Here is a 55,664-nt window from a genome sequence, read left to right as displayed (position 1 = left end):
CCGCTTTGATCGCAAGGGTGAAACAAGGTGTTTACCGGTCATACGCGGGCTTTGGGTGCCGCCTGTGTCATGGGCCGGTGTGATGCGACAGGGGTGGGGTGTCCGGAAAGCACCGAAGCCCCCTCACGCTGAGTGAGGGGGCTTCGACGTCGTGTGCGCCGCCAGGGACTCGAACCCCGGACCCGCTGATTAAGAGTCAGCTGCTCTAACCAACTGAGCTAGCGGCGCCTGTCTGACTCCGAGAACTTTACCCGACCGCCTCGGGTGCTCGGAACCGGCCACGCCGCGCGCTGTCCGTTTGATTACCATTTGGACCGTCAACATGCGTTATGTCCAGACAGTTGAAACACTGTCACCCGTGCAGATGCGCCCAAAAAAAGACCCACGGGAGGGGAACCGCATGACGATGCCGGTTTTCGAGGAGTACGAACCCGCGGCCGACTGCGGCTGCCCGGGCTGCGCCCAGGAACGCCGGGCCGCCGCCCTCGGCCTGACGGTCGCGGCCGGCGGCCACCCGGCCGCCCACGGAGCCCGCCGGGTGCTGGTGCTCGCCACCGCCGCGGGCGTGGTTCTCGGCGGCGGCGCGGGCGGCGCGGCGAGCGCCGTCGCTCCCGGGCACGCGCCCACGCGCCCGGGAGCCGATCACGACCCGGACACCCCGCAGGGCGGGCCCGGTCCGCTGCACGGCGGCCGGCCGGACCACGGCGGCCGGCCGGACCACGGCGGCCGGCCGGACCACGGCGGCCAGGCCACGCACGCGACCCCCACGGCCACGCGGCCGACGCTGCGGACCACCACCCGGGCCGAGATCATCACCCGTGCCAAGCGCTGGCTGGACGCGAAGGTCCCGTACAGCATGGAGAGGTACTGGAGCGACGGGTACCGGCAGGACTGCTCGGGCTACGTCTCGATGGCCTGGAACCTCGACGGCAACGAATGGACGGGGAGCCTCGCCGAGTACGCCACGCCCATGGAGCGGGACCAGCTGGAGCCCGGGGACATCCTTCTCTTCCACAATCCGGCCGACCCGAACAAGGGCTCGCACGTCACGATCTTCGGCGGCTGGACCGACTCCACGCACACCCACTACATCGCCTACGAGCAGACCCGCCCGCACACCCGCAAGCAGGTCACCCCGTACGCCTACTGGAACCACTCCGCGCGCTACGTCGGGTACCGCTACAACGGGGTCAGCGGCGGGGCGGCGGGCAGCGGCTCCACCGCGACGGCCTATCCCGGCACGAAATCCTTCGGGCCGGGCGCGAACAACAGGTACGTCACCCAGCTCGGCAAGATGCTCGTCGCCCGGGGCGGCAAGCGCTTCTACAGCCAGGGCCCCGGCCCCGGCCCCGGCTGGGGCGAGGCCGACCGGCGCGCCACCGAGGCCTTCCAGCGCGCGCAGGGCTGGCGCGGCGAGGAGGCCGACGGAGTGCCGGGCCCGCACACGTGGCGGCTGTTGGTGCAGAACGCGGGCAAGGACATCCCGGCCGCCGACGAGCCCGGCCAGGGCGGCGACACCGGAGCCGGCGGTTCCGGCACGGGCGCCACGGCCGGTGCGGCGTTTCCCGGGCGGGAGCACTTCAGGCCCGGCCAGTCGAACGAGTACGTCGAGAAGCTCGGCAGACAACTGGTGAAGAAGGGGTTCGGCAAGCACTACGTGTCGGGGCCGGGGCCGCGCTGGACCGAGGCGGACCGGCGCAATGTCGAGGCGTTCCAGCGCGCGCAGGGCTGGCGCGGCGCGGAGGCCGACGGCTATCCCGGCCCGCAGACCTGGCGGCGGCTCTTCGCATGACGGAGGAACGATGAGCACCACGACTTCAGAGGCCTCGGAGCCGGACGGCTCCACCGCACCCACCGCACCCACCGCTCCCGGGCGGCCGGGCAACGAGAGCGCGGCGAGGGCCCCGGTCATCAGGAACGAGTCCACCGTCGAGATCCCGGTGCACCTGCTGTTCCGCGACGACACCGGACCGGCCGCGTTGACGCTGCCGCCGGGCGCCTCGGTGATCAGTCGCAGGAAGGGGACCGGGGAGCAGCCTCGCGTGGCGGGCAGGCCCGCCGCCTCCCAGTCGGCGCAGGGGCCCGCGCAGGTACGGTCCCCCCGGCCCGCCGTGCCGGCCGACCCGGACCTCGCGGAGCGGCCCGGCCCCGCGCTGCCCGGCTGGTGCGGCGTGGCCGTGGGGGCGGGGGCGCTCGCGGTGGGCGGGGCGCTGGTGTGGTGGACGGGGGCGGTGCCGCCGCCGGTTGCCGTCCTGCTCGGGCTGCCCCTGCGCCCGTACGACGGGATCGCGCTCGGGACGTGGGCGGTGCTGGCCGCGCTGGTGACGGTGGTGCTGTTCGCGTTCGGCGGTCTGGCCCGGGGGCGGGTCGGATACGCGTGGGTGCTCTCGCTGTTCGGCGACTACCGGGGCACCGTGCGGCGCAGCGGGCTGGTGTGGGTGAGCCCGCTGTTGCTGCGCCGCCGGGTCGACGTACGGCTGCGGCACTGGCGGAGCGAGCCGATGGAGGCCGTGGACGCGAAGGGGGTCGCGCTGCGGGTCGTGGTGCTGGTGGTGTGGCGGATCCGGGACACGGCGCGGGCGGTGCTCGCCGTCGAGGACCACGTCCAGTACCTGCGCGAGCAGGTCGAGGCGGCGATGGCGCGGGTGCTGTCCCAGCTGCCGGCCGACGCCTTCCACGACTCCGCGCCGACGCTGCGCGACGCGGAGGCGGTCGGTGGCGCGCTGACCCGGATGCTGGCGGCGGAGGCGGCGCCGGTGGGCATCGACGTCTTCTCGGCGCAGCCGACGCGGATCGAGTACGCCCCCGAGGTGGCGGCGGCGATGCGGCGCAGGCGGGTCGCGGCGCTGGACGCGCAGCACCGGGACAGTGTGCTCTCGTCGGTGGTGGACGCGGTGGACGACACGGTGACGCGGCTGACCTCGCGCGGGCTCGTCGAACTGGACGACTACGAGCGCAAGGCGCTCGTGAAGGACCTGACGGTGGCCTTCTGCACGGGACGCGGGGAGGGTCTGTGAACGCCTCCGCGATTGGTCTGGACATGTTCATGACCCGTTAATACATTGGTACTTGGTCTAGACCGCACAACACGCGCGCAGCACAGCTCACAGAACTGCCCCCACGTTCAGGAGCCAGCATGCGAATCAAGACAGGTGCGGCCGTGGTCGGCCTCGCGATGGCCGGTGTGTCGTTCCTCGCCACCGGCAGCGCGAGCAGTCACGGCTACACTGACGCCCCGATCAGCCGTCAGAAGCTCTGTGCCAACGGCACGGTGACCGGTTGCGGCAACATCCAATGGGAACCGCAGAGCGTCGAAGGGCCGAAGGGATTCCCCACCTCCGGCCCGGCCGACGGCAAGATCTGCTCCGGCGGCAACAGCCAGTTCGCCCAGCTCGACGACCCGCGCGGAGGTGCCTGGCCCGCCACCAGGCTCACCGCCGGCCAGGGCTACGGCTTCCGCTGGCAGTTCACCGCCCGGCACGCGACCAGCGACTTCAGGTACTACATCACCAAGAACGGTTGGGACTCCAGCAGGCCGCTCACCCGGGCGGCCCTGGAATCCCAGCCGTTCATGACGGTCCCGTACGGCGGTCAGCAGCCGCCGTCCACCCTGACCCACCAGGGCACGGTCCCGACCCAGAAGACCGGGCGCCACATCATTCTGGCGGTCTGGAACGTGGCGGACACGACCAACGCGTTCTACGCCTGCTCCGACGTTCAGTTCTGACGCTGGGTCAGCTAACCTCCGGCGCCATGGGGAGCGCAGGCACCGTCGCGGAGCTCGTACAGCGCCAATGGGGCGACCACCGGCCGGGACTGAGGTCCGAGGACCTCACCCTCAGCCATCACCAGGTCGCCGCGGGCGCCGCCGCGCGGGCCGCGCTCCTCGTGGACCTGCTGCCCCGGGGAGCCGAGCCGCACATCGCCGTGCTGCTCGACAACACCCCGGAATTCCCGCTGTGGCTCGGCGCGGCGGCCCTCGCGGGGGCCGCCGTCGCGGGCATCAACCCGACCCGGCGCGGCGCCGAGCTCGCCCGCGACATCCAGCACACCGACTGCCGGGTACTGGTCACCGAGCGCGCGCGTCTGCCGCTGCTCGACGGTCTGGCCCTGCCCGGGTTACGGATTCTGGTCACCGACACCGACGCGTACGAACAGCGTCTGCGCGCGTACGCCGGTGAGAAGCCCGGCAGCGCGACCGTCGGCGGGAGCGCGGTCGGTCCGGGCAGCCGCTTGCTCCTCTACTTCACCTCCGGCTCGACGGGCGCGCCGAAGGCCGCGATCTGCACCCAGGGGCGTCTCGCGGCGGCGGGCGCGTCGCTGGCCGGTCACTTCGCCGTCCGCCCCGACGACGTCCACTACATCTGCATGCCCATGTTCCACGGCAACGCGGTGATCGCGGACTGGGCGCCGGCCCTCGCGGGCGGGGCGGGCATCGCGCTGCGGCGGCGCTTCTCGGCGTCCCGGTTCCTGGTCGACGTACGGGCGTACGGCGCTACGTACTTCACCTATGTCGGCCGCGCGGTCCAGTACCTCCTGGCCACCCCCGAGCGCCCCGACGACCGCGACCACACGCTGCGGCTCGGCTTCGGCACCGAGGCGGGGGCGGTCGACGCGGCCCGCTTCGAGGCACGGTTCGGCGTACGGCTCGTCGAGGGCTACGGCTCCTCGGAGGGCGGCGCCGCGATCCAGCGGACCCCCGGCACGCCGCCCGGTGCGATCGGCCGGGCGGCACCGGGGGACGACCTGGCGGTGGTCGACCCGGCGACGGGGGAGGAGCGCCCGCCCGGAGTACTGGACGCGGCGGGCCGCCTCCTGAACGGCTCGGAGGCGATAGGCGAGCTGGTCAACCGTGGCCCGAACCCCTTCGAGGGGTACTGGCGCAACGAGGCGGCGGAGTCGGAACGCCGGCGGGGCGGCTGGTACTGGACCGGCGACCTCTTCTTCCGGGACGCGGCCGGCTTCCTCCACTTCGCCGGCCGCACGGACGACCGGCTGCGGGTCGACAGCGAGAACCTCGCCGCCGCGATGATCGAGAACATCCTGGCCCGCTGGTCGGACGCGGCGGCCGTTGCGGTGTACGCGGTACCGGACCCGGTGGCGGGCGACCAGGTGATGGCGGCGGTGGCGCCGCGCGACGGGGTGGCCTTCCGCCCGTCCGCCTTCGGCCGGTTCCTGTCGGCCCAGCCGGACCTGGGGACGAAGATGGCGCCGCGCTTCGTGCGCGTCGTCGCCCGGATGCCGACGACGGCGACGAACAAGGTGCACCGCGTGGCGCTGCGCCGCGAGGGCTTCCGCTGCGCCGACCCGGTGTGGTGGGCGCCGGGCGGCGGCCCGTACCGCCGGCTGACCGGGGCCGACGTGTCGGCACTGGCCGCGGAGTACGCACGGCACGGCCGCGACGCCCTGCCGGGCTGACCCACAAGGCCTGCTTTCCACCGGGGAGCGCCACGAAAAAGACCCCCGCTTCCGCGAGGGTCTTTCGTCTGTGCGCCGCCAGGGACTCGAACCCCGGACCCGCTGATTAAGAGTCAGCTGCTCTAACCAACTGAGCTAGCGGCGCTTGACTCGTAAATAGTACCTGGTCCGGAAGGGTGCCCCGAACCACGGTCGGCCACCGCCGTCACAGCGCCAGTGACAGCACCATCGGCGCGGCCCTGCGGTTCAGTGTGTCCGCCGCCGAGCGCAGGCGGTGGGCGTGCTCCAGCGGCAGGGACAGGGCCAGGCAGCCCACCGTGGAGCCGGCGGTGAGCGGAACGGCCGCGCAGACCGTGCCCACCGCGTACTCCTGGAGGTCGAGGACCGGCACCGTGGGCGGCTGGCTGTCCAGCTTGGAGAAGAGGACCCGCTCGTTGGTGATCGTCTTCGAGGTGAGCCGGGCGGTCTTGTGGCGCGACAGATGGTCGCGGCGGCCGTTCTGGTCGAGCTGGGTCAGCAGGCACTTGCCGATCGCGCTGGCATGGGCCGCCGACCTGAAGTCGACCCACTCGTTGACCGCGGGCGTGCGGGGCCCGTCGGCGATCTGTGTGACCTTGATCTCGCCGTCGATGTAGCGGCTGATGTAGATCGCCGCGCCCACCGTGTCGCGCAGCTGGTCGAGGGTCTGCTGGAGCTTGGTCTGGAGGGCCTCGCGCCGCGTGGAGCCCGAACCGAGCAGGACGAGCGAGTCGCCGACGACGTACGCCCCGTCCGTCACCTGCTCGACGTACCCCTCGCGGCGGAGCATCAGCAGCAGGGAGGTCAGGTGGGCGGTCGGGAGACCGGTCTCGCGGGCGATCTGTACATCGGTCACACCGCTCCCGTGCCTGGAGACCGTCTCCAGTACACGCAGGGCGTACTGCACCGAGTGGAACGGCACGGTCGGCTCCGGCTTCAGCGCCACGGTTTCCCCCTACCAGGTTGTGACCGTTTGCATCCGTTCCACGATAGCCGCCAAGAGCCCCTTACGGGGCCGGTGTTGAGGAGAAAGTGGCACGTCCCGGCCCCACAAGCTGGGACGCGCCACTGTGGCATATGCCAGCGTCACGATTCCGGATGGATCGAGAGGTCAGAGCACCGCGCCGAGGAACTCGCGGGTACGGTCGTGCTCCGGATCGTTGAAGATCTTCTCGGGCGACCCGGACTCGATGACCCGCCCGTTGTCGAACATCAGGACGTCGTCCGAGATGTCCCGGGCGAAGTTCATCTCGTGCGTGACGCAGAGCATGGTGATGTCCGTCGTACGGGCGATGTCGCGCAGTACGTCGAGAACGCCCGCCACCAGCTCCGGGTCCAGCGCCGACGTCACCTCGTCCAGGAGCAGCACCTGCGGGCGCATCGCCAGGGCCCGCGCGATGGCGACGCGCTGCTGCTGGCCGCCGGAGAGCTGGGTCGGCTTCACGTCGTGCTTGTCGCTGAGGCCGACGAGATCCAGCAGGCCCTTGGCACGCTCGGCGGCCTCGTCCTTCGACATGCCGAGGACCCGCACGGGCGCCTCGGTGACATTGCGCAGGACGCTCATGTTGGGGAAGAGGTTGAACTGCTGGAACACCATGCCGATGTTCTTGCGCACCTCGCGGACTTCCTTCTCGCCCGCCGGGAAGAGCTGGCCGCCGTTGACTCTGATCACGCCCTCGTCGGGCTTCACCAGCGTCATCAGCAGCCGGAGGATCGTGGTCTTGCCGGAGCCGGACGGCCCGATGAGGGTCACGTGCTTCCCGGACCGGACCGAGAAGCAGAGGTTGTCCAGGACGGTGTTGTCGCCGAACCGCTTGGTGACGTTGTCGAATCGGATCAGTTCGTTGGGGGTCGGGTCAGCGGACAAGACGACGCTCCAGGGCTCGCATGAGAAGAGAAGCCGGGTAGGCGATGAGGATGAAGGCGACGCCGACGACCGTCAGCGGCTCGGCGTACTGGAAGGTCTCCGCGCTCGCCAGCCTGGCCTCCTGGAGCATTTCCAGTACGCCGATGGCCATGAGCAGCGGAGTGTCCTTCAGCATCGAGATCACGTAGTTGCCCAGGGCGGGCACGATCCGGCGGATCGCCTGCGGCAGGATCACCGCGAACCAGGTGCGCGGGACCGGCAGGCTGAGCGCCGTCGCCGCTTCCCACTGCCCGGCCGGTACGGCGTCGATGCCGGCCCGGTAGACCTGCGCGGTGTATGTCGAGTAATGCAGCCCGATGGCGAGAGTGCCGGTGGTCAGCGCCGAGAACTGCACGCCCCACTCGGGCAGCACGAAGTAGAAGAAGAACAGCTGCACCAGCAGCGGGGTGTTGCGGATGAACTCGGTGACGATGTTCACCGGCCAGCGGACCCAGCGCGGCGCGCGGTACCCGATCGCCCAGACCAGACCGAGGGTGAACGAGAGCAGTGAGCCGAGCACCAGGACCTGGAGCGTGACGAGCAGGCCGTCCCAGAACGCCGGCATGAAGTCCGTGACCGCGGACCAGTCCCATGTGTTCATCGCGTGCCTCCGGCTCCGGCGGTGATCCCGATACCGGCTTTGGTCCTGCGTTCGAGCACCCGCATCCCGCGGGTGAGGACAAAGGCGATCACGAAGTAGATCACCAGTGTCACGGAGTAGATCTCCACGCTCTCCTGGGTGGCCAGACGCACCAGGTAGGCGGAGAACGACGTGTCGGCCACACCGAGCAGGGACACCAGAGCGGTGCCCTTGAGCAGCTCGATCAGCAGGTTGTTGAAGGGCGGGATCATCTCGGGCACCGCCTGCGGAAGCAGGATGAGCCGCATCCGCTGCCAGGGGGTGAAGCTGAGCGCGACGCCCGCCTCACGCTGCGCCGGGGCCACCGAGTTGAGCGCGCCGCGCACGACCTCGGCGCCGTACGCCCCGTACGAGAGCCCCAGCGCCAGGACGGCCGCCCACATGGGGACGAGCGCCCAGCCGAAGAGTCCCGGCATCACGAAGAACAGCCAGAACATCAGCACCAGCGCGGACGTGCCGCGGAAGACCTCCGTGTAGAAGCCCGCCAGGAAGCGGACGGCACGGGAGTGGTGGGTGCGGGCGATGCCGATGCCGAAGGCGACAACGGCCGCGAGGGCGGCGCTGTACACGGTGAGCTGGATCGTGATCCAGATACCGGGGAGAATCCAGTGCGTCCACAGTCCGGCTGTCATGTGCACAGCTCCTCTGCGGTCATCGTCGTCATCTCCGCCTCGGTGAAGCCGAACGGCTGGAGGATCCGGAAGAGTTCACCGCTCTTCTTCATCTTGTGGATCTCCACATTGAAGGCGTCGCGCAGTTCGGCGTCGCCGAGCCGGAACGCGAACCCGCCGCCGTCCACCTTCTTCCTGCCGTCCACGAGCGGCGCGAAGGGCTTCGTGGCCTCCGCCCTCGTGCTCTTCTTCACCACGCCCCGGCCGGTCAGCGCGGTGCCCGCGAAGACGTCGACCCGGCCGGACTCCACGGCGTTCAGGCCCGCGACGGGGTCCTGGAAGATGGCTATCTCCTTGCGCGGGATGCCGGCGGCGACCGCGTAGTCGATCTCGGCGTATCCGGCGCCGGTGGCGATCTTCGCCTTGGCCTCGACGACGTCCTGGTACGAACGCAACTGCTTCGGGTTGCCCTTGCGCACGATGAACGAGTCGAGCATCTGGTACTCGGGGTCGGCGAAGAGGACTTGCGCGCAGCGTTCCTTGTTGATGTACATCCCGGCGGAGACCACGTCGAACTGCTGCGACTGGAGGCCTGGGATGAGGGAGGAGAAGTCGGTGGGGGAGGGCTGCACCTTGGGCACGCCCAGCCGCTTGAAGATGACCTTGGCGAGTTCTACCGCCTCGCCGGTGAACTCACCCTGCTCGTCGATGTATCCGTACGGAGCCTCGCCGGCGATGCCGAGTCGGACCGTGCCCTGCGACTTCAGCCGGGCGAGCGTGTCGCCGGACGGGACCTTGCTGCAGCCGGCCGCGCCGAGCGCCCCCGCGGCGCCGAGCGCGGCCGTGCCGAGCAGGAGCGAGCGCCGGCGTATGGAGTGTCTTGTTGTGCTGTCTGAGTCGTTCCCTGGTGGTGGAGCCATGGGCGCGCGGCTACCCGGCTCCAGCCGAGGTATGCCGATGGATTCCGGCCCCTGTCGCGGCGGGTGCGCCCTTGACCCACTGGGGACCATGGGGAGATGACCGACCGATTCGTGGACGTATCGCTCGACAAGCGCGGTGTGCGCTGCACCGCGAAACTCCTGGACGACCGGGCGCCGGTCACCTGCGAGGCGGTGTGGCAGGCGCTTCCCCTGGGCGGGGATGTCTATCACGCGAAGTACGCCCGTAATGAGATCTACGCCCTGGTCCAACCCTTCGCCGCGCAAGAGCCGCCGCTGGAGAACCCCACCGTCACGCCCATCCCCGGCGACCTCTGCTATTTCGCCTTCTCCGACACCCAGCTGGGCACGGCGTCGCACGGCTACGGCCCGCAGCCCGCGCTCCGGGCCGGCCACGGCGTGGTCGACCTCGCCCTCTTCTACGAACGCAACAACCTGCTGCTCAACGGCGATACGGGCTGGGTGCCCGGCATCGTCTGGGGCACCGTCGTCGAGGGCCTCGACCGGATGGCCGAGGCGTGCCAGGACCTCTGGCGTTCGGGTGCGGTCGGCGAGACCCTGACGTTCAGGCGCGGCGGGGCACCGGGCTGAGCCCCGTTCCCCCTGTCCCGCTCCGGTGCAACGCGTGCGCCGCGCGCAGCACCAGGTCGTCCCGGTGCCGCGCGGCCACCAGCTGCACCCCGATCGGCAGCCCGTCCGCGTCCGCCCCGCAGGGCACGGTCGCGGCGGGCTGCTGCGTCAGGTTGAAGGGGTACGTGAACGGCGTCCACCCCGTCCAGCGCCGGTGCCCGGACCCCTTCGGCACCTCCGCGCCCGCCTCGAAGGCGGTGAGAGGCAGGGTCGGCGTGACCAGCAGGTCGTACGCCGAGTGGAAGCGGCCCATGCGCCGGCCGAGATCCATCCGGACGTCGACGGCCGCCAGGTAGTCCAGCGCGCTGTACCGCGCGCCCAGCGCGGAGATCTCGCGCAGGCCCGGATCCAGCAGGGCCCGCTGCTCCTTGCCGAAGTGCTGCACCAGGCGCGCGGCCCCGCTGAACCACAGCGTGTGGAAGGCCTCCACCGGATCGGCGACATCGGGGTCGGCCTCTTCGACGTACGCCCCCGATTCAGCCAGCTTCCCCACCGCCGCACGCACGGCGGCGGCGACCTCGGGCCGTACCGACACCTGCCCGCCGAACGACGCCGAGTACGCCACCCGCAGGCCCTTCACCCCGCCGTCCAGGGCAGCCGTCATGCTCCCGCCGGGTGCCAGCTGCGACCAGTCGCGCCAGTCGGGGCCGCTGATGACGTCCATCAGCAGCGCCGCGTCCGCCGCGTCCCGCGTCATCGGACCGACGTGCGCGAGCGTCCCGAACGGGCTGGAGGGGTACAGCGGCACCCGCCCGTACGTCGGCTTCAGCCCGAAGATGCCGCAGAAGGACGCCGGGATACGCACCGAACCCCCGCCGTCCGTGCCGAGCGACAGCGGGCCCGCCCCGAGCGCCACGGCCGCCGCGCTGCCGCCGCTGGAGCCGCCCGCAGTGCGCGACGGATCGTACGGGTTGCCGGTCACTCCGGACAGCGGCGAGTCGGTGACGCCCTTCCAGCCGAACTCGGGCGTGGTCGTCTTGCCCAGGAACACCGCGCCCTGCTCCCGCAGCCGCGCCACGGACGGCGCGTCCTCGTCCCAGCCGCCCCGAGCCCGCATCGCCCTGGAGCCCCGCAGCGTCGGCCCGCCGCGCGTCAGCAGCAGGTCCTTCACCGACACCGGGATCCCGTCGACCAGACCTTGCGGCTCCTTCCTCCGCCACCGCCCGGCGGACGCCTCCGCCTGCGCGAGTGCCTCGTCCGCGTCGACCCGGACGAAGGCGTTGACGAGCGGCTGTACGGCTTCGATCCGGGCCAGGGCCGCCCGGGTCGCGTCGACGGGGGAGAACTCGCCCTTCTCGTACCCGGCCAGAAGTTGACGGGCGGTCAGTGCGCTCAGCTCAGTCATGCATGGGGACGTACCCACGTTTCTTGTCCACCACGTTCGGCAGCGGGCTTCCGGACGCCCACAGTTCGTACAACTCGACAAACTGCGCGCCCAGCTCGTCGCGCCAGCCGATCGTGTCCCCGCTCATGTGCGGGGACACGATCAGGCCGGGAACGTCCCACAGCGGGCTCTCCGGCGGCAGCGGCTCCTCGCCGAACACGTCGAGCGCCGCGCCCGCGATCCACCGCTTCTGCAGGGCCGCTACAAGATCGGCCTCGACGACGAGCGGACCGCGCCCCACGTTGATGAACCGGGCCGACGGCGGCATCGCGCCGAAGGCCGCCGCGTCGAACATCCCGCGCGTCACGTCGGTCAGCGGCGCCGCGCAGATCACCCAGTCGGCGCGTGAGAGCAAGGGCGTCAGCTCGTGCGCGCCGTGCACGCCGGGGCGCGCGGTCCGTCCGACGAGGGCCGTGACGACCCCCAGCGCCCGCAGCAGCCGGGCGATCTCCCGCCCGATCGGCCCCGAACCCACGATCACCGCCCTGCTGCCCGCCACCCGAAGGGTCTCGCGGTGGCGCCAGCGCCGCTGCCGCTGGAGATCCAGCGTGCCGGGCAGGTCCTTCGCCATGGCGATGACCAGGCCCGATACATACTCGGCGATCGGCAGATCGAAGATCCCTCGGGCGTTGGTCACCACCGTGTCGGAGGCGATCAGCTCGGGGCACATGAGGTGGTCGACGCCGGCGCTCGCGGTGTGCACCCAGCGCGGCCGGGGGCCGTCGCCCGGCCAGGCGCGGCGTACCGCGTCGGAGGTGAAGTCCCAGACCAGCAGCACGTCGGCGAGAGGGAGTTGACGGGCGAGCGTGTTCTCGTCACCGTGCAGGATGCGGGTACGTCCGGTCAGTCGGCCCAGGCGGGGCGGCGGATCGGCGTCGAGGACAAGAAGGGTCTCTTCGGACATGGAGGCGAAACCCCTTCGACACGTCTGAGATGTACGGATTGACCACGCTCGCACCCGAATCTACGGTCGTCAACTCACGCACCTGGGGGCCGCATTGGACATCTCCTTCCTCGGCGGACCAAGGCCACAACGCGGCGTAGGCGTCGTGGCCCCCTTCGACTTCGCGCTGGACCGGGAACTGTGGCGCTGGGTCCCCGACGAGATTTCGCTGCATCTCACCCGCACCCCCTTCGTTCCCGTCGAGGTCAGCCTCGATCTGGCCAGGCTCGTCAGCGAGCACGAGACGCTGCGCGAGGCGGTGCGGGCCCTGTGCGCAGTGGCGCCGGAAGTCGTCGCGTACGCCTGCACGTCGGGCAGCTTCGTCGGCGGAGTGGCCGGTGAGCGGGCCATGTGCGCGGCGATGACCCAGGCCGGGGAGCTGCCCTCGGTCACCACGTCGGGGGCGCTGCTCGACGCCCTCGGCGCGATGGGTGCGCGGCGGATCGCGCTGGTCACCCCGTACACGGCGTCGGTCACGAACTCCTTGGAGGAATATCTCGCCCAGGCCGGGATAGCGGTCACAGGGCGCGCGTTCCTCGGACTGACCCGGCATATCTGGAAGGTCCCCTACCGGGATGTGGTGGACATGGCGAGGCAGGCGGTGGTGGGGGCGGCGGACTGCCTCTTCATCAGCTGTACGAACCTGCCGACGTACGACGTGATCCCCCAGCTGGAGGCGGAGTTGCGGATGCCGGTGCTGTCCGCGAACCAGGTCACGATGTGGTCCGCGCTACGGCGGATCGGGGCGTGCGCGGTCGGCCCGTACCAGCGGCTGCTGATCGACGAGGCGGAGCGGGAACGGGCGCCGGCACCGGCTCCGGCTCCGGCTCCGGCTCCCCAACAGTCCCAGCAACAGCAACAGCAACAAGAGGGGTGATCATGACAGCGGTCGGGTTTCTCTACCCCGGTCATTCCGCGGAGGACGACTACCCGCGGATCGAAATGCTGCTCGACAGCGACGTGCGGCTGTCCGTCGTGCACACCGACATCGGCGAGGACGCGCACCGCGTCGACGCCCTCCTCCAGATGGGCTCGCCCGCCCGCCTCGCGGCCGGGGTGGAGGAGCTGCGGCTCGCGGGGGCGGAGGCTGTGGTGTGGGCGTGCACGAGCGCGAGCTTCGTCTTCGGCCGGGACGGCGCGCAGGACCAGGTCGGCCTCCTGGCACAGGCGGCGGGCCTGCCGGCCTCCAGCACGTCGTTCGCCTTCGTCCACGCGGTACGGGACGTGGGTGCGACGCGGGTCGCGATCGCGGCGACGTACCCCGAGGATGTGGCGGCGTACTTCACCGACTTCCTCAAGGCGGCGGACATCGAGGTGGTCGCGTCGCGCGGCAGCGGCATCATCACCGCCGCGGAGGTCGGCACGTGGGGCCGCGACGAGGTGCTGGCGCTGGCCCGCGCGGGCGACCATCCGGACGCGGAGGCGGTACTGCTGCCGGACACGGCGTTGCATACGGCGGCGTACGTGCCGGAGTTGGAGGAGGCGCTGGGCAAGCCGGTCCTCACGGCGAACCAGGTCACGGTGTGGGAGGGCCTGCGGCTGGCCGACCGCCGGGTCCGCACGAAGCACCTGGGCACGCTCTTCGCCGGCAGGACGTAGCCCCGCTCCTGGGGGCTGCCCCAGGCCGGGAAGGGGCGGGGGCGGACAGGCCCGCCGCAGGCGATCGGGCCTGTCCGCCCCCGGGGGAATAACCGGAGCCACCCTCCTGTTGTCGCACTCGTTGCACGACCCGCACCGACGACGCAGGAGGAAACACCGGTGGACGCGATCCGAGGCACGGCGAGCGGAAGCGCGCCCGTACCCCTTTCCGTACTCGACCTGGCAACGGTGGGCAGCGGGACCACCGCCACCACCGCCCTGCGCACCAGCGTCGCCATCGCCCGCCAGGCCGAAACCCGCGGCTTCCACCGGTACTGGGTCGCCGAGCACCACTCCATGCCCGGCGTCGCGAGCTCCTCCCCGGCGGTGATCCTTGCCCACATCGCCGCCCACACCGACCGCATCCGCCTCGGCTCCGGCGGCGTCATGCTGCCCAACCACGCGCCGCTGGTCATCGCCGAACAGTTCGGCACGCTCGAAGCGTTCGCCCCCGGCCGTATCGACCTCGGCCTCGGCCGCGCCCCCGGCACGGACGGCGCCACCGCCGCCGCACTCCGCCGCACCGACCGCCCCCGCAGCCTCAAGGGCATGGGCGATGCCCCCTTGCGCGAAGGCGCCGACGACTTCCCGCAGCAGCTCGCCGAGCTGACCCGGTTCCTCGACGACGACTTCCCCGACGGCCACCCCTACGCCCGCATCCACGCGGTCCCGGGGCCCGTCCAGGGCCCCGCCGCCCGCCCGCCGATCTGGCTGCTCGGCTCCTCCGGCTTCAGTGCCCGCCTCGCCGCCACCCTCGGCCTGCCGTTCGCCTTCGCGCACCACTTCTCCGCGCAGAACACGATCCCGGCGCTCGACCTCTACCGCGAGTCGTTCCGCCCCTCGGCCGTCCTCGACGCCCCGTACGCGCTCATCGGCGTGTCGGCCCTCGCGTCGGACGACGAGAAGGAGGCCCGCCGCCAGGTCCTCACCGGCGCCCTGTCGATGGTCCGCCTGCGCACCGGACGCCCGGGTCTGATCCCGACGCCTGAGGAGGCCGAGGCGTACGACTTCAGCGCCATGGAGCGGGAGTTCGTCGACAGCTGGCTCGCCAACGTCATCCATGGCACCCCGGACGCCGTCCGCACCGGCCTCGACGACCTGGCCAAGCGCACCGGCGCCGACGAGTTGATGATCACGGCCAACGCCCACGGCGGCGCCACCCGCCTGCGCTCGTACGAACTCATCGCGGACGCCTACGGCCTGCCCCGCGCCTGAGCGCCCGGGGGCGGTGATCGCCGTCAGACCCGCTGCGGACTGACGGCGATCATCGCGGCGATCCGCTCCGGCGTCACCGCCCGCGAGTACAGCCAGCCCTGCCCCGTGTCGCACCCGATCCGGCGCAGCCGCGCCGCCTGCCCCGACGTCTCGACGCACTCCGCCGTGACGGTCAGCCCCAGTCGGTGCGCGAGCTGCACCAGCGCCTCGACAATCGTTTCGTCAGCCGGGTTGGCGTGCGCCTCGTCCTGGAAGCCGCGGACGAAGGAGCCGTCCAGCTTGAGCACCGAGACGGGCAGCCGGCTCAGGTACGCGAGATTCGAGTAGCCGGTCCCGAAATCGTCGATCGCGATGTGTACGCCCATGTCGCTCAGCGCCTGCAAGGCCTGCAGCGGCCGCCCCGCCGAGCCCATCACCGCGGACTCGGTCAGCTCCAGTTGCAGCAGATTCGGCGCGAGCCCCGTTTCGGCGAGGATCCCGGCGACGTCCGCGACCAGGTCGGAGTCCCACACCTGGCGTACGGCGACATTGACGCTGACGAAGATCGGCGGCGTGCCGGGGTGCGCGATCTGCCACTGCCTGGCCTGCCGGCAGGCGGTCCGCAGCACCCAGCGGCCGAGCTGGACGATCGAGCCGTCCTCCTCGGCGATGGAGATGAACCGATTCGGCGCCAGCGTCCCGAACTGCGGATGTTCCCAGCGTACGAGCGCCTCCACCCCCCGTACGCCGCCACCCTCCAGGTCCACCAGCGGCTGGTACTCCAGCGTGAACTCCCCGCGCTCGACGGCCGGCCGCAGGGTGCTGGACAGCGCCTGACGGGTCATCCGGTGGGCGTTGCGCTCCGGGTCGAAGAGCGTCCAGCGCGCCTTGCCGTCCGCCTTGGCCCAGTACAGCGTCGTGTCCGCGGCCTGCATCAGACCGGTCGCCGTGGTCCCGGCCGCGACCCGCTCAACGACACCGATGGACGCGGACACCGCCAGCCGCTGCCCGGCCAGGTCGAACGGCTGCTGAAGGGCGGTCAGTACGGCCTGCGCGAGGTCCGCTAGCTGTTCCGTGCCGGTGGAGTCCTCGACCAGCAGCGCGAACTCGTCGCCGCCGAGCCGCGCGACCAGATGGCCGCCGGCCCGCGCGTAGCCGTACTGGTCGGCGCACCGGGCCAGCCGCGAGGCGACGGCGGTCAGCAGCCGGTCGCCGACGCGGTGGCCGAGGGTGTCGTTGACGGCCTTGAACCCGTCGAGGTCGAGGTAGCAGACGCCGATCCGGCCGGTGCCGCCGCCTTCGTACGCCGAATTCTCCAGCGCGGAGGTCAGGCGCTCGAAGAACAGCGTGCGGTTGGGGAGCCGGGTCACAGGATCGTGCATCTGGAGGTGGCGCAGCCGGGCCTGGAGCTCGCGACGGTCGCTGGTGTCCGTGACCGACAGCAGGACGGTTCCGCTGTCCGGTACGGGCGTGACGGTGACCTCGGCCCAGAGCGAGCGCCCGTCCGGGTGCTTGAGCCTGCGCGTACAGCGGAAGCGGGCGCGTCGCCCGGCGAGGACTTCGAGGTAGGCGTGGAAGCTGCGGGCGTCGGACGCGAGATCGAGGAGATCGGCGGCGGGCTGTTCGCGCAGCTGGGCGGCGTCCGTGCCGAGGATCCCGGCGAGGGAGGGGTTCGCGGTGACGACGAGTCCGTCGCGGTCCACGACGGCCATTGCGAGGTGCGCGGCGTGGAAGGCCGCGCGGTAATCGCGCAGCTCGGACGCCGAGCGACCGAGCTCGTGACTCTGTGTGACGGTCCGTCGGATGATGTCGGGGGCCGAACCGGGTTTTTCGGAGGTTCCGCTCACCGCTCGCTCCCGCAGGGCATTGATCGCTTACAGATGTCGTCGGGGTCGTCGGCGGGGTGGAGAGCCCCGCACGGGGCTGATTCCACGCAGGAAAGTGTGCCGATCATAGAGGCTGCCGGGAGGGCCGATCCAGCTACGCCGCCGTGATGCGGAGCACCCGACGCCTGCGGACGATCGTTTCTGCACAGCTGCGCCTTGCGGTGTTCCTACGTGATCGATTGTGACTTTCCGTGATCCCGTCGGGGTGTCGGCGTCTCGGCCGCTTCAGAAGGCCCTGGTCACCCATGTGGGGCAGTGGAACAGGGCATACCTCATGAAAACGCAACAATGTGGGTGGCGTGCCCCGTATTTCCGTATCCGGAGGTCGACGTGGTCCGCCAGCAGACACCCGGGGGAGCAGACCCGTCCCGCCGATGCCGGCGCGAGCGCCTGCGCAGTACGGCCGCCGCGTTCACCTCCCTCACGGCACTCGCCGCCACCTCGCTCGTCGCGGGCCCCGCCGTCGCGGTGCAGGGCGACGGGCCGTGCGTGCTGACGCGCACCTCGGCGCACCACTCGCTGGGCCTCGACACCTGGAACGCCGCCTACCCGCGCCCCGTGAACACTCTCGACGCCGTCATGATCTTCCTGGCCTTTCCCGACTCGGAGCCCATGACCACCCCGCAGGAGCTCGCCGCCGACTACTTCCCGGCCACCAGCGACTTCTTCCGGCGGGCCTCGTACGGGAAGTTCGCCCTGCGGCCGCACCCGCAACGCGAGTGGGTCGAGATGCCGCAGGACTCCACGGCGTACGGCATAGAGCGCGACTGGGACGCCGGGCGGCGCACGGCCTACCTGCGCGACGCGGTGGCGGCGGCCGACGATCGGGTCGATTTCACGCGGTACGACATCGTGTACCTCGTCGCGGACCCGGACGCGCCCGGCGTCGACTCCGACGCGACGAAGGTCGTCAACTTCGACAAGCCACTGCGTGCGGACGGCCGGGGCATCAAGCGCATGGTCACTGTCTTCGAGCAGCACCCGCCGGACCGCAATGTGCTGGCCCACGAGACCGGCCACGTCTTCGACCTGCCCGATCTCTATCACCGTCCGGTGGACGGCAAGGGCGACTGGGACACGTACGTCGGGGACTGGGACGTCATGGGCAGCCAGTTCGGGCTCGCCCCGGAACTCTTCGGCTGGCACAAGTGGAAGCTCGGCTGGCTGGACCGGCGGCAGGTGGCCTGCGTGCCGGGGACCGGCGAGACCAGCCTCACGCTGGAGCCGCTGTCGGCCGAGCGGCCCCGGGGCGGGACGGGTGGTACGCGGCTCGCGGTCGTCCGGACGGGGAAGGGCAGCGTGCTCGCCATCGAGGCGCGGAGTGGGTCCGGCAACGACGAGTCGTTGTGCACGGAGGGCGTGCTGATCTACCGGGTGCGCAATGCGGCGGCCTCTGGCGGCGGGCCGGTCGAGGTGGTGGACGCCCACCCGGAGAGCGACGCGTGCTGGGACCGCTCGGTGTATCCGCCGCTGGCGGACGCGCCGGTACGGGAGGGGGAGACGTTCACGGTGCCGGGGGAGGACGCCCGGGTGGAGGTGGCGGACCGTACGCGGTCGGGGGCGTGGACGGTCCGCATCACGCCGGGGGCGTGAGGCCGGGGCTGGTCGGGTCGGGGATGGGTTCGGGGCAACGAGAAAGCCCCCCGCTCTCGCGAAGGGCTTTCCCCGTCTGTGCGCCGCCAGGGACTCGAACCCCGGACCCGCTGATTAAGAGTCAGCTGCTCTAACCAACTGAGCTAGCGGCGCCTGCTGACGTCGTAGACATTAGCACCCGGATCGGCGGGAGGAAAAATCGATATCCGGGGCTCGGCAACCGGGCCCGGACGGGCCGCCCGTACGCATGCCCAGAGCATCGCCTCGGCGCCCGGCAGCCACGGATGGCGCACGTCAGGGGCCACCAGCCAGCGCGGTCCCGCGCCGGCGGGGGCGGCCGGTGCGCTCAGCGGCGGGACCGTCACGGCGTCCCCCGGGCCGTGGCACAGGACCGGCGGCACCACGGTTTTGGCACCGCCCTCGGCGGTGCTCCCGGTACGGCCCCACTCCTCCCAGCCGAGCAGTGACGGGAGCCGCTGGGCGGTGCCGGGGGCGGTGAAGAGCAGCATGCGGCCGCGGTGGGTGGCGACCGGCCCCGAACCGGGCCCGTCGGCCCATAACCGGTCCAGCATCCGGCGGCCGAAGACGGCGGGAGCGCTGACGACATCGAACGCGGAGCCGCAGGGCAGTACGCCGGGGTCGGTGGGGCGGGACTCCCAGAGCGAGAGGGTGCTGCGCGGATACGCGGCCGCGGAGACGAGCCAGGCGGCGCCGGCGGCGGTGACCTGGGCGGGGGCGTCGTTGGAGTGCGGGTACGCGGGGATGTCGTTCTCGATGCAAGCCGTCATGGCGTTACATCTACCGGCCGTAGTCGTTTCATTCCTGAGAGTTGCAGGAAACCGGGACGCGGCGGGCCGGTAGGGAGTATCTTGCCGCCGGGCATATGCCAAAAGCCCGTGACCGCCGCGGATCTCGGGCTCGGCGCTCCACCGCCTCGCCGGCCGCTACGGATGCTTCGGGCCGCGGAGAAGATCGCGGCCGAACTCGACCATCTTCTTGGCGTAGTCCTCGGTCCAGTCGGCACGCTGCGCGATGTCCGCCGTGGAGAGCCGGTCGAAGCGCTTCGGATCGGCGAGCTGGGCGGCGGCGACGGCCTGGAACTCGGTGGCCCGGTCGGTCGCGGTCCGGAACGCCAGCGTCAGCTCGGTCGCGCGTTCCAGCAGCTCACCGGGGTCCTCCATCGACTCCAGGTCGAAGAAGTGCTCGGGGTCGGCGGCTGCCTCCGAAGGCTCGAAAAGCAGCGGCGCGGGGCGCAGCCGCCGCTCGGTGCGCTCGGGTTCCGCCATGGGTCTTCCTTCCCTCTCGCGGCCACGTGTGCTCGATGGCCACCGTCCATTGTCCCGGACCGTGCAAGTAGGCATCAGCCGAACGGCCCACGCCGTTCGCTGCCCGTTGGGTTCATGGGCGCCAGGGGACGCGGTGGTTCGACCAGTGGTCCCAGGTGGACTGCATCGCCTCCCAGCCGTCCGGAAACTTGACCGTGACGCCCAGCTGCACCGGCTCGGTGGAAGGGTGCTCGTCCAGGAGGTCCGCCACCCCCTCCCGGCACACCACGATGCACGCGTGCCGGTGCCGCGACGCCAGCACGCACAGCCGGCCCGTCTCCAAGTGGAACGCCGTCGCGTCGGGGCGCCCCGACAGGGGGTGCAGCACCACCGTGACGTCGAACTCGCGCCCCTGGAGGCGGTTCGCGGTGTCGACCGCGACGCCCACGACCCCCAGGTCGGCCAGTGCCGCCCGGACCGCCGCCGCCTGGTCGCGGTGGGCCGTGCCGACGGCGACGCGGTCCGCCGTCAGCGGGACCGGGTCGGGGGAGCGCTCGCTGACGGCCGCGCCGCCCCGGTCCAGGAGGCGCCGTACGACCTGGGCGACCGCCCGCACCGCCTCCGGGTCCGTGCGCGGGGTGTGCCGGGCGGGGAGCTCCAGCAGACCCCAGCCCGAAGCGGCCGCCTCGTCCAGGACCCGGTCGGGACCGGAGCCGTCGGACGGGACGCCGAAGGAGAGACGCCGGTCGCCGTGGTCCGTACCGCTGCGGAAGGGGGTGTACGGGTAGAACGCGTCGGAGACCAGCGGCGCGGCGGAGGCCGGGAGCCGCCAGGACACCGGCAGGCGGTGCTGCGGGAGTTCGGGGTTGTGGGCCAGCAGGGTCGACACCGCACTGGCCGACGGGTCGTACGACAGCCCCGCCCACTGCTCGGCGCCGACGATGGAGAACGGGTCCAGCTGGCCCGGGTCGCCGACGAACAGCGCCCGCTCGAAGAGCCCGGCCACGGCGAGCAGCGCGTCCGAACGCATCTGGTACGCCTCGTCGACGATCGCGTGCGTCCACGGGTCCGTGGTCTTCACGTGCGCCCACTTCGCGGCCGTCGAGATGACGACGTCCAGGCCCGCCAGGTCGGCGGCCTTCGCGGACTTCCGTACGTTCGCCAGGTCGTCCAGGGCCTTGTCGTACGGGTCGGTGTCACTGCTGTGGAGGCGGCCCACCGGCAGGTCCGGTTCCTTCTCCGCGAGCCGTAGAACCAGGTCGTCGACCTGCGCGTTGGTCTGCGCGATCACCATCAGCGGGCGCCCCGCCCCGGCCAGTTCGAGCGCGGCCCGCACGACGAGTGTCGACTTGCCCGCGCCGGGCGGCGAGTCCACGACGACGCCGCGGTGCGCGCCGTGCAGCGTGTCGTGGAGGATCGCCGCGGTCGCGCGGCCGGCCTCGGCGCCGGGGTCGAAGCGCGACGCTCCGGCGGAGAGGGACTGGTTCACAGGAGATCCTCCGAGGACGTGCGGCCGGGGCGGGGAACGGGGGCGGAGCGGGTCACAGGATGTCCTCCGCGGTCACCGGGTCCGGACGCTCGGCGCCGGCGCCCGGGGGGCCGCCGTGGGTCCAGGGGGTTGCCTCCGGGTCCGGCAGCTGGGGGCCGCCGCGCTGGTCGTGTTCGAAGAGCGTCCAGCAGATGTGCTCGCCCTTCTCCGGCACGGAACCCGGCGCCGGTTCCTTCCCGCGGCCCATCTTGTCGGTCACCCGCAGGACCAGGACGCCGGTCTCCTCGTGCCGCACGAACTCCGCCGTCTGCGGCCTGCCGTCCAGCGAGCGGTAGACCTTCGTGCGCTCCCCCAGGTGCGGGGTGTCGTCCGTGCGTACGGTGACCAGGGGGCGGGGGCTCGGCCGTTTGCCCTCGCTCATGGTCATCACCACGTCCAGTACTTCGCAGTCGAACGCCTCGCCCGCGAGCCGGCGCCCGGCCATCACCAGCGGATCGTCGAGTGCTTCCTGGGCCTCCAGCTGCGCCTGCGCGGTCTCGCGGGAGGCGAGCTTCTGCGCGGCCGTCACCGCGTCGTCGCGCCGGGGCTGCGGCGGCTCCCCGGCCCGTACGCGGTCGCGGTGGCCGGTGTACGACCACCGGTCACGCGTCCAGCGGTCCGCCGCCCGTGCCCCTTCCGGGAGTTCCCTGAGCAGGTCGAGGCCGTGCCACACCGCGTCCCAGGTGGGCCGCATCCGCGCGGCGAGCAGTTCGCGGACGTGCCGCTCGGCGGCGGAGAGTTCGCCCAGGCGCGCGTCGGCCGCTAGGCCGTCCTCGGCGGCGGCCAGCGCCTTGCGGGCCCGGTCGTAGCGGTCGATGGCCGGGGCCAGCAGCTTGTTGTCGAACGCCGGGTCGGTCGCGGGGCCGGCCGGAGGGCACACCAACTGCCCGTCCCCGTCCCGCTCCAGCTCCGCCCGCAGCGCGGCCTCGGCGCCGGACTCGCCCGGGCGGCCCGAGAACTCCGGGTCGATCCAGGCGAGCAGCGCGCCCAGATGCTGGTCCTCCAGGCTGGACTGCCCGGTCGCCCAGTGCCGGCCCAACAGGTCGGTCGCCGCGAGGAGGAGCGACGAACCCGGCACCCGGGACCGCTCGCCGAAGTGCGTCAGCCAGCGGCCGAGCAGCGGGATGTGCGGAGGTGCGGGGTAGGGGGTGTCCGGGTCCTGCTCGGCCGTACGCCGGAAACGCGTCGACCGGCCGAGCAGCCGTACGTACTCGACGCCCGCCCGGCTCGGAACGATCAACTGCGGTGCGTCCGCGCACAGTTCGGCCTCGACCTTGACCCGCTTCCCGGTCTCCGGATCGGTCTCGTTGCGCTCGGCCGCCTCGACATCGTCGCCGTACCCGTCGATGTACGGCAGGACGGACTCGGCCAGCTCCGCGAGGAAGGCGAACCGCAGTTCGCGGTCGCGGGGCTGCGTCACGGCGAGCAGTCGCGGCGCGTCCCGGTCGGTCCCGACGAGCGCGCCGAGAGGGGCCCCGGCCTCGCCCGCGGTGGTCAGCGGCACGAACACCATCGGGCGCTCGGACACGTGCCGGTGGCGGACGGTGGCCAGCGGCTGCGCCCGTCCGCCGCGCACGGCGTCGAGCCGGGCAAGCGTGCTGATCAGCGACATGTGACTCCCTCCGGAGCGACGGACGGCACTGCCCCGGCGGGTGTCCCAGCGAGCGCCTCCGACCGTAGCGCCGCCGCCCGGCGCAGCGCGGCCACCGTCGGGTCGTCCGGGTCGCCGGCCGCCCCCTCCGCCGCCGCCAGGACCTCGCCGATCGTCGTCAGGCCGCCGAGCTCGCCGCGCACACTGCGGCCCAGCGCCGCCACCGCGCCCGCCGCCCGCGCCTTCTCCCGGCAGTGGAAGGCCAGCTCGCACGCCGCCAGGCACTCCGGGGCGTACGCCGCGTCGACCGATTCGACCGCCGCCGCCAGCTCGTCCGCCGGGCGCGCCACGTCGAAGGTCGTGCCGTCGGGAAGCGCGGCGGCGAGGTCTTCGACACGCGTCAGCCGGTCCAGCTGACGCCGGGTCACCGACCGCTGTTTGCGTACATCGACGACCGACGCCGCCGGCAGGTTCGAGAAGTCCTTGGGGCAGACCAGCAGCACCGAGTGCCGTACCCCGGCGCCCGTCACCTTCGCCGCGACCCGCTCCAGCGCCAGGACGTACACCGCTGCCTGGCGCGCCGCGGCGCCCACCTTCGCCGCGTCCGCCGATTCGTCGATCATCGGGAAGGACTTGATCTCGACGACGGTCCATTGCCCGTCGGGACGCACCACCACCGCGTCCGGCTCCAGGTACGCGGGGGAGCCCGCCACCTCCAGGGCCAGCATCGGGTGGTCGAGCAGCGTCCAGCCCCCCGCCGCCGTGGCCTCGCGCAGCGCCAGCGCCGTACGGGCCGCCCGGCCCTCCGGGCCCGCGGCGGCCAGGTCGGGTACCCGCGTCCCGCCGGGGACGGGAGGCTCGCAGCCGGGACCGGCGCCCATCCGTTCGTACAGCAGTCGCATCAGCTCCGTGCCGCCGTCGGCCTTGACCCGGGCCTCGAAGGCATTGCCCCGCATGAAGGCGAACTGCGACTGGCCGAAGACGGAAGGCGATCCGAGCGCTGCCGCCAGCGCCGCCTTGTTCACCCCCGCGCCGTCGAGCAGCGCGCGGCGCTTGCAGCCGGGGTTGGCGGCGAGCGCGGCCAGCGCACGCGCGTCCAGGGGCAGTGGCGCGACCGACGGGCCCCGCAGCTCAGCGAGCCGCTGCCGGAGTGCCGTCGCCGGCGCCTGATTCCGCGTCGGTGCCGCCGCCTGCGGAGGCACGCGCGGAGGTGTGGGTTCGGGTCCGCTGCCCAGGGATTCGCTCACCCTCGGAAGTCTCGCATCCGGTACTGACAACGCCGTCGGCAATCGCGGATCCCGCAGGTCCCGGCCGGGGCGTGAACCGCTCCCGCACCCGGTCGGCCAATCGCATGAACGGCCTGGTCAGGGCCAGTCCGAGGCCCATCACGGCGGCGCCCGCGACCGCGTCGAGGAAGTAGTGGTTGGCCGTACCCATCACCACGAAAGTGGTCAGCAGCGGGTACGCGACGCCGAGCGACTTCATCAGCGGCGTACGTCCGTGCCGCCACAGCATCACCCCGCACCACAGCGCCCAGCCCACATGCAGGCTCGGCATCGCCGCGTACTGGTTGGTCATGCCGCCCAGTCCGCGCGGCGCACTCGCCTCGCCGCCCCACCAGCCGTACACGCTGTACTGCGCCATCGTGTCGACGAAGCCGTGCCCCGCGTCGAGGAGGCGGGGCGGGCAGGTCGGCATGAAGGTGAAGCCGACCAGCCCGAGCAGGGTCGAGAGCATCAGCCAGGTGCGCGCGGCGCGGTAGCCGGAGGTGCGCCGTCTGAACAGCCAGATGAGGATCGTCGGGGTGATCAGATAGTGCAGTGAGGCGTACGCGAAGTCGGCGGGTATCCCGAGCCAGGCGTGTTCGGTGAACAGCCGGTTGAGGGGGTGTTCGGCGTTGAGACGCAGGAGCTTCTCGGCGCGCAGTATCGCCAGGCCGTGCTCGACGGCCGTGGACTCGCCACCCCGTACGAACAACCGGCCGCCGGTGTACGCGGCGTAGACGACCACGACGAGCAGCAGCTCGGTCCACCAGCGGGGCCTTTTGCGGGGCGCGGTGTCCTGCATCCGGACGCTCTCCATTTGTCTGTATGTGCGGCCTACGGGCTGACTGGCCACCCTTTCAACCGTACGGTGTACGAGAACACGCGTGCGCACCGGGTGCGCGAGTAGGTTGACGTGGAAAACGCCCCGGAGGTTGCCCCTCCATGTGGTGCGCGATGATGGTGCGGGCGGCTCGTTCGCCCCTGTTGCGACCCCGTAGTGAGACCCGTAGTACGCACCCTTCGCACCGTCAGGGAGACATCGTCATGGCACCGCGCATCCTGCTGGCCCGGCACGGACAGACGGAATGGTCCCTGCTGGGGAAGCACACCGGCAGGACCGACATCCCGCTGCTCGACGAGGGCCGCCGCGGCGCGAAGCTGCTCGGGGAGCGCCTGCACCGGGCGCCGCTGGACGGGCTCCCCGACGCCGAGGTGCGCACGAGCCCCCTGCGGCGGGCGAGCGAGACCTGCGCGATCGCCGGGTTCGGCGACCGCGCGCGGGAGTGGGACGCGCTGATGGAGTGGGACTACGGGGCGTACGAGGGCATGACGCCCCCCGAGATCAAGGCGCGGCAGGCCGACTGGTTCATCTGGCGCGACGGCGTGCCGGGCGGCGAGACGCTCCAGCAGCTCTCCGACCGTGCGGACGAGGTCATCGCCTGGGCGCACTCGGCCGACCGCGACGCGCTGGTCTTCGCGCACGGCCACATCCTGCGCGCGATCGGCGCCCGGTGGCTCGGCCTGGACGTGTCCTTCGCCGCCCGCATCCGACTGGACCCGACGTCCCTGTCGGTCCTCGGCTGGGCGTACGGCGACCCGGCGATCGAACGCTGGAACGACACCGGCCACCTCACCGGCTGACCACCGCCCGCCCCCGGCCTCACACGCCGCTGTGCGACGTGCCGGCGTGCCGCGTCAGGAACGGGGCCACCGACGGCGAACGGCGGTGCGGCAACAGGACGCGGGTCGTCTCGGACAGCATCGTCCGCACGCGCGACGACTGGACCTCCTCCAGGAGGTCCAGCACGCCCTCGCCCACCGCCGCCGCCTCGTCGGGCGCCCCGGCGCGCGCCAGGTCGTCGGCGAGCTCCGCGCTGTAGAGGGCCAGGTTGCGGGTGAAATGAGGGTCCTGGAGGGCCGCCGCGCGCCGGGCGTGCCGGGCCGCGCGCGCCCAGCCGCCGAGCGCCGACCAGCACTGCGCCTCGAGCCCCTCCAGCTCCGCCTCCCCGAAGAAGCTCATCCACTCGGGATCGGCCTGCGCCGTACCGCGCTCGAAGAGGGACTTGGCGCGGACGAGCGCCTGCTCGCAGCCCGTACGGTCACCGAGCCCCGCCCAGCCGCCGGCCTCGCGCAGGGTGAGCAGTGAGAGCAGCCGGGACGACGCCACGAGCCGCGCCGCGCGCTGGCCCGCCTGGGCCGCCCGGACCGCCTCGCGCGGCCGCCCGGTGTCGCGGGCGAGGAAGGCCGAGTTGCTGAACGCATGGGCCTCCAGCGCCGGATCGCCGGCCACCCGGGCCGTGGCCAGCGCCTCCGCGTAGTGCGAGCGGGCGTCGTCGAAACGGCCGGAGTCGTGCGCCAGCCAGCCCACCGACAGGGCGAGTTCACCGGCGCCGGTGTGCAACCGGTCGGCCATCGATCTGCGGGACGTCGTACTCGCTTCGAGCAGGGCGTAGGCGGTACGCAGCGGTTGCGCGGCCCGCTTGTAGAGGCCGTCGGCGCCGTGCCGGTCGTCGAGCAGGCGGATCTGCCGCACCGCGTCCTCCACGGCGCTCACCTCGGCCTCACCGACGCGGCGTTGGGCGCCCGGCACGCCGGCCGGGTCCGGGAAGGTGGCGGGCGCCGAGGGATCGGCGGGGGCAGAGGCGAAGGCGCCCGGCGCGGTGCCGAGCCCCAGGGATGCGGCCGCCATGGTGGCGGTTCCGCTCGTCATGAACGCGCGACGCAGCACGTCGCTCTCCTCGTCGCTGTGGCTAGGGGTCGTGGTGGCACGCGCCCCCCTGCCACGTACGGTTTCGCGGGCCGAGAAGCCCAGGTCCGCCAGCGTCAGGCCGGGGAACATGTACAGGAAGACGCGCTCGTACGCGTAGTTGGGACAGCGGATTTCGCCGGCCTCGACGCGCCCGATGTAGCGGGCGTCGCATGCGACGTGTTCACCGATCTCACGCGCCGCCCTGCGGACGGCGGCGGCGAATTCGGCCGGTGAACGAGACCCTCGCAGTCGGCGGAAGTCGTTGTTCGGCATGGCCAAGACCTCCCGCAAGGTTCGCGTGCTTCGGCGGAGCAAAAACGTACCGGCTGTGACGACTCGAACACGCGGTGTTTCGCTACAAACGGGATATCTCACCCATGATTTGCCATGAACTGCCATCCTTTGCGGCGGCGCGGCGCCGTAGCTGTTGACAGCGCCGCGCGTTGAACCATGAGGAGTGGGAGCGCGGCTCCCACTCGAGCGAGGAGGGGTTCCCTTGTTGGAGGCCGGCATGGAGATCAGTGGCTCACGGACAGGCACAAGGACAGGCTCGCGGTCCACGGCTCAGCACAGGCCCAGCCAGGACTTCAGCACCGTTCCACCCCCGGCGGGAAGTCCGGTCCCCGAGCTGTGCGACCTGGTGACGGTCCCGGTGCGCCAGGGCCTCGAGGCGGTGGACATCATCCGCCGCGCCTCCGCCCCCGCCGTCGGCCCCGTCCTGCACGACGGCTCCTGCGCCACCCTCGGCTTCCTGGTGCCGCCCGGCACCGCCGACGGCTGGGACATGCCGGGCAGTGCCTGTACGCAGACCTCCGGACGCGGCCTGCGCATCCCGGCGGCCCTGACCGGCGACATCGGCGCCGACGCCCCGCCCCTGGTCCCCGAGCCGCCCGTCACCGGGACCGGCTGGCTGCTGCCGCCCACCGACACCGGCCCGGTCACCGACCCGGCCGTGCTCAGGGCCGCACTCGGCGAGGCGGCCCGGCTGATCGAGGCGGCCGACCGCGTGCGCTGAGGCGCCGGAAGAACGCCGGCCACCGCGCACCCGATACTGGCTGCGTGGCAAAGAACAACAAGCGGCGCGAGCGCGCCGCCCCCGAGCCCGTCGTCGCGCACGTCGACGGCGGACTCGCCGAGCTGATACCCGACCGGGACCGCCCGCGCGGCTGGACCCTGCTGATCGACGGCGCCCCGCAGTCCCACGTGGATCTCGACGAGCCGTCCTACCTCGACTTCGCGTACCAGCGCAGGCTCGGCCACATCATCGACCTCACCGCCCCGCAGGGACAGCCCGTACACGTCCTGCATCTCGGCGGTGGCGCCTTCACCCTGGCCCGTTACGCCGCCGCCACCCGGCCCCGCTCCACCCAGCAGATCGTCGAGGTGGACGCGGCGCTCGTCCAGCTGGTGCGCACCACGCTCCCGCTGGACGCCCAGGCCCGCATCCGCGTCCGCTCCCTCGACGCCCGCGCCGGTCTCGGCAAGGTCGCGGACGGCTGGGCGGACCTGGTCATCGCGGACGTGTTCAGCGGCGCGCGTACGCCGGGGCACCTCACCAGCGCCGAATTCCTCGCCGACGTACGCAGGGTGCTCAAGCCCGGGGGCTTCTACGCCGCCAACCTCGCCGACGGCCCGCCCCTCGCGTACGTGCGCGGCCAGATCGCCACCGCCGCCGCCGTCTGGCCCGAGCTCGCCCTGGCCGCCGACCCGGCCGTGCTGCGCGGCCGCCGCTTCGGCAACGCGGTGCTGCTGGCGTCGGACCGTACGCTGCCCCTCGCCGAGTGGACCCGCCGCATCGCGACCGACCCGCACCCCGGGCGGGTGGAACACGGCCGGGAACTTGCCGACTTCACAGGCGGCGCGGCCGTCGTCACGGACGCGAGCGCGCGGCCGTCACCGGAGCCGCCGCCCTCCGCGTTCAAGTAACGCGGGCTGCGAGTCGAACGCGGGCTGCGAGTCGACGCGGGCTTCAGGCAGGACGCGGGCTTCAGGCAGGGCGAGCAGAACGCGGGATCAGGACTTCACGATCTCGACCGACGGCGCGTGGTCGTGCCAGGTGCAGAAGACCGAGACACTCGCGGCGCCCGCCGTGAACTCGACCCGGATCCACGACGGGTCCTTCCAGACCTGCATCGACCAGCCGGTCGCCGGCGTCGCCGAGACGAGCGTGGCGGAGGTCTTCCCCAGGTCGAACGTGACCCGGCCGCCGTCCGTGTTGTAGCTCTTGACCTGGCCGTTCGCGCTCGCCTGCGGGCTCGACGGCGAGCGGGAGCCCGACGGGCCACCGGGGTCGTCCGGCGTACGGCTGGGGGGAGCGGTCTTCCGGCCGCCCGGCGTGCCCGACGGCGACTCGGCGCGCTCCGCCGACTTGGACGGCTTCCCGTCCCCGCCGCCCTCGTCGCCCCCGGGCCGCCGCGTCGACGACGACTGCGGCTTCGCGCCCTGCGCGGTGCTGCCGCGCTCCGCGACGTCGCTGGGGATCGGGAGGGCCTGCGGAGGGTCGTACGCCGTACCCGACATGACCGTGTGCACGCCCCACCACGACAGCGTGACCGCCGCGCCCGTGGCGAGCGACCACGCGATGGCGTGTACGAATCCTCGTTGCATCGGGGCCATACTGCACCACCCGCCCCACGCACGTCCCAGAGGGACCGGCATCCCCCCTATGGCGTACGGTGCCGCCCATGGCAAGTGTGCTCGTGGTCGAGGACGACCAGTTCGTACGTTCCGCCCTCATCCGGCACCTGACCGAAGCCACCCACACGGTGCGCAGCGTCGGTACGGCACTCGAGGCGTTGCGCGAGGTCGCCCATTTCAGTTTCGACGTGGTCATCCTCGACCTCGGACTGCCCGATCTCGACGGGTCGGAAGCGCTCAAGATGCTGCGCGGCATCACCGACGTACCCGTGATCATCGCCACCGCGCGCGACGACGAGGCGGAGATCGTGCGGCTGCTCAACGACGGCGCCGACGACTACCTCGTCAAGCCCTTCTCCGTCGAGCACTTGTCCGCCCGCATGGCCGCCGTACTGCGGCGCTCCCGCGCCGTCGCGGGCGCCGAGCCGCCGTCCCGGGTGATCCGGGTCGGCGGGCTGTCGGTCGACCCGCTGCGCAGGCAGGCCGAGCTGGACGGCGCGCGCCTCGACCTGACCCGCCGTGAGTTCGACCTGCTGGCCTTCCTCGCGGGGCGGCCCGGAGTCGTCGTAGCGCGCAAGGAGCTGCTCGCCGAGGTGTGGCAGCAGAGTTACGGCGACGACCAGACCATCGACGTGCACCTGTCCTGGCTGCGGCGCAAGCTCGGCGAGACGGCGGCCAATCCGCGCTACCTGCACACCCTGCGCGGGGTCGGAGTGAAGCTGGAGCCGCCGCGATGAGGTGGGCGCTGGTCAAGGTGAGTCTGGCCGTCACCGCGATGGTCGTGGTGGCCTTCGCCGTACCGCTCGGACTCGTCATCAAGGAGATGGCCAGGGACCGCGCCTTCTCCAACGCCGAACGCTGGGCCGCCACCATCGGCCCCACCCTCTCCATCACCACCGACCGTGACTCGCTCGACCGGGCCGTCCAGACCACCGAGGTCGGCATCGAGGGGCGCATGGCCGTGCACGTCCCGGCCTCCGGCGAACCGGGCAGCCTGCCGCTGGAGATCGGCAGGCGCCGGGCGGCGCAGCGGGACCTGGAGACCACGCGACGGATCGGCCGCGCTTCGATCTCGGAGGTGACGGGAGGCTTCACGCTGCTCCAGCCGACCGCGGTCGCCAGCGGGAAGATCGCCGTGGTGGAGGTGTTCGTACCGGAGGACGACGTCAGCAATGGCGTGGCGACGGCGTGGCTCGTACTGGCGGGCGTGGGCCTCGCCCTGATCGTGGGGTCGGTGGCGGTCGCGGACCGGCTGGGCGTGCGGATGGTCCAGCCGGCCCAGCGGCTCGCGGGCGCGGCGCACGACCTGGGGGAGGGGCGTCTGGGCGTGCGCGTCCCCGAGGAGGGCCCGACCGAACTGCGTTCCGCCGCCGTGGCGTTCAACTCCATGGCCGACCAGGTGGTCCAGCTGCTCGCCAACGAGCGCGAACTGGCCGCCGACCTGTCACATCGGCTCAGGACGCCGTTGACCGTGCTGCGCCTGAACGCGGCCTCGCTGGGCGAGGGCCCGGCCGCCGAGCAGACCAGGGCGGCGGTCGAGCAGCTGGAGCGCGAGGTCGACACGATCATCCGCACGGCGCGAGACCAGCGGTCGCAGGTGCAGGGGGTTGCCGGTCCCGGGGCCGGCGCGGGCTGTGACGTGTCCGAAGTCGTGCGCGAGCGGATGGACTTCTGGTCGGCGCTGGCGGAGGACGAGGGCAGGAAGGTGCGGCTCGCGGGCGTGGAGCGGCCGGTACGCATCCCGGTCGCCCGTCCCGAACTGGCGGCGGCGCTCGACGCGCTGCTGGGCAACGTCTTCCGGCACACCCCGGTGGGCACGGCCTTCTCGGTGGACGTGCACAACGGCGACGACGCCGTCATCGTCCTGGTCTCGGACGCGGGACCCGGCATCTCCGACCCGGAGGCCGCGCTGGTGCGCGGCAACAGCGGTGGAAGGGACGGGTCGACGGGCCTGGGCCTGGACATCGTGCGGCGGGTCGCGGAGTCGACGGGCGGCGACGTACGCATCGGGCATTCGGTGCTCGGGGGTACGGAGGTCCGCATCTGGATCGGGCTCGGGCTCGACGGACGGCGTACGGCGGGGGACCAGAGCGGCCACCGGCTGGGACGGCGCAAGCGGGGGGCGGGGAAGGGGACGGGGCTGGGGAAGGGAGTGGGTGCGGGTTCCGGGTCGGGGTCCGGGTCCGGGGCGCGACGGGGGCGGGGAAACGGTCTTCGGGCGTGAAGCTTTAACTGGCTCCCATGGCTTCCTTAACTGCGCCCTAAGATCCGCAAGCCCCGTACCTAACCGGGCATTTGTCCGTTTCGAGATCGCTAGCGTGCTGCCGCACCCCTACGGCGTATCCCCACGCCGTCCCCCCGGGGCCGTCCCCCCGGGGTTCCCGTAACGCAGAGGCAGGCACGCGATGAGCAGCACGACGCACCGGCGCACGGCGAGTGGCAGAACCAAGGCGCTCGGCGCGGTCGTCGCCGCGGCGGTGATCGGTGGCGCGGCATTCGCGTTCACCGGGACGGCGCAGGCCGCCTCGGTCGGCGCGGCCTACACCAAGACCAGTGGCTGGGGCAGTGGTTACACCGGCCAGTACGTCGTCACCAATGAGACCGACAAGGCGCTGTCGGACTGGACGCTCGAATTCGACCTCCCGGCGGGCACGAAGGTCGGCTCCCTGTGGAACGCCGAGCACAGGACCGACGGCGGGCACGTGACGGTCAAGCCCGCGAGCTGGACCCGGGACCTGGCGCCGGGCGCGTCGGTGACCGTCGGCTTCGTCACCTCGGCCGACGGCCGGGGCGCGGCCGGGGACCCCACCGGCTGCCTGATCAATGAGGTGAAGTGTTCGGTCGACCCGGGCGCCACGCCGGCGCCGAGCGGGCGGCCGACGGAAGCCCCGAAGCCGACCGGCTCGGCGACTCCCTCGCAGAAGCCGACGCCGTCGGCGCCGACCAGTGGCCGTCCGACCGGCGCACCGCCGGCGAGCGCCCGCCCGACGACCGCGCCTCCCACCACCGCGCCGTCGGCGGCTGCGGGCGCGAAGTTCGCTCCGTACGTCGATACGTCCCTCTATCCGGCGTACGACCTGCTGGACACCGCGGCCAAGACCGGTGTGAAGGAGTTCAACCTGGCCTTCATCACCTCGGGAGGCAGCTGCGCACCGCTGTGGGGCGGCGTGACCGGGCTGACGACCGACAAGGTCGCGGCCCAGATCGGCGCGCTGCGCGCCAAGGGCGGTGACGTACGGGTGTCCTTCGGCGGCGCGGCGGGCAGCGAGCTCGCGCTCAACTGCTCCTCGGCCGATGAGCTGGCGGCGGCGTACGGCAAGGTCGTGGACGCGTACAAGCTCACCAAGGTCGACTTCGACGTCGAGGGCGCGGCCCTGCCGGACACAGCGGCGAACACGCGGCGGGCGAAGGCGATAGCCCAGCTCCAGAAGAAGCACCCCGGCCTGGACGTGTCCTTCACGCTGCCGGTGATGCCCGAGGGGCTGACCCAGCCCGGCGTCGACCTGGTCGCCGACGCCAGGAAGAACGGCGTGAAGATCAACGCGGTCAACATCATGGCGATGGACTACGGACCGTCCTACAACGGCGACATGGGTACGTACGCCGTCCAGGCGGCTACGGCGACCCAGGCACAGCTGAAGGGCGTGCTCGGCCTCTCGGACGCGGCGGCGTGGAAGACGGTGGCCGTCACTCCGATGATCGGCGTCAATGACGTGACGACGGAGATCTTCAAGGTCGACGATGCGACGCAGCTGGTGGAGTTCGCTGAGAAGAAGGGGATCGGCTGGCTGTCGATGTGGTCGTCGACCCGCGACAAGGAGTGCCCGGGCGGGGCGAAGGGGTCGGCCGACGCTACGTGCAGTTCGATCGTGCAGGGACCGCTGGCGTTCACCAAGGCGTTCGCGGCGTATCGGTAGCCGCGCGTACTGACTGACCACGAGGCACTGACCGCGAGGCACTGGCTGCGTGGCTGTGTGACCGCATGACCGCATGACCGCATGACCTCAAGACCGCCACCCCCCAGGCGCGCCCCGGCCGGATCCCCACGCGGCCGGGGCGCGCTGCTGCCCGGACGGTCGCGGAGATGTTGCTGCGCCGATCGGCCGGGGCGAGGCTGAGCGGGACGCCACCAGGCTTCAGTGTGCGCGGACGGGACCGTGCCGGCCGTGGTGTGCCGAAGGAGCGAATGCCATGAGGGTCATGCTGCACGCCCATGTCGACACGGAGGCCGGGAACGAGGCCATCAGGAACGGCAAGATGCCGCAGATGATGAACTCGGTGATCGAACAGCTCAAGCCCGAGGCGGCCTACTTCTTCCCCAGCATGGGCCGGCGGTCCTGCATGTTCGTCTTCGACATGCAGGACAGCTCAGAGCTGCCGCCTGTCGCGGAGAAGTTCTTCATGGAACTCGGCGCGGAGGTCGAGATCGTGCCGGTGATGAACGGCGACGACCTCAAGAAGGGCCTCGAGGCCCTGAAGTCCCGGGGCTGACGAGTGCCCGGACGGGGTGACGGGGCGGCGGGGCCGGCTTCGGGGGGAAGTGGTGCCCGGTGGCGCTCCGGGGCAGCCGGTGGACGGCTGCCCCGGAGCGGCGCAGCGCCGTAGCGTACGTGCGTAGTACGGGCGCAGCGACGTAGTGCTGGTACTTGTGCTGGGTACGGCAGCGACGTATGCGACTGCCCGGCGGTCAGTTATCCGGCGACGCTGGCGTAGACGCGGGTCGCGAACTCGGCGATCTGCTCGTCGCTGAGGTTCTTGGCGAGGTTGGCCTCGGTGATCATTCCGACCAGCTGGTGGCCGCCCGCGACATCGATGACCGGAAGGCGCTTGATCTGGTGCGTCTCCATGGACTGGAGCGCCTCGTTGGCGTCCGCGTCGGCGTCGATCCAGTGCACGTGTCCGCCCAGCGTGCCGGCCTGTACCGTCGCGGGGTCGACGCCTTCGGCGCAGCACTTCACGACGATGTCGCGGTCGGTGATCAGACCCGTGAGCCTGTTGTCGTCGCCGCAGATGGGCAGACAGCCGACATTCATGTCGCGCATCATCTGAGCCGCGTCGAACAGCGACTGGTGCGCACCGACGCACTGAACCCCGCTGGTCATGATGTCGCGGGCCTTGAGCTGCTTGTTCGTAGCCATAATTTCTGGATCCTCCCGCGGTTCGGGACGTTGTTCTCTCCTCCATCGATGACAACACGGATGGCCTACCGCCGCCCCTCGGGGCCTGCGTGCGCCCCGGGGTGGAGGAGGAGAGGGAGAGCGGGTGAGGGGGTGAGGAGGAGGTCAGGAGCCTGCGGGTGTGGCGTAACCGCCGAAGCCGACCCAGTCGAGCATCACGCAGGACTCGTCGCCGAGCACCCAAGCGTCGTGACCGGGCGCGATGGAGACGAAGTCTCCGGGGCCGACTTCAGTGCTCTCGCCGTCGTTCATGACGATCTTCATTCGGCCACTCAGGACGTAGGCGACATGGGAGGCCTCACAGCTGTCGGTGCCGGCGATGGGCTTGATGTGCTTGGACCACTGCCAGCCCGGTTCGAAGACGGCGCGGCCTACGGGGCCGCGATCGGTGGTGATCAGATCGAGCCTGCCCTTGCCGTCCTCGAACGGTCGGGTCTCCTCTGCGGAGTCGAAGTTCTTGCACACAATCGCGGCCATGATCATCCGCCTCCCGGCGCGAGCGCGAGCGGTCCCCGAGTCCACTTCCAGGCTACGCGCCGAGGGCTGCGGTTGCTTCCGGGGGCATTGTGGTCCTGCCGACGGCTTGGGCCCGTGGGTCGAATCAACTGTCACGAGCTGGCGGTTGGGCAGCTCGCGTTCCCCGGGACGGTGGGATGTGGCGGCTTGACGACCGAGTGAGACGAACCCGGCCGAGGGTGAACCGGCGCGCCCGTTTCGTCCCAGTTTTCGGGCATCGTCGGCTCGCGACGTGCGACAGGTGCCGGGTTAGTCGCACGTCAACGGCCCGACGCGAGCCGGCCTCGACGGGAAGGGAATCAGTCCTCGGAAGTGCTGTCTTGCAGGAAGCGTTCCACTTCGCTTGCGACACCTGATCTCGCCGTCGAGGTGCGGGACCCGGCGCTCGTAGAGCCTTCATGGACTCCCAGGCCACCCACCCACACGTATCCGAACGACGGCTCCTCGTCGATCTTCGGTCCGATCTGGATACTCATCTGCTTGAGCTTCGCTGCAGACGCTGCGACGTAGAGCGTGGCCGTCACGCGGCGCTGTGGGTAGAGGTTGAAGTCGCGGATGCTGTCGGCGCCGTACTCGTCGACGAATGCGCCGTGACCGTCCCGCCCCACACGGACCTCGTAGTGGTCCGGGTGCGAGTTCAGATCGATCGAGAAGAACGTGGCGCCGCGATTCTCGAAGGTGACGTGGAAGCTGACGTACGTCAGACCCTTGGCGCCGTCATGACGCCCACGTGGCGGGACGGCCTTCTTGAGGCCGTGAACACGCACGCGTAGTCCGGCCCACTCTTCGGACTGGTATTCCTGCCAGTCCCCGACAAACGTTCGGCACGTCCATTGGTCCCCACCCCTTCGGCTCGCAAAAGCCTAGAACGAACGCTGATCACAGCACAGACCGCCAGTTGAAGATCAGCCTTTAGGCTGTGGCACCCTCACATCAGCAACCTGCTTGTGGTTCGACCGGCTACCGGTCGGGGTGGACGCCGCACCCGCCCGAGCCGCCCCATTCAACTCTCGCGCGCTACCCGCACACCTGCCGGTCCGCGGGTCGGCCCACCCGACCGCCCGTCCACCGGCCCACAAATCCGCCCCCCTGCCGCAAACGCAACAGGGAGGCGGATTCGCGGGCATGCGGAGCATGTGGCCCACCCGCTACTCCAGCATCGGGTACGGCAGCACGCCCGTCCGCGCCACCCGCCCGTACCACTGCGCGCTCGACTTCGGTGTGCGCTCCTGCGTCTCGTAGTCGACGTACACCGCACCGAACCGCTTGCTGTACCCGTACGCCCACTCGAAGTTGTCCATCAGCGACCAGAGGAAGTAGCCCCGCACATCCGCGCCGTCCAGCAGCGCCCGGCGTACCGCCGCCAAGTGGCCGTGCAGGTAGCGGATGCGGTCCGGGTCGTGGACCGTGCCGTCCGTCCCCGGCTTGTCGTCGTACGCCGCACCGTTCTCGGTGACCATCAGCGGCACCCCGGGTGCCTCGCGGGTGTACTCCATCAGCAGGTCGTACAGGCCGCTCGGGTCGACGGACCAGTCCATCGCGGTCAGTTCACCCGGCGGCTGGTGAAAGGCGACGGACTCCGAGCCCGGCCAGGGGGAGTGGTCGCTGGCCCCGTGGCCGTCGCGGCGGGAGCCCGTGCCGTCGGGCGACGCCGACACCACCGCGGGCGCGTAGTAGTTGATGCCCAGGAAGTCCAGCCGCCCTGCCGTCGCCGCGTCCCCCTCCCGTACGAACGACCAGTCCGTCAGGTGCGCGGTGTCGGCCAGCAGGTCCGACGGGTACGCCCCCTTCAGCATCGGGCCCGTGAAGATCCGGTTCGCGAGGGCGTCGATACGGCGCCGCGCGTCCAGGTCGTCCGCGGACGGTGTCAGCGGCCGGACCGCGCTCGGGTTGAGGCTCACGCCGATCCGCGCCCGCCCCGGCAGCGCGGCGCGCAGCGCCTGCACGCCCAGACCGTGCGCCAGATTCAGGTGGTGGGCGGCGCGCAGGGCGGCCACCGGGTCGGTACGGCCGGGCGCGTGCACTCCGGACCCGTACCCCAGAAACGCGCTGCACCAGGGCTCGTTCAGCGTCGTCCACAACTCCACTCGGTCGCCCAGTGCCTCGGCGACGAGTCCCGCGTACTCCGCGAAGCGGTACGCCGTGTCCCGCTCCGGCCAGCCGCCCGAGTCCTCCAGCTCCTGCGGCAGGTCCCAGTGGTAGAGGGTCAGGCTGGGCGTGATTCCGGCCGCCAGCAGCTCGTCCGTCAGCGCGCGGTAGAAGTCCAGGCCGCGCTCGACGGCCGGACCCCGTCCGGTCGGCTGCACGCGCGGCCAGGACACCGAGAAGCGGTACGCCCCCAGCCCCAGGTCCGCCATCATCCGTACGTCGTCACGCATGCGGTGGTAGTGGTCGACGGCCACATCGCCCGTGTCACCGCCCAGCACCTTTCCCGGCGTACGGCTGAAGGTGTCCCAGATCGACGGGGTGCGGCCGTCCTCCCGTGCCGCACCCTCGATCTGGTAGGCGGCGGTCGCCGATCCCCACAGGAATCCGGGCGGAAAGCTCTCAGTGCCTTCGGTCATGGAAGCGCTCCTGGTGGTTGGAGAGGAAAGAAGAGAGGGACGTCAGCCCTTGACCGCGCCCTGCATGATCCCGCCCACGATCTGCCGTCCGAAGAGAACGAAGGCCAGCAGCAGCGGCAGTGTGCCGAGCAGGGCGCCGGCCATGATGACCGACTGGTCGGGCACGAAGCCCTGACCGAGGTTGGCCAGCGCCACCTGCACGGTCGGGTTGTCCTGTGTCAGCGCGATGATCGGCCAGAAGAAGTCGTTCCACGCGGACACGAAGGTGAGCATGCCCAGCACCGCCATCGCGGGCCTGGCAGCGGGGAAGACGATGTGCCATATGATCCGCAGGCTGCTCGCCCCGTCGACCCGCGCCGCCTCGACCAGCTCGCTGGGCAGCGCCTGAACCAGGTACTGGCGCATGAAGAAGACGCCGAAGGCGCTGACGAGAGTCGGCAGGATGACGGCCTGGAGCTGGTCGGTCCACTGCAGCTCGGCGACCGTCATGAACAGCGGTACGACGCTGAGTTGCGGCGGCACCATCATCGTCGCCACGACCAGCAGCATCAGCAGGTTCTTGAAGCGGAAGCGCAGCTTGGCGAAGGCGAAACCGGCGAGCGTCGAGAACAGGACGGTCCCCAGCGCGATGCTGCCGGCCACCACCGCCGTGTTGAGCAGGGCAAGCCCCATGTTGGCGTCGGTCCACGCCGTCTGGAGGTTTTTGAAGAGGTTCCCGCCGAACCAGAACGGCGGCGGCGTCTGCGACAGCCGGGTGTTGTTGCGGGAGGCCGCGATCGCCGTCCAGACGAGCGGGAACAGTGACCCGACGGTGAAGACGATCAGAACGGCGTAGGTGAGGGGACCGCCGTGGAGGTGGCGCCCGGCGCGAGCGCGCAGGACCGGCTGCCGCGGCTTCGTCGGCTTCGTCGGCTTCATTGGCTCTTCCTCAGGCGGCGCGCGACCAGCAGGTGGATGCCCGCGACGATCAGCAGAATCAGGAACATCGCCCAGGCGATCGCGGAGGCCCGGCCGAGGTGGAAGTTGAACCAGCCCTGTTCGTACAGGTAGAGCCCGAGCGTCTGGAACTGGTGCGACGCCCCGCCCTTCTGCCCGCCCGCCCCGCCGAACAGCAGGGGCTCACCGAACAGCTGGGTCGCGCCGATCGTCGAGACGACGACCGTGAAGAGGATCGTCGGCCGCAGCGAGGGGATCGTGACGTGGAGGAACTGCTGCCAGCGGGTCGCCCCGTCCAGCGCCGCCGACTCGTACAGATCGTTCGGCACCGCCTGCATCGCGGCCAGATAGATCAGCGCGTTGTACCCGGTCCACCGCCAGATCACGATGGTCGACACCGCGACCTGTGACGACAGCGTCCCGCTCTGCCAGTCGACCTTCCCGAGCCCCACCGCGTCCAGCGCCCAGTTGATCATCCCGTAGTCGCGCCCGAAGAGCAGCACGAAGACGAGGGTCGCGGCCGCCACCGAAGTGGCGTACGGCGTGAGGATCGCGACCCGGAAGAAGCCCGAGGCGCGCAGCCGGTAGTTGAGCAGATGGGCGATACCCAGTGCCATCAGCAGCTGCGGCACCGTCGAGATGAGGCCGATGGTGAAGGTATTGCGCAGCGCGTTCCAGAAGAACTCGTCCTCCAGGAGCCGTGTGTAGTTGTGCAGCCCCACCCACTGCATGTCGTTCGGCGCCGACAGCGACACGCGGTGCAGCGACGACCACCCCGTGTAGAGGAGGGGGAAGACCCCGAAGGCCGCGAAGAAGACGAAGAAGGGCGCGACGAAGGCGTACGGGCTGTACTTCGTGTCCCAGCGGTAGCGCCTGCTGCGCCACACCCGGCCGCGGTCGCTCTCCCCGGGCAGCTCGACGGCCCCCGTTCCCCGGCGGCCCGGGGCCGGGACCGCGTCCCCCGAGGAGGGGGACGCAGCCGGGCCGGACTGTTCGGTGTACGGACGCATCAGCCGTCCACCGCGTTGTCGATCTCCTTCAGGGCCGCCTTCCAGCCCTCCTCCGGGCTCTTGCCCTGCTGCTCCACCTGAAGGATGCCGACGTCACCGAAAGCGACACCGATCTGCTGGTCCTTCGGGCCGATCACCAGCGTCGGGATGCCCTTGGCCGCCTCGGCGAAGAGTTGCCCGGTGGGGGCGTCGCCGAAGTAGGGGTTCTTGGCGCTCGAGACCGCGTCCATCTCGTACGCCGGCGGGGTGGACGGGAAGCTCGCCTGCTTGTCGAAGAGCTTCGCCTGCTGTTCGGGCGCGGTCAGCCAGGCCGCGAGCTTGATCGCCTCCGCCTTGTTCTTGCCGGCCTTCGGTACGCCGATGAACGAGCCGCCCCAGTTGGCGGGCTTCGGCGCCGCCGCGACGTCCCACTGGTCCTCGCCGGCCTTGCCCGCCTTTTCCTTGATGTAGCCGAGCATCCACGGCGGGCAGGAGACAGTGGCGAAGGTCCCGTTGGCGTACGCCTGGTCCCAGGCCTTGTCGAACTGCTTGAGCTTGCCGGTCAGTCCGCCCTCGGCGGCCTGCATCGCCAGGCCCCAGGCCGTCTTCACGGCGGGGCTGTCCTTGTGGATCAGCTTGCCCTCGGCGTCGTAGAAGCGCTCCGCGTAGCCGTTGTTGACGGCGGCGAAGAGACCGGCGGCCGAGTCGGTGAAGGTGGTTCCCTTGGCCCCCTTGGCCTTGTAGTCCTTGCCGGCGTCGACATACTTCTGCCAGTCGCCCGCCCACAGCTTGCCCACCGCCTCGCGGTCGGTCGGCAGCCCGGCCTTCTTGAACAGGTCCTTGCGGTAGCACATGCCCATCGGCCCGATGTCGGTGCCGAGCGCGACGGTCCGCCCGTCCTTGGCGGTCGCCTGCGCCCACTTCCAGTCCAGCCAGTTCGACTTGTCGATGCCCGGAGCCTTCGACAGGTCCTCGAACTTGTCGGTCTGCGTGGTGGTGATCTCGTTGATGTTCCCGACCTCTATGGCCTGGATGTCCTGGAGGCCGCTGTTGGCCGCGAGGTGCGTCAGCAGTTCCGGGTAGTACGTGTCGTTGCGCTCCGTCACGTCCTCCTTGACGACGATGTCCGGGTTCAGCTTCATGTACTCGTCGTAGAGCCCGGCCTGCTTGTAGCCGAAGACGCCGAAGGTGCCGATCTCGAGGGTGGTTTTGCCCTTGGCGTCCTTCTTGCCGCCGCCGGAGCCGCCGGTTCCCTCGTCGCTGTCCTCGGCACAGCCGCCGAGCAGGCCCGCACCGAGTGCGATCACGGCGGCGACGACCACCGCCCTGCGACGCGTTGGGGTACTGGTGCGCATTGCGTCCTCCTTGTTCCCAGACGTGCCGACCCCCCGGCCAACTGCGCATTTACGGCCCTGAATTGAGGCCGATGCCGGGGCGGGGAACGTGCGGGATGTGTATGAGTCAGGTACGGTGGGAGCGCTCCCATGTGTGATGTGTTGAAGGTTCGCGGCTCCCTGCTGGGGTGTCAAGGCACCGGACGGCGGGATTTCCGGCCCTGGACCGCTATGAGATATTGCGCAGCGCCGGACGGCGACCGGACGGCGACCGGACGGGGCACAGTAAGGGGAGGTCGGACATGGTGACGCGTGGAATCCGGGGCCAGGGGAGCCGGAGCGGCGGCCGGCCGACTCTTGAGGAAGTGGCCGCGCGCGCGGGCGTGGGCCGGGGAACCGTCTCCCGGGTGGTGAACGGCTCCCCGCGGGTCAGCGAGGAGACCCGCGCCGCTGTCGAGGCCGCCGTCGACGAGCTGGGGTACGTACCGAACCGCGCTGCCCGCGCCCTCGCCGCCAACCGCACGGACGCCATCGCGCTCGTCGTTCCCGAGGTCGAGTCCCGCTTCTTCGCCGAGCCGTACTTCTCCGACATCGTGCGCGGCGTCGGCGGCGCTCTCGACAGCACCGACATGCAGTTGCTGCTCACCATCGTGGGCAACGACCGCGAGCGCGGCCGCCTGGCCCAGTACCTGGCCGGCAACCGCGTCGACGGCGTCCTGCTCGTCTCCGTGCGCGCCGACGATCCGCTGCCCGAGCTGCTGGTCCAGCTGGGCATCCCGGCCGTCATCAGCGGCCGCCGCTCCGAGCACGAGCCGCTGGCCTGGGTCGACGCGGACAACGCGGCGGGCGCGCGCAGCGCCGTCTCGCACCTGATATCCCGGGGCCGCCGCTCGATAGCCACCATCACCGGGCGGCTCGACGTGTACGGCGCGCAGTGCCGCCTCGACGGCTACCGGCAGGCACTGACCGAGGCCGGCCTGGGCGCCGACGAGCGGCTGATCGCCCCCGCGGACTTCACCGAGGAGGGTGGCCGCCGCGCCATGGCGGACCTGCTGGATCGAAGTCCGCACCTGGACGCCGTGTTCGCCGCGTCCGACGTGATGGCGGCGGGCGCCCGCCAGGTCCTGCGCGAGCGGGGCCGCGGCGTCCCCGGCGATGTGGCGCTGGTCGGCTTCGACGACTCGGCCATAGCCCGGCACATGGACCCGCCGCTGACCAGCGTCCGGCAGCCGATCGAGGAGATGGGGCGCGAGATGACCCGGATGCTGCTGGCCGAGATCGCGGACCGCCGCCCCGCGGGCACCCGCAGCCTCGCCGACCCCCGCCGGATCGTCCTCCCGACGGAGCTGGTGACGCGCGCTTCGTCGTGAGCGCGCGGCCAATCGCCGGGCAGCACCCGTAACCCGTGCGGGTGCCGTGCCCGTACCCGTTCGTGTCCGCACATCTTCATGCAGAGATGGCAAAACGATCCGAGCCCCCGACCTGTTTCCAGGTCGGGGGCTCGGATCGATCAGGGTGAGTGACGGGACTTGAACCCGCGGCCACCTGGACCACAACCAGGTGCTCTACCAACTGAGCTACACCCACCGTGGCCGGTCGTTTCCGACCGGCTGAGAAAAAGTGTACAGGGTCCCAGCGGGTGCTCGCGCCCAGGTTTAGCCGGGCCTCACCGGGTGCTTATTCAGCGGGTTGCGCAGGCAGGACGTACTTCGAGGCGATCTTCTTCGCCGTTTCGGAGTCCGGCCCGGGCTGCGGAACGAAGACCGCCTCCCGGTAGTAACGCAGCTCCGCGATGGAGTCACGGATGTCGGCGAGCGCCCGGTGGTTTCCGTTCTTCTCCGGGCTGTTGAAGTACGCCCGGGGGAACCAGCGGCGGGCCAGCTCCTTGACCGACGAGACATCCACGATCCGGTAGTGGAGGTAGGCCTCCAGCGTCGACATGTCCCGCAGCAGGAAACCGCGGTCGGTGCCGACCGAGTTTCCGCACAGCGGGGCCTTGCCTGGCTCCTTCACGTGTGTGCGCACGTAGGCCAGGACCTGCTCCTCGGCGTCGGCCAGCGTCGTTCCGCCGGCCAGCTCGTCGAGGAGGCCCGAGGCGGTGTGCATCTGCCGCACCACCTCGGGCATGGTCTCCAGGGCCGCGTCCGGCGGGCGGATCACGATGTCCACCCCTTCGCCGAGCACGTTGAGCTCCGAGTCGGTGACCAGTGCGGCCACCTCAATGAGTGCGTCGTCCGTCAGCGAGAGCCCGGTCATCTCGCAGTCGATCCACACCATGCGATCGTTCATGTGTCTCACCCTACGGGGCGTTCCCGCTGGCCGGGGAGCGTCGGACGGCCCGGGGTGTACACATCCGAGCTGGGTTTGCCCGGCTCAGGGGCCGCCGATGTGGCCGACGCGGGGCCCGACGCACTCGCCGCCGCCGCACGCCTGGCCTGCTGCGGCACGGCGTCCGCGGCCTGGGCAACCCCGGACGGAACCGAGTGGATCTCGCTCTGCGGCCGCCGGGCCCGGTAGGCGGCCCGGTACGCGGCCGGGGACGAACCCAGCTGGCGCCGGAAATGCCCGCGCAGCGCGACCGGCGAGCGGAAGCCGCAGCGGCCCGCGACCTCGTCGACCGAGTAGTCGGACGTCTCCAGCAGACGCTGCGCCTGGAGCACCCGCTGAGTGATCAGCCACTGCAGGGGAGCGCTCCCGGTGAGCGAACGAAAACGCCGGTCGAACGTGCGGCGGCTCATGTAGGCGCGCGCGGCCAGCGTCTCCACGTCGAACTGCTCGTGGAGATGCTCCAGCGCCCAGGCGACGACCTCGGCCAGCGGGTCGGCGCCGATCTCCTCTGGTAAAGACCTGTCGAGGTAGCGCTCCTGGCCGCCGCTCCGGCGCGGTGGTACGACCAGCCTGCGGGCCAGCGCTCCCGCGGCCTCGGTGCCGTGGTCCGTACGCACGATGTGCAGGCACAGGTCGATTCCGGCCGCCGTGCCGGCCGACGTGAGGACGTCGCCGTCGTCGACGAAGAGCTCGCGCGGGTCGACGTGGACCGACGGGTAGCGCTTGGCGAGCGTCGGCGCGTACATCCAGTGCGTGGTGGCCGGGCGGCCGTCGAGCAGCCCGGCCGCCGCCAGCACGAAGGCGCCGGTGCACAGCCCGACGATGCGGGCGCCCTCCTCGTGGGCGCGGCGCAGCGCGTCGAGCGCTTCCGGAGGTGGTGGCGAGGTGATGGACCGCCACGCCGGTACGACGACCGTGCCTGCTCTGCTCATCGCCTCCAGCCCGTAGGGGGCGGTCAGTTCCAGCCCCCCGGTGGTGCGCAGTGGACCGTCCTCGCCGGCACACACCAGCAGACGGTATCGGGGCACTCCTGCGTCCTGCCGGTCAATGCCGAACACAGAGAGCGGGATGGAGCTCTCGAAGATGGGGCCGCCGCTGAAGAGCAGCACCGCTACGATCTCCCGGCGGCGGCGTCCGGAGAGCTTCCGCGCGGCCTCCGGTACGGCAGTGGAGTCCTGGCTCATGACGCTAAGCCCCCCTCGGTGTTCGCGTCCTCTCGGTCCTGCACGTTTCCCCTCGGTCCTGCATGATTCCCCCGCCGTATATACCCATGATCGAATCTACTGTGTCCGGTGGCGCCGGCGTGACAACTTCGGCATTCGGCACTATGTCGACAAGGCCACTTGGCGCGAAGCATTCGATCACGAAGCGTTCCACTCGCGGGCCCCGCAGGGAAGTGCGCATCCCGCTCATGGCCCGTCCCCGTAGGGTGCATTGGCCGGAGACGGTCCTTTCATGCCTGGTGGAACGGGGGTTGGGAGGCCATTTCGCCAAGGGTTGGGTCATGGCCAGAAGTTGGCTGAAAAGGTACGGGCTCGTGTGTGCGAGTCCATCATTCCCCCGGCGCGCTTCCCCCGGCATGGCGCCCGCCCCGGTGCGCTCCCGCCGTCCTCCTCCGGGCCTGCCCGTGTGCCGCCGCCGCGGCCTCGGCGGCGGCGCGCTCGGACCGGCGCAGCAGTACCCGGCAGACGGCCGTCACGGTGGCGAGCCCGAGGGTGGCGGCGGCCGCCCCGCCGAAGGACGTGCCGCACAGGACGAGCACCACCGGGACAAGGGCGCAGCTGAACGCGGCCCAGCGGACCACGTCGCCGACCGCGTCGGCGGGGTGCGGTCCTCGGGGCGCCGCGGCCGGCGGTTCGGCCGCCCGGTGGCCGCGGCGCGGCGGGGGGACGGCGCCGGAGGCGGTGGGGGCGGTCGAAGGTCCGGGCACGGCGGGCTCCCTCACGTACGCGGGGTGGGCGCGTGGCTAACGGACGGCGGCCCCGTGGGGTCACTGCGGTCCGTCTGCCGAGACGGCTGTAAGGGGCAACCGGCATTGCCTTACGCGCCGTGCTCGTGCATGCTCCCTGGGACGCCGCGTGAGGGACGGCGGGCTCTGGGCAGGAGAGGAGTGTCGCCGTACCCTTGGGGGTATGGGCTTGGGAAGATGATTCCCGGACACAGCTCCACCGCCAATTGCCACTGCTTCCCTCAATAAAAGCGACCCCTCCCAAGAGGACTTCTTCGCCGAGACACCCATGGCCGGTCACGAAATTCCCGAACCCGCGGACCGCAAGCAGGTCGTCGATCCTCTGGACGACCTCCGGGCGGTGGAACAAACGCGCCACTCATGCGATCCCGCCTTCCAGCACGGTGTCGTCGTCGGCTTCGACGGATCCACCAGCAGTGAGCGGGCGCTTTCGTATGCCATCGGCATGGCGGTGCGGTCGGGCTCCGGCCTGATCATCGTCCATGTCGCCAACCGGCTGCCGACCACGGTCTGGGCCGGTTGCGAGCCCCCGGTCTTCGTGGACGTACCGGATCACCGCACCGAGGTGCTCGGGCTGGAACTGGCCTGCGCCGACTATCTCTCCGAAGTGCCCTGGATCCTCGTCGAGCGCGGTGGCGACATCTGCCACGAGCTGGAGGAGGTCGGCCAGGAGTACTCGGCCGACGCGATCGTGGTCGGGTCGACGCACGGCATCGTCGGGCGGATCTTCGGCTCGGTGGCGGGCCGGCTGGCGCGGCGCGCGCAGCGGCCGGTCATCGTGATCCCGTAACGGCCCCCCGGCTGTCGGTACGGGATCACGACGATCCGGCGCGTGGCTGCTACTCGACCGTCACGGACTTGGCGAGGTTACGCGGCTTGTCGATGTCGCGGCCCATGGCCAACGCGGTGTGGTATGCGAGGAGTTGCAGTGGAATGCCCATGAGGATGGGGTCCAGCTCCGTCTCGTTCTTCGGCACCACAATGGTGTGGTCGGCCTTTTCCTGCTCGCGGTGCGCGACCGCCAGGATCCGGCCGCTGCGCGCCTTGATCTCCTCCAGCGCCGCCCGGTTCTTGTCCAGCAACTCGTCGTCGGGCACGATCGCGACCGTCGGCAGCGCGGGCTCGATCAGGGCGAGCGGGCCGTGCTTGAGCTCGGAGGCCGGGTACGCCTCGGCGTGGATGTAGGAGATCTCCTTCAGCTTGAGGGAGGCCTCCAGCGCCACCGGGTAGCCGCGGACGCGCCCGATGAACATCATCGACTGGGCGCCGGCGTACTCCTCGGCGATCTTCTTGATCTCGTCCTCGGTCTCCAGGATCTCGGCGATCTGGGCGGGCAGCTTGCGCAGGCCCGCGATCAGACGCTTGCCGTCCGAGACCGACAGGTCGCGGATGCGGCCCAGGTGCAGGGCGAGCAGTGCGAAGGCGACGACCGTGTTGGTGAAGCACTTGGTGGAGACGACGCAGACCTCGGGGCCGGCGTGCACGTACATGCCGCCGTCGGCCTCGCGGGCGATCGCCGAGCCGACGACGTTGACCACGCCGAGGACGCGGGCGCCCTTGCGCTTGAGCTCCTGCACGGCCGCCAGCACGTCGTACGTCTCACCGGACTGCGAGACGGCGACGTACAGGGTGTCGGGGTCCACGACAGGATTGCGGTAGCGGAACTCGGACGCGGGCTCGGCGTCGGCGGGGATGCGGGCGAGCTCCTCGATGAGCTGCGCGCCGATCATGCCCGCGTGGTACGAGGTGCCGCAGCCGAGGATCTTGACCCGGCGGATGCCGCGGGCCTCGCGGGCGTCCAGGTTCAGGCCGCCCAGGTGCACGGTGGAGAAGCGGTCGTCGATGCGGCCGCGCAGCACGCGGTCCACGGCGTCGGCCTGCTCGGAGATCTCCTTGTGCATGTACGTGTCGTGGCCGCCCATGTCGTACGACTCGGCCTCCCACTCCACGGTGGTCGGCGTGGCCGTCGTACGGGAGCCCTCGGTGGTGTACGTACGGAAGTCGTCGGCCTTGAGGGTGGCCATCTCGCCGTCCTCGAGGGTGACGATCTGGCGGGTGTGCGAGACGAGCGCCGCGATGTCGGAGGCGACGAACATCTCCTTCTCGCCGATGCCGAGGACGACCGGCGAGCCGTTGCGGGCGACGACGATGCGGTCGGAGAAGTCGGCGTGCATGACGGCGACGCCGTACGTGCCCTCGACGTGGCGCAGCGCCTCGCGGACCTTCTCCTCCAGCGTCACGGCCTGCGAGCGCGCGACGAGGTGGACCAGGACCTCGGTGTCGGTCTCGGAGAGGAACTCGACGCCGTCGGCGACCAGCTTGGCGCGCAGCTCGGTGGCGTTGTCGATGATGCCGTTGTGCACGACGGCGACGTTGCCCTCGGAGTCGAGGTGCGGGTGCGCGTTCTCGTCGCTCGGGGCGCCGTGGGTGGCCCAGCGGGTGTGGGCGATGCCGGTCGTGCCGGCGAAGCGCTTGGGGACCTTGGCCTCCAGGTCGCGGACGCGGCCCTTCGCCTTGACCATCTTCAGGCCGCTGGCCTTCGGGCTCGTGATCACGATGCCCGCCGAGTCGTAGCCGCGGTACTCGAGGCGCTGAAGGCCTTCGAGCAGCAGCGGGGCGACATCACGCTTGCCGATATAACCGACGATTCCGCACATGTAATGGGTATCCCTCGAGTCGTTGGGTGTGTGCTCTCAGCCGTAGACGATGCGGCGCAGCTGCCGGAGCGAGAGTTCCGGCGGCGCCACGGCCCGGTGCGGCATCTCGGCCGCGATCCGCTCGAAGATCTCCGCGTTCACCAGGCCGCCGGACTGCAGCTCACGATGTCGGCGGCGCACGAAGTCCTCGGCCGTCTCGTCGAAGTACGCCAGCACGTCGAGCACCACCCGGGCGGCCTCACCGCGCGGGAGCGCGGTGCTGCGGACCAGGTGGTCGATGAGGTCGTCGTAAGGGGACGACGGGCGACGTTCGAGCACCCGTAGATACTGCGGTGGATCCGGGGCGTACGCAAGAAATCTGCCCGTAATCGGGCAGGATTTCGGTCACAAGGCGAAAGTCGCAGGTCAGTGCCGTGCGCTCGTCGCGTGCGTCTCTCCGGCGACACAGACGGAGAAATGGTCTACACCCTTGACCCTGAAGTGGGGCGCGCGATACCCATGGTGACCGTTCGCCTGCACCATGCCACTGTCGCGAAGCCCGCTGAAGGGACCGCCCGTGAGTCAACGCAGAAGGATTCCACGCCTGTTCGCCCCGCTGCTCCTCGTCGCCGCCGCCGGCGCGACAAGCGTCGTGGCCACCCCGGCCGCCGCCGAGCCGGCCGCGCTGGCCAGACCGTTGGGCCAAGTGATTCCGGCGCCCGCCTCCGTCTCCGAGGGCGGGCCTTCTTATGCCCTCACGGGCCGCACGCGCATCCGGGTGGACGACGACTCGCGCGAGGCGCGGCGGATCGGCTCGTACCTGGCGGACATACTGCGCCCCTCCACCGGCTACGAACTGCCCGTCACCGGACGCGATGCCAAGGACGGCATCCGGCTGCGGCTCGGCTCGAAGGACGCCTCCCTGGGCGACGAGGGCTACAAGCTGGTGTCCGGCCGCCATGGTGTGACCATCACCGCCCGCAAGGCCGCCGGGCTCTTCCACGGCGTGCAGACGCTCCGTCAGCTGCTGCCCCCCTCGGTGGAGAAGGACACCCGGCAGCAGGGGCCCTGGACCGTCGCGGGCGGCACCATCGAGGACGCGCCGCGCTACGGCTACCGGGGCGCGATGCTCGACGTCTCCCGGCACTTCTTCAGCGTCGACAAGGTCAAGACGTACATCGACCAGATGGCGCTCTACAAGGTCAACAAACTCCACCTGCACCTCTCCGACGACCAGGGCTGGCGCATCGCCATCGACTCCTGGCCGCGCCTGACGACGTACGGCGGCTCGACCCAGGTCGGCGGCGGTCCCGGCGGCTACTACACGAAGGCCGACTACAGGGAGATCCTGCGGTACGCCGCCTCCCGCCACCTGGAGGTCGTCCCCGAGATCGACCTGCCGGGCCACACCAACGCCGCCCTCGCCTCGTACGCCGAGCTGAACTGCGACGGTGTCGCGCCGCCCCTCTACACGGGGACCAACGTGGGCTTCAGCTCGCTGTGCGTGCCCAAGGACATCACGTACGAGTTCGTCGACGACGTGGTGCGCGAGATCGCGGCCATGACGCCCGGGAAGTACATCCACATCGGCGGCGACGAGGCGCACTCCACTCCGCACGAGGACTACGCCGCCTTCATGGACAAGGCCCAGGCCATCGTCGGCAAGTACGGCAAGACGGTGATGGGCTGGCACCAGCTGACCGGCGGCAGGCCGGCCAGGGGCGCCGTCGCCCAGTACTGGGGTCTGGACAAGACCTCGGCCACGGAGAAGGCGCAGGTCGCCAACGCCGCCAAGAACGGCACGAAGCTGGTGCTGTCGCCGGCCGACCGCGCGTACCTCGACATGAAGTACGACAAGAGCACCCCGCTCGGCCTCGCCTGGGCGGGCTACGTCGAGGTGCAGCGCTCGTACGACTGGAACCCGGGGACGTACCTGCCGGGCGCGCCGGCCGAGTCCGTGCTCGGGGTCGAGGCGCCGATGTGGTCCGAGACGCTGTGGACCAACGACCAGGTCGAGTACATGGCGTTCCCGAGGCTGCCGGGCATCGCCGAGCTCGGCTGGTCGCCCGCTGCCACGCACGACTGGGACGCGTACAAGGTGCGGCTGGCGGCCCAGGGGCCGCGGATGTCCGCGCTGGGGATCGACTACTACCGCTCGCCCCAGGTGCCCTGGCCCGCGGAGTAGGCGAGCGGGCGGAGGGATGGTGCGGCGGGCGTCCGTGAGGGCCTTGGACACGGGCGCCCGCCCGTCCATGCGTCCCGGTCAGGCGGGTGCGTACCGCGCGATCGGGTTGTCGAGGGTGCCGACGAGCTGGAGCGCGCCCGCCGGGTCCTGGAGGTCGACCATCTGCTTGTTGTTGCGCAGCTGGAGCCGGTTCAGGCAGGACAGCGCGAACTCGGGCGCGAACATGTCGTACTGCTTGAACTTGTCCGCCAGCTCCGGGTGGGCCTGTTGGTAGTCGGCCACACACTCCGCGACCGTCCGCCAGAAGGTGTCCTCGTCGAGTACGCCGTCGGTGACGAGCGTGGCGCCGAGGAAGCGGAAGAAGCAGTCGAAGACATCGGTGAAGATCGACAGCAGCTTCATGTCCTCCGGGACCTCGGCGCGCACCCGCTCGACGGCGGGCGGCAGCACCGCGTCCGGGTCCATCACGCAGATCTCCTCCGCGATGTCCTTGAAGATCGCGCGGGTCACGACGCCGTCCTCCACGGCGAGGATGACGTTCTCGCCGTGCGGCATGAAGACCAGGTCGTACGCGTAGAAGCTGTGAAGCAGCGGCGTGAGGTAGGCGTCGAGGTAGCGGCGCAGCCAGTCGGCCGGATCGAGGCCCGACTCGGCGATCAGGGCGCCCGCGAAGGACGCGCCGTCGTGGTCGGTGTGCAGCAGCGACGCCATGGTGGCGAGGCGCTCGCCCGGTGCGAGCGACGGGACGGGACTCTCGCGCCAGAGCGCGGCCAGCATCTTCAGGTACGGGGAGCCCTTGGCGGTGGCGGCCTCGTACTGGCGGTGGTGATAGCCGATGGCCGCGCGCTCGCGGATGATCGTCAGGCCGGTCGAGCGGAAAATGTCGTCGCTCGCGATGAGGCCGGCCAGCCAGTCGTTGATGGCGGGCGTGGCCTCCATGTAAGCGGCCGAGAGCCCGCGCATGAAGCCCATGTTGATGACGGACAGGGCCGTTTTCACATAGTGCTTGGCCGGGTCGCTGGTGTTGAAGAAGGTACGGATCGACTGCTGGGCGAGGTACGTGTCGTCCCCGTCGCCCAGGCAGACGAGGCGGTGCTGGGCGACCTCGGCGGAGAAGGTGACGGACAGCTTGTTCCACCACTGCCAGGGGTGGACCGGGATGAGGTAGTAGTCGGCCAGGTCCAGGCCGAGACCGGCCAGCGTCGCCGCGAACCGGTCGACGGTCGCGTCGCCCAGCTCCTCACGTACGAAGCTCTCGTAGTCGAGTCCCGCGCCGGCCGTGAAGGTGGCGTGGTCGCGCCGGGCGGCCAGCCAGATCAGCCGGACGGGGGCGGCGGTCTCGGGGGCGTACGCGCGGTACTCGTCGATGCCGAAGCCGAGCCGGCCGTTGTTGGCGACGAAGCAGGGGTGGCCCTCGGTCATGCCGGTCTCGATGGCCTGGAAGCCGGCGCGGGTGAGCGCGGCGGCGGTGACCGGCGTCTTGGTGAGCTTGTACGCCGTACCGGAGAGGGTGGAGCTGATCTCCTCCAGGTAGACGGGCAGGATCTCCGCGCTCAGGCCGAGCGCCTCGCGCAGTTCGATGAAGAACTCGAGCGCGTCGACGGGGATCTCGGCGCCGTGGCGGTGGCGGGTGATGGACTCGGTGAAGACCTGCCAGTGGTCGAGCGCGTGGCGGCGGGCGGCGAAGCGGTACTCGGTCGCGCCGTCGTCGGAGCGGACGGAGTACCGGCCGTCGCCGAGCGGCTCGGGCGTCAGCAGGCGCTCGTGGGAGAACTCGGCGAGCGCCTTGCGCACGAGCAGGCGGCTCGCGTGGGCCCAGCGTTCGGGGGTGAGGTGGGCGACGGAGCCGGCGGGGGTCGTTGCGGTGGTGGTCACAGGGCGGCTCCCACAGCGGCTTCGAAGCGCTCGCGCGTGCAGACGCTCAGGTAGGCGTCCTTCTCCGGCTTGGCGATCTTCTCGACGATCTCGAAGCCGACGACCTCGTTGAGGCGGTGCACAGCGGTGTTGCGTACGTCGGGCTCGACGATGACACGGCGGGTGGCCGGGTCGGCGAACAGCGTCTCCATCACCGCGGTGATCACGGCGCGGGTGAAGCCGTGGACGGGCGTGTCGGTCGGCGCGACCAGGAAGTGCATGCCGACGTCGCCGGGCCGGGTGTCGTACAGGCCCACGAGCTCGACGTGCGCCGGATCGTAGCGCTCCATGAGGAAGGCGGGCTTGCCCTCGTACTCACCGATGAAGGCGTCGTGGTGCTCGGCGGCCGTGATCGCCATGTACTCGCGCTCGACGTCCGGCAGCGACGCGTCCTGCATCATCCAGTACGCGGCCTTGGGGTGGGTGACCCAGCCGTGCAGCAGCTGCGCGTCGGCGAAGGGGTCGAGGGGGCGGATCGTGAACTGCGGCGTGCTCATATCGCGAACTCCTGGAAAGCGATGGCCTTCTCGACCGGGTAGTACTCGGAGCCCAGCAGCTCACCGATGATGTAGGCGTTGCGGTACGCGCTCATGCCCAGGTCGGGCGACGTGATGCTGTGGGTGTGGACGGCGGCGTTCTGGAGGAAGATGCCGCGTCCCGTCGTGTCGATGCTGTAGTTGCGGGCCACGTCGTAACGGCCCTGCCCGTCCCAGCGGATCCGGTCCCGAACGCCCTCCAGGAAGGCGGGTGTGCGGTAGCGGTAGCCGGTGGCGAGGACGAGGCCCTCGGTGCCGAGCTCGAAGTCCTTGCCCTGCTCCTCCTGGCGCAGGCCGAGCGTGTACGTCCCGGTTCCGGCGTCGTAGCTCGCGGTGTCGAGGGAGGAGTTGGTGAGCAGGCGGGTGGGGACCGGGCCCTTGAGGCTCTTCTGGTAGAGCAGGTCGAAGATCGCGTCGATCAGCTCGGAGTCGATCCCCTTGAAGAGGTTCTTCTGCTGGGACTCCAGGCGGTAGCGCGTCGCCTCCGGGAGCGCGTGGAAGTAGTCGACGTACTCCGGGGAGGTCATCTCCAGCGTGAGCTTGGTGTACTCCAGCGGGAAGAAGCGCGGCGAGCGGGTGACCCAGTTGAGCCGGTAGCCGTGCACGTCGATCTCGGAGAGCAGGTCGTAGTAGATCTCCGCCGCGCTCTGGCCGCTGCCGACCAGGGTGATGGACTTCTTGGCCTGGAGGGCCTCTTTGCCGTTCACGTACCGCGAGTTGTGGATGAAGTCGCCGCCCAGGTCCTGGCAGGCGTCCGGGATGTACGGCGGGGTGCCGGTGCCCAGGACCAGGTGGCGGGCGCGGTAGGTGGTGTCCTGGGTGCGGACGACGTACAGCTCGGACCCGGCGTCGAACTCGACGGAGGCGACCGTCTGGTTGAAGCGGATGTTGCTGAGCTTGGCGGCGGCCCAGCGGCAGTAGTCGTTGTACTCGGTCCGCAGCGGATAGAAGTTCTCGCGGATGTAGAAGGAGTACAGCCGTCCGGACTCCTTCAGGTACTGGAGGAAGGAGTACGGCGAGGTCGGGTCGGCCATGGTGACCAGGTCCGACATGAACGGCGTCTGGAGGTGGGCGCCCTCGAGGAACATCCCCGCGTGCCACTCGAAGTTGGGCTTGGTCTCCAGGAAGAGACCGTCGAGCTCGTCGATCGGCTCGGTCAGGCAGGCGAGCCCGAGGTTGAACGGACCGAGTCCGATACCGATGAAGTCAAGAGGCTCAAGAGGCGTGGACAAGGGACTCTCCCAGGTACTGCTCGGCGTGGCCGGCGATGAGGTCGAGTACGGCCGCGATGTCGGTCAGCGTCGTCTCGGGGTTGAGAAGGGTGAACTTGAGGTAGTGCTTACCGCCGACCTTCGTCCCGGCCACGACGGCGTCGCCGGAGGCGAACAGCGCCTTGCGGGCGTAGAGGTTGGCGCGGGCGATCACCGCGGGGCTGGTGACGTCGGCCGGGATGTAGCGGAAGACGAGGGTGGAGAGGGTGGGCTGCACGACGACGTCGTAGCGCGGGTCGGCGGCGAGCAGCTGCCAGCCGTCGGCGGCCAGGTCGCAGACCTCGTCGAAAAGCTCGCCGACGCCGTCCGCGCCCATGGTCCGCAGCGTCATCCACAGCTTGAGGGCGTCGAAGCGGCGGGTGGTCTGGAGGGACTTGTCGACCTGGTTGGGGATGCGCTCCTCGGCCATCCGGCGCGGGTTCAGGTAGTCGGCGTGGTACGTCGCGTGGCGCAGGGTGGCGCCGTCGCGGACCAGCAGCGCGCTCGAGCTCACGGGCTGGAAGAAGGACTTGTGGTAGTCAACGGTGACCGAGTCGGCGTGCTCGATGCCGTCGAGGAGGTGGCGGCGGCTGCGGGAGGCCAGCAGACCGCATCCGTACGCGGCGTCCACGTGCATCCAGGTGCCGTACAGCTCGCACAGCTCGGCTATCTCAAGGAGCGGGTCGATGGAGCCGAAGTCGGTGGTGCCGGCGGTGGCGACGACGGCCATCGGGACGAGGCCCTCGCTCGTGCAGCGGGCCAGCTCGCGGGCGAGGGCCATCGTCTGCATGCGCTTGTCGCCGTCGCAGGGGATCGCGACGACGGCTTCGGGGGAGAGGCCGAGGAGTTTCGCGGACTTCTGGACGCTGAAGTGGCCGCACTCGGAGGCGAAGACGCGGAGCTTGGCAAAGTCCTCCGTCTTGGCCTCCTCGCGGGCCAGCAGCAGGGCCTGGAGGTTGGACTGGGAGCCGCCGCTGGTGAAGACGCCGTCGGCGTTGCTCTCGGAGCTCGTGCCGGAGCCTGCGCCGAAACCGATGCGGGCCGCGGTCCAGTCGACGAGGCGGCGCTCGATGAGGGTGGCGCCCGCGCTCTGGTCCCAGGTGTCGAGGGAGGAGTTCACGGCGGAGAGCACGGCCTCCGCGGCCACGGCCGGGATGACGACCGGGCAGTTGAGGTGCGCCAGGTAGCGAGGGTGGTGGAAGTAGACCGCGTCCCGCAGATAGACGGACTCGAGCTCGTCCAGGGCGGCGGTGATGTCGCCGAGCGGCCGGTCGAGGTCTATCGCGTCGAATACGGGGGCGAGCTTCTCCGGAGTGATTCCGGTGAACGGCCGGTCGGTCGCGGCGAGTTTGTCCGCCACCCGCTCGACCGCTGCGGTGGCGGTCCGGCGGTACCGCTCGGCGGTCGTGTCATTGAGCAGGTGTGAATGCATGGACTGTCCTCCCGGGTACGGGATTTCAACGTGCCCTCAGGACAGGAGAGGGGGGCGAGGGCGC

The 55,664-nt window shown here is 70.9% G+C and carries 51 protein-coding genes and 4 tRNA genes; 19 read left to right on the top strand and 36 right to left on the bottom strand.

Annotation, left to right across the window (positions count from 1 at the left end; translation table 11 throughout):
* Positions 1-154: 154 nt before the first annotated feature.
* Positions 155-228, bottom strand: a tRNA-Lys gene (locus tag ACWIHY_RS12550).
* A gap of 172 nt (positions 229-400) precedes the next feature.
* Between ACWIHY_RS12550 and ACWIHY_RS12545 the strand changes: the two genes are divergently transcribed.
* From ACWIHY_RS12545 to ACWIHY_RS12530, 4 genes are all read left to right on the top strand, one after another.
* Positions 401-1,792, top strand: coding sequence for a peptidoglycan-binding protein (locus ACWIHY_RS12545; protein WP_454375619.1), 1,392 nt, complete (start codon positions 401-403; stop codon positions 1,790-1,792).
* Between the two features lie 10 nt (positions 1,793-1,802).
* Positions 1,803-3,017, top strand: coding sequence for an SPFH domain-containing protein (locus ACWIHY_RS12540; RefSeq protein WP_454375618.1), 1,215 nt, complete (start codon positions 1,803-1,805; stop codon positions 3,015-3,017).
* 119 nt (positions 3,018-3,136) lie between these two features.
* Complete coding sequence (locus ACWIHY_RS12535) at positions 3,137-3,727, top strand: lytic polysaccharide monooxygenase auxiliary activity family 9 protein (RefSeq protein WP_454375617.1); 591 nt, start codon at positions 3,137-3,139, stop codon at positions 3,725-3,727.
* A gap of 26 nt (positions 3,728-3,753) precedes the next feature.
* Positions 3,754-5,418: an AMP-binding protein gene (locus tag ACWIHY_RS12530; RefSeq protein WP_454375616.1), complete on the top strand. Its 1,665-nt coding sequence runs from the start codon at positions 3,754-3,756 to the stop codon at positions 5,416-5,418.
* A 71-nt stretch (positions 5,419-5,489) separates the two neighbouring features.
* Here ACWIHY_RS12530 and ACWIHY_RS12525 read toward each other — a convergent pair.
* The 6 genes from ACWIHY_RS12525 to ehuB form a co-directional block, all read right to left on the bottom strand.
* Positions 5,490-5,563: transfer RNA gene (locus tag ACWIHY_RS12525), tRNA-Lys, on the bottom strand.
* Positions 5,564-5,623: 60 nt separating this feature from the next.
* Entirely contained in the window at positions 5,624-6,382 is a 759-nt protein-coding gene (locus ACWIHY_RS12520) for an IclR family transcriptional regulator (protein WP_454375615.1), read from the bottom strand.
* A gap of 165 nt (positions 6,383-6,547) precedes the next feature.
* A complete protein-coding gene (gene ehuA / locus ACWIHY_RS12515) occupies positions 6,548-7,303 on the bottom strand; it encodes an ectoine/hydroxyectoine ABC transporter ATP-binding protein EhuA (RefSeq protein WP_454375614.1) in 756 nt (251 codons plus the stop codon).
* Complete coding sequence (ehuD, locus tag ACWIHY_RS12510) at positions 7,293-7,943, bottom strand: ectoine/hydroxyectoine ABC transporter permease subunit EhuD (protein ID WP_454375613.1); 651 nt, start codon at positions 7,941-7,943, stop codon at positions 7,293-7,295. The genes ehuA and ehuD overlap by 11 nt, the downstream gene beginning before the upstream one ends.
* Positions 7,940-8,614, bottom strand: a complete 675-nt coding sequence (gene ehuC / locus ACWIHY_RS12505) for an ectoine/hydroxyectoine ABC transporter permease subunit EhuC (RefSeq protein WP_454375612.1) — start codon at positions 8,612-8,614, stop codon at positions 7,940-7,942. Before ehuC ends, ehuD begins: the two co-directional genes overlap by 4 nt.
* Complete coding sequence (gene ehuB, locus ACWIHY_RS12500; RefSeq protein ID WP_454375611.1) at positions 8,611-9,513, bottom strand: ectoine/hydroxyectoine ABC transporter substrate-binding protein EhuB; 903 nt, start codon at positions 9,511-9,513, stop codon at positions 8,611-8,613. The genes ehuC and ehuB overlap by 4 nt, the downstream gene beginning before the upstream one ends.
* A 96-nt stretch (positions 9,514-9,609) precedes the next feature.
* Between ehuB and ACWIHY_RS12495 the strand changes: the two genes are divergently transcribed.
* Positions 9,610-10,122, top strand: a complete 513-nt coding sequence (locus ACWIHY_RS12495; protein ID WP_454375610.1) for a DUF3830 family protein — start codon at positions 9,610-9,612, stop codon at positions 10,120-10,122.
* Here the strand turns inward: ACWIHY_RS12495 and ACWIHY_RS12490 are convergent.
* On the bottom strand, positions 10,097-11,506 hold the full coding sequence (locus tag ACWIHY_RS12490; protein WP_454375609.1) for an amidase: 1,410 nt from the start codon (positions 11,504-11,506) through the stop codon (positions 10,097-10,099). The genes ACWIHY_RS12495 and ACWIHY_RS12490 overlap by 26 nt on opposite strands.
* A complete protein-coding gene (locus ACWIHY_RS12485; protein ID WP_454375608.1) occupies positions 11,499-12,449 on the bottom strand; it encodes a D-2-hydroxyacid dehydrogenase in 951 nt (316 codons plus the stop codon). The genes ACWIHY_RS12490 and ACWIHY_RS12485 overlap by 8 nt, the downstream gene beginning before the upstream one ends.
* 94 nt (positions 12,450-12,543) lie before the next feature.
* Here ACWIHY_RS12485 and ACWIHY_RS12480 point away from each other — a divergent pair, with 94 nt between their 5' ends.
* The 3 genes from ACWIHY_RS12480 (at position 12,544) to ACWIHY_RS12470 (ending at position 15,341) form a co-directional block, all read left to right on the top strand.
* On the top strand, positions 12,544-13,365 hold the full coding sequence (locus ACWIHY_RS12480) for a maleate cis-trans isomerase family protein (protein ID WP_454375607.1): 822 nt from the start codon (positions 12,544-12,546) through the stop codon (positions 13,363-13,365).
* Positions 13,366-13,367: 2 nt separating this feature from the next.
* Positions 13,368-14,087 (top strand): maleate cis-trans isomerase family protein, encoded by a 720-nt coding sequence (locus tag ACWIHY_RS12475; protein WP_454375606.1) that lies wholly within the window; start codon positions 13,368-13,370, stop codon positions 14,085-14,087.
* A gap of 159 nt (positions 14,088-14,246) precedes the next feature.
* Positions 14,247-15,341: an LLM class flavin-dependent oxidoreductase gene (locus ACWIHY_RS12470; RefSeq protein WP_454375605.1), complete on the top strand. Its 1,095-nt coding sequence runs from the start codon at positions 14,247-14,249 to the stop codon at positions 15,339-15,341.
* Between the two features lie 23 nt (positions 15,342-15,364).
* On the opposite strand, the gene ACWIHY_RS12465 is transcribed toward ACWIHY_RS12470, so the two are convergent.
* Positions 15,365-17,125 carry a putative bifunctional diguanylate cyclase/phosphodiesterase gene (locus ACWIHY_RS12465; protein WP_454375768.1) on the bottom strand — a complete coding sequence of 587 codons (1,761 nt, stop codon included), beginning with the start codon at positions 17,123-17,125 and terminating at the stop codon, positions 15,365-15,367.
* Positions 17,126-17,536: 411 nt separating this feature from the next.
* On the opposite strand from ACWIHY_RS12465, the gene ACWIHY_RS12460 reads away from it, so the two are divergent.
* On the top strand, positions 17,537-18,799 hold the full coding sequence (locus ACWIHY_RS12460; RefSeq protein WP_454375604.1) for a M6 family metalloprotease domain-containing protein: 1,263 nt from the start codon (positions 17,537-17,539) through the stop codon (positions 18,797-18,799).
* Positions 18,800-18,878: 79 nt separating this feature from the next.
* On the opposite strand, the gene ACWIHY_RS12455 is transcribed toward ACWIHY_RS12460, so the two are convergent.
* The 7 genes from ACWIHY_RS12455 to ACWIHY_RS12425 form a co-directional block, all read right to left on the bottom strand.
* Positions 18,879-18,952: transfer RNA gene (locus tag ACWIHY_RS12455), tRNA-Lys, on the bottom strand.
* Positions 18,943-19,587, bottom strand: a complete 645-nt coding sequence (locus ACWIHY_RS12450) for a hypothetical protein (protein ID WP_454375603.1) — start codon at positions 19,585-19,587, stop codon at positions 18,943-18,945. Before ACWIHY_RS12450 ends, ACWIHY_RS12455 begins: the two co-directional genes overlap by 10 nt.
* A 156-nt stretch (positions 19,588-19,743) precedes the next feature.
* Positions 19,744-20,085, bottom strand: a complete 342-nt coding sequence (locus ACWIHY_RS12445; protein WP_454375602.1) for a hypothetical protein — start codon at positions 20,083-20,085, stop codon at positions 19,744-19,746.
* A 112-nt stretch (positions 20,086-20,197) separates the two neighbouring features.
* On the bottom strand, positions 20,198-21,553 hold the full coding sequence (locus ACWIHY_RS12440; RefSeq protein ID WP_454375601.1) for an AAA domain-containing protein: 1,356 nt from the start codon (positions 21,551-21,553) through the stop codon (positions 20,198-20,200).
* Positions 21,554-21,605: 52 nt separating this feature from the next.
* Complete coding sequence (locus tag ACWIHY_RS12435) at positions 21,606-23,204, bottom strand: hypothetical protein (RefSeq protein ID WP_454375600.1); 1,599 nt, start codon at positions 23,202-23,204, stop codon at positions 21,606-21,608.
* Positions 23,195-24,430 carry a hypothetical protein gene (locus tag ACWIHY_RS12430; protein WP_454375599.1) on the bottom strand — a complete coding sequence of 412 codons (1,236 nt, stop codon included), beginning with the start codon at positions 24,428-24,430 and terminating at the stop codon, positions 23,195-23,197. The genes ACWIHY_RS12435 and ACWIHY_RS12430 overlap by 10 nt, the downstream gene beginning before the upstream one ends.
* The gene (locus ACWIHY_RS12425; protein ID WP_454375598.1) at positions 24,315-25,265 is read right to left on the bottom strand and encodes a phosphatase PAP2 family protein; all 951 of its coding nucleotides are present in this window, start codon (positions 25,263-25,265) and stop codon (positions 24,315-24,317) included. The genes ACWIHY_RS12430 and ACWIHY_RS12425 overlap by 116 nt, the downstream gene beginning before the upstream one ends.
* Positions 25,266-25,492: 227 nt before the next feature.
* Between ACWIHY_RS12425 and ACWIHY_RS12420 the strand changes: the two genes are divergently transcribed.
* A complete protein-coding gene (locus ACWIHY_RS12420; protein ID WP_454375597.1) occupies positions 25,493-26,089 on the top strand; it encodes a histidine phosphatase family protein in 597 nt (198 codons plus the stop codon).
* Positions 26,090-26,108: 19 nt separating this feature from the next.
* Here ACWIHY_RS12420 and ACWIHY_RS12415 read toward each other — a convergent pair whose 3' ends face one another.
* Positions 26,109-27,470: a hypothetical protein gene (locus tag ACWIHY_RS12415; protein ID WP_454375596.1), complete on the bottom strand. Its 1,362-nt coding sequence runs from the start codon at positions 27,468-27,470 to the stop codon at positions 26,109-26,111.
* Positions 27,471-27,708: 238 nt separating this feature from the next.
* Here ACWIHY_RS12415 and ACWIHY_RS12410 point away from each other — a divergent pair, with 238 nt between their 5' ends.
* Entirely contained in the window at positions 27,709-28,212 is a 504-nt protein-coding gene (locus tag ACWIHY_RS12410) for a hypothetical protein (RefSeq protein WP_454375595.1), read from the top strand.
* A 44-nt stretch (positions 28,213-28,256) separates the two neighbouring features.
* The gene (locus tag ACWIHY_RS12405) at positions 28,257-29,123 is read left to right on the top strand and encodes a spermidine synthase (protein WP_454375594.1); all 867 of its coding nucleotides are present in this window, start codon (positions 28,257-28,259) and stop codon (positions 29,121-29,123) included.
* 87 nt (positions 29,124-29,210) lie between these two features.
* Here the strand turns inward: ACWIHY_RS12405 and ACWIHY_RS12400 are convergent, their stop codons facing one another.
* Positions 29,211-29,804: a hypothetical protein gene (locus ACWIHY_RS12400; RefSeq protein WP_454375593.1), complete on the bottom strand. Its 594-nt coding sequence runs from the start codon at positions 29,802-29,804 to the stop codon at positions 29,211-29,213.
* A gap of 77 nt (positions 29,805-29,881) precedes the next feature.
* Here ACWIHY_RS12400 and ACWIHY_RS12395 point away from each other — a divergent pair, with 77 nt between their 5' ends.
* The 4 genes from ACWIHY_RS12395 (at position 29,882) to ACWIHY_RS12380 (ending at position 34,325) form a co-directional block, all read left to right on the top strand.
* Entirely contained in the window at positions 29,882-30,571 is a 690-nt protein-coding gene (locus ACWIHY_RS12395; protein ID WP_454375592.1) for a response regulator transcription factor, read from the top strand.
* Entirely contained in the window at positions 30,568-32,058 is a 1,491-nt protein-coding gene (locus ACWIHY_RS12390; RefSeq protein WP_454375591.1) for a sensor histidine kinase, read from the top strand. The genes ACWIHY_RS12395 and ACWIHY_RS12390 overlap by 4 nt, the downstream gene beginning before the upstream one ends.
* Before the next feature lie 181 nt (positions 32,059-32,239).
* Positions 32,240-33,751 (top strand): cellulose binding domain-containing protein, encoded by a 1,512-nt coding sequence (locus tag ACWIHY_RS12385; RefSeq protein WP_454375590.1) that lies wholly within the window; start codon positions 32,240-32,242, stop codon positions 33,749-33,751.
* A 274-nt stretch (positions 33,752-34,025) separates the two neighbouring features.
* Positions 34,026-34,325, top strand: a complete 300-nt coding sequence (locus ACWIHY_RS12380) for a DUF3303 family protein (RefSeq protein ID WP_454375589.1) — start codon at positions 34,026-34,028, stop codon at positions 34,323-34,325.
* A 200-nt stretch (positions 34,326-34,525) separates the two neighbouring features.
* Here ACWIHY_RS12380 and ACWIHY_RS12375 read toward each other — a convergent pair whose 3' ends face one another.
* The 7 genes from ACWIHY_RS12375 to ACWIHY_RS12345 form a co-directional block, all read right to left on the bottom strand.
* Positions 34,526-34,972 (bottom strand): CBS domain-containing protein, encoded by a 447-nt coding sequence (locus ACWIHY_RS12375; RefSeq protein WP_454375588.1) that lies wholly within the window; start codon positions 34,970-34,972, stop codon positions 34,526-34,528.
* Between the two features lie 144 nt (positions 34,973-35,116).
* Positions 35,117-35,488, bottom strand: a complete 372-nt coding sequence (locus ACWIHY_RS12370) for a cupin domain-containing protein (protein WP_454375587.1) — start codon at positions 35,486-35,488, stop codon at positions 35,117-35,119.
* Positions 35,489-35,826: 338 nt separating this feature from the next.
* Entirely contained in the window at positions 35,827-36,294 is a 468-nt protein-coding gene (locus ACWIHY_RS12365) for a hypothetical protein (protein ID WP_454375586.1), read from the bottom strand.
* A 381-nt stretch (positions 36,295-36,675) separates the two neighbouring features.
* Positions 36,676-38,091, bottom strand: a complete 1,416-nt coding sequence (locus tag ACWIHY_RS12360) for a GH1 family beta-glucosidase (RefSeq protein WP_454375585.1) — start codon at positions 38,089-38,091, stop codon at positions 36,676-36,678.
* Positions 38,092-38,133: 42 nt separating this feature from the next.
* Positions 38,134-39,009, bottom strand: a complete 876-nt coding sequence (locus ACWIHY_RS12355) for a carbohydrate ABC transporter permease (RefSeq protein ID WP_454375584.1) — start codon at positions 39,007-39,009, stop codon at positions 38,134-38,136.
* On the bottom strand, positions 39,006-40,037 hold the full coding sequence (locus ACWIHY_RS12350; RefSeq protein WP_454375583.1) for a carbohydrate ABC transporter permease: 1,032 nt from the start codon (positions 40,035-40,037) through the stop codon (positions 39,006-39,008). Before ACWIHY_RS12350 ends, ACWIHY_RS12355 begins: the two co-directional genes overlap by 4 nt.
* Entirely contained in the window at positions 40,037-41,371 is a 1,335-nt protein-coding gene (locus tag ACWIHY_RS12345) for an ABC transporter substrate-binding protein (RefSeq protein WP_454375582.1), read from the bottom strand. The genes ACWIHY_RS12350 and ACWIHY_RS12345 overlap by 1 nt, the downstream gene beginning before the upstream one ends.
* A 281-nt stretch (positions 41,372-41,652) precedes the next feature.
* Here ACWIHY_RS12345 and ACWIHY_RS12340 point away from each other — a divergent pair, with 281 nt between their 5' ends.
* A complete protein-coding gene (locus ACWIHY_RS12340; protein WP_454375581.1) occupies positions 41,653-42,720 on the top strand; it encodes a LacI family DNA-binding transcriptional regulator in 1,068 nt (355 codons plus the stop codon).
* 144 nt (positions 42,721-42,864) lie between these two features.
* Here ACWIHY_RS12340 and ACWIHY_RS12335 read toward each other — a convergent pair.
* The 4 genes from ACWIHY_RS12335 to ACWIHY_RS12320 all read right to left on the bottom strand — a co-directional run bounded on the left by ACWIHY_RS12335 (position 42,865) and on the right by ACWIHY_RS12320 (position 45,608).
* Positions 42,865-42,937: transfer RNA gene (locus ACWIHY_RS12335), tRNA-His, on the bottom strand.
* A gap of 90 nt (positions 42,938-43,027) precedes the next feature.
* A complete protein-coding gene (gene orn, locus ACWIHY_RS12330; RefSeq protein WP_454375580.1) occupies positions 43,028-43,639 on the bottom strand; it encodes an oligoribonuclease in 612 nt (203 codons plus the stop codon).
* 5 nt (positions 43,640-43,644) lie between these two features.
* A complete protein-coding gene (locus ACWIHY_RS12325) occupies positions 43,645-44,862 on the bottom strand; it encodes a helix-turn-helix domain-containing protein (RefSeq protein WP_454375579.1) in 1,218 nt (405 codons plus the stop codon).
* 368 nt (positions 44,863-45,230) lie between these two features.
* Positions 45,231-45,608, bottom strand: coding sequence for a hypothetical protein (locus ACWIHY_RS12320; protein WP_454375578.1), 378 nt, complete (start codon positions 45,606-45,608; stop codon positions 45,231-45,233).
* A gap of 307 nt (positions 45,609-45,915) precedes the next feature.
* On the opposite strand from ACWIHY_RS12320, the gene ACWIHY_RS12315 reads away from it, so the two are divergent.
* Positions 45,916-46,437, top strand: a complete 522-nt coding sequence (locus tag ACWIHY_RS12315) for a universal stress protein (protein WP_454375577.1) — start codon at positions 45,916-45,918, stop codon at positions 46,435-46,437.
* A 49-nt stretch (positions 46,438-46,486) separates the two neighbouring features.
* Here the strand turns inward: ACWIHY_RS12315 and glmS are convergent, their stop codons facing one another.
* Positions 46,487-48,304, bottom strand: coding sequence for a glutamine--fructose-6-phosphate transaminase (isomerizing) (gene glmS / locus ACWIHY_RS12310; RefSeq protein ID WP_454375576.1), 1,818 nt, complete (start codon positions 48,302-48,304; stop codon positions 46,487-46,489).
* A gap of 36 nt (positions 48,305-48,340) precedes the next feature.
* Positions 48,341-48,622 carry a hypothetical protein gene (locus ACWIHY_RS12305; RefSeq protein WP_028811565.1) on the bottom strand — a complete coding sequence of 94 codons (282 nt, stop codon included), beginning with the start codon at positions 48,620-48,622 and terminating at the stop codon, positions 48,341-48,343.
* 202 nt (positions 48,623-48,824) lie between these two features.
* Between ACWIHY_RS12305 and ACWIHY_RS12300 the strand changes: the two genes are divergently transcribed.
* Entirely contained in the window at positions 48,825-50,468 is a 1,644-nt protein-coding gene (locus tag ACWIHY_RS12300; protein WP_454375575.1) for a beta-N-acetylhexosaminidase, read from the top strand.
* 78 nt (positions 50,469-50,546) lie between these two features.
* Here the strand turns inward: ACWIHY_RS12300 and ACWIHY_RS12295 are convergent, their stop codons facing one another.
* The 4 genes from ACWIHY_RS12295 to ACWIHY_RS12280 are packed head-to-tail and all read right to left on the bottom strand — an operon-like array spanning position 50,547 to position 55,600.
* Positions 50,547-52,343 (bottom strand): IucA/IucC family protein, encoded by a 1,797-nt coding sequence (locus ACWIHY_RS12295; RefSeq protein WP_454375574.1) that lies wholly within the window; start codon positions 52,341-52,343, stop codon positions 50,547-50,549.
* The gene (locus ACWIHY_RS12290; RefSeq protein ID WP_454375573.1) at positions 52,340-52,879 is read right to left on the bottom strand and encodes a GNAT family N-acetyltransferase; all 540 of its coding nucleotides are present in this window, start codon (positions 52,877-52,879) and stop codon (positions 52,340-52,342) included. Before ACWIHY_RS12290 ends, ACWIHY_RS12295 begins: the two co-directional genes overlap by 4 nt.
* Positions 52,876-54,150, bottom strand: a complete 1,275-nt coding sequence (locus ACWIHY_RS12285; RefSeq protein ID WP_454375572.1) for a lysine N(6)-hydroxylase/L-ornithine N(5)-oxygenase family protein — start codon at positions 54,148-54,150, stop codon at positions 52,876-52,878. The genes ACWIHY_RS12290 and ACWIHY_RS12285 overlap by 4 nt, the downstream gene beginning before the upstream one ends.
* Positions 54,134-55,600: a pyridoxal phosphate-dependent decarboxylase family protein gene (locus tag ACWIHY_RS12280; RefSeq protein WP_454375571.1), complete on the bottom strand. Its 1,467-nt coding sequence runs from the start codon at positions 55,598-55,600 to the stop codon at positions 54,134-54,136. The genes ACWIHY_RS12285 and ACWIHY_RS12280 overlap by 17 nt, the downstream gene beginning before the upstream one ends.
* Positions 55,601-55,664: the final 64 nt, after the last annotated feature.

This window comes from Streptomyces sp. NPDC055287 (assembly GCF_053646035.1).
Note: the sequence above shows the minus strand (reverse complement) of the source record. Positions and strands in the feature narration are given on the sequence as shown.

Excerpts from the sequence above, each read along its gene's own strand:
- ACWIHY_RS12545 (WP_454375619.1), top strand. The coding sequence starts at position 401 with ATGACGATGCCGGTTTTCGAGGAGTACGAACCCGCGGCCGACTGCGGC.
- ACWIHY_RS12540 (WP_454375618.1), top strand. The coding sequence starts at position 1,803 with ATGAGCACCACGACTTCAGAGGCCTCGGAGCCGGACGGCTCCACCGCA.
- ACWIHY_RS12535 (WP_454375617.1), top strand. The coding sequence starts at position 3,137 with ATGCGAATCAAGACAGGTGCGGCCGTGGTCGGCCTCGCGATGGCCGGT.
- ACWIHY_RS12530 (WP_454375616.1), top strand. The coding sequence starts at position 3,754 with ATGGGGAGCGCAGGCACCGTCGCGGAGCTCGTACAGCGCCAATGGGGC.
- ehuD (WP_454375613.1), bottom strand. The coding sequence starts at position 7,943 with ATGAACACATGGGACTGGTCCGCGGTCACGGACTTCATGCCGGCGTTC.
- ehuC (WP_454375612.1), bottom strand. The coding sequence starts at position 8,614 with ATGACAGCCGGACTGTGGACGCACTGGATTCTCCCCGGTATCTGGATC.
- ehuB (WP_454375611.1), bottom strand. The coding sequence starts at position 9,513 with ATGGCTCCACCACCAGGGAACGACTCAGACAGCACAACAAGACACTCC.
- ACWIHY_RS12495 (WP_454375610.1), top strand. The coding sequence starts at position 9,610 with ATGACCGACCGATTCGTGGACGTATCGCTCGACAAGCGCGGTGTGCGC.
- ACWIHY_RS12490 (WP_454375609.1), bottom strand. The coding sequence starts at position 11,506 with ATGACTGAGCTGAGCGCACTGACCGCCCGTCAACTTCTGGCCGGGTAC.
- ACWIHY_RS12485 (WP_454375608.1), bottom strand. The coding sequence starts at position 12,449 with ATGTCCGAAGAGACCCTTCTTGTCCTCGACGCCGATCCGCCGCCCCGC.
- ACWIHY_RS12475 (WP_454375606.1), top strand. The coding sequence starts at position 13,368 with ATGACAGCGGTCGGGTTTCTCTACCCCGGTCATTCCGCGGAGGACGAC.
- ACWIHY_RS12450 (WP_454375603.1), bottom strand. The coding sequence starts at position 19,587 with ATGACGGCTTGCATCGAGAACGACATCCCCGCGTACCCGCACTCCAAC.
- ACWIHY_RS12445 (WP_454375602.1), bottom strand. The coding sequence starts at position 20,085 with ATGGCGGAACCCGAGCGCACCGAGCGGCGGCTGCGCCCCGCGCCGCTG.
- ACWIHY_RS12435 (WP_454375600.1), bottom strand. The coding sequence starts at position 23,204 with ATGTCGCTGATCAGCACGCTTGCCCGGCTCGACGCCGTGCGCGGCGGA.
- ACWIHY_RS12425 (WP_454375598.1), bottom strand. The coding sequence starts at position 25,265 with ATGGAGAGCGTCCGGATGCAGGACACCGCGCCCCGCAAAAGGCCCCGC.
- ACWIHY_RS12420 (WP_454375597.1), top strand. The coding sequence starts at position 25,493 with ATGGCACCGCGCATCCTGCTGGCCCGGCACGGACAGACGGAATGGTCC.
- ACWIHY_RS12415 (WP_454375596.1), bottom strand. The coding sequence starts at position 27,470 with ATGCCGAACAACGACTTCCGCCGACTGCGAGGGTCTCGTTCACCGGCC.
- ACWIHY_RS12410 (WP_454375595.1), top strand. The coding sequence starts at position 27,709 with ATGGAGATCAGTGGCTCACGGACAGGCACAAGGACAGGCTCGCGGTCC.
- ACWIHY_RS12400 (WP_454375593.1), bottom strand. The coding sequence starts at position 29,804 with ATGCAACGAGGATTCGTACACGCCATCGCGTGGTCGCTCGCCACGGGC.
- ACWIHY_RS12395 (WP_454375592.1), top strand. The coding sequence starts at position 29,882 with ATGGCAAGTGTGCTCGTGGTCGAGGACGACCAGTTCGTACGTTCCGCC.
- ACWIHY_RS12390 (WP_454375591.1), top strand. The coding sequence starts at position 30,568 with ATGAGGTGGGCGCTGGTCAAGGTGAGTCTGGCCGTCACCGCGATGGTC.
- ACWIHY_RS12385 (WP_454375590.1), top strand. The coding sequence starts at position 32,240 with ATGAGCAGCACGACGCACCGGCGCACGGCGAGTGGCAGAACCAAGGCG.
- ACWIHY_RS12380 (WP_454375589.1), top strand. The coding sequence starts at position 34,026 with ATGAGGGTCATGCTGCACGCCCATGTCGACACGGAGGCCGGGAACGAG.
- ACWIHY_RS12375 (WP_454375588.1), bottom strand. The coding sequence starts at position 34,972 with ATGGCTACGAACAAGCAGCTCAAGGCCCGCGACATCATGACCAGCGGG.
- ACWIHY_RS12370 (WP_454375587.1), bottom strand. The coding sequence starts at position 35,488 with ATGGCCGCGATTGTGTGCAAGAACTTCGACTCCGCAGAGGAGACCCGA.
- ACWIHY_RS12360 (WP_454375585.1), bottom strand. The coding sequence starts at position 38,091 with ATGACCGAAGGCACTGAGAGCTTTCCGCCCGGATTCCTGTGGGGATCG.
- ACWIHY_RS12355 (WP_454375584.1), bottom strand. The coding sequence starts at position 39,009 with ATGAAGCCGACGAAGCCGACGAAGCCGCGGCAGCCGGTCCTGCGCGCT.
- ACWIHY_RS12350 (WP_454375583.1), bottom strand. The coding sequence starts at position 40,037 with ATGCGTCCGTACACCGAACAGTCCGGCCCGGCTGCGTCCCCCTCCTCG.
- ACWIHY_RS12345 (WP_454375582.1), bottom strand. The coding sequence starts at position 41,371 with ATGCGCACCAGTACCCCAACGCGTCGCAGGGCGGTGGTCGTCGCCGCC.
- ACWIHY_RS12340 (WP_454375581.1), top strand. The coding sequence starts at position 41,653 with ATGGTGACGCGTGGAATCCGGGGCCAGGGGAGCCGGAGCGGCGGCCGG.
- orn (WP_454375580.1), bottom strand. The coding sequence starts at position 43,639 with ATGAACGATCGCATGGTGTGGATCGACTGCGAGATGACCGGGCTCTCG.
- ACWIHY_RS12325 (WP_454375579.1), bottom strand. The coding sequence starts at position 44,862 with ATGAGCCAGGACTCCACTGCCGTACCGGAGGCCGCGCGGAAGCTCTCC.
- ACWIHY_RS12315 (WP_454375577.1), top strand. The coding sequence starts at position 45,916 with ATGGCCGGTCACGAAATTCCCGAACCCGCGGACCGCAAGCAGGTCGTC.
- glmS (WP_454375576.1), bottom strand. The coding sequence starts at position 48,304 with ATGTGCGGAATCGTCGGTTATATCGGCAAGCGTGATGTCGCCCCGCTG.
- ACWIHY_RS12300 (WP_454375575.1), top strand. The coding sequence starts at position 48,825 with ATGCCACTGTCGCGAAGCCCGCTGAAGGGACCGCCCGTGAGTCAACGC.
- ACWIHY_RS12290 (WP_454375573.1), bottom strand. The coding sequence starts at position 52,879 with ATGAGCACGCCGCAGTTCACGATCCGCCCCCTCGACCCCTTCGCCGAC.
- ACWIHY_RS12280 (WP_454375571.1), bottom strand. The coding sequence starts at position 55,600 with ATGCATTCACACCTGCTCAATGACACGACCGCCGAGCGGTACCGCCGG.